The following is a 57671-nucleotide window of genomic DNA, read 5'->3' on the forward strand; positions in this document are numbered from 1 at the left end:
GCCATGTAGTGATATGATAGAAGTATTCGTGTCTGAGATTGTCTCTGACTCCATAATTCGAAGGTTACATTTATGATCATCGTTACCGGCGGCGCGGGCTTTATCGGCAGCAACATCGTTAAATCACTGAATGATAAAGGCATCACTGATATCCTGGTGGTGGACAACCTGAAAGACGGCACCAAGTTTGTTAACCTGGTGGATCTGAATATTGCTGACTACATGGATAAGGAAGACTTCCTGATCCAGATTATGGCCGGTGAAGAATTCGGCGATATCGAAGCAATTTTCCACGAAGGCGCATGCTCTTCCACCACCGAGTGGGATGGCAAGTATATGATGGACAATAACTATCAATACTCCAAAGAGCTGCTGCACTACTGCCTGGAACGCGAAATTCCGTTCCTGTACGCCTCTTCTGCAGCCACTTACGGCGGACGCACTTCTGACTTCATCGAATCCCGTGAATATGAGAAACCGCTGAACGTTTACGGCTACTCAAAGTTCCTGTTCGACGAGTATGTTCGTCAGATCCTGCCAGAAGCGGATTCGCAGATTGTCGGCTTCCGCTATTTCAACGTCTACGGACCGCGTGAAGGCCACAAAGGCAGCATGGCAAGCGTGGCTTTCCATCTCAATACCCAACTCAACAATGGCGAAACGCCAAAACTGTTTGAAGGTAGCGAAAACTTCAAACGTGATTTCGTCTATGTTGGCGATGTTGCCGCCGTTAACCTGTGGTTCCTGGAAAACGGCGTATCCGGTATCTTTAACCTCGGTACCGGTCGCGCGGAATCATTCCAGGCCGTGGCGGATGCTACGCTGGCGTACCATAAAAAAGGCAGCATTGAGTACATTCCGTTCCCGGAAAAACTGAAAGGCCGCTACCAGGCGTTTACTCAGGCGGATCTAACTAACCTGCGCGCAGCAGGCTACGACAAACCGTTTAAGACCGTGGCCGAAGGCGTAACGGAATATATGGCCTGGCTGAACCGCGACGCGTAAGTATGAAAATTTTGGTGATAGGCCCGTCCTGGGTTGGCGACATGATGATGTCGCAAAGTCTCTATCGCACGCTCAAGGCGCGCTATCCCCAGGCGATAATCGACGTGATGGCACCGGCATGGTGTCGTCCGCTGCTGTCGCGCATGCCTGAAGTCAACGACGCGATCGCCATGCCGCTAGGACACGGCGCGCTGGAGATCGGTGAACGGCGTAAACTTGGTCACAGCCTGCGTGACAAACGCTACGATCGTGCCTTCGTGCTGCCGAACTCATTTAAGTCAGCGCTGGTGCCGTTCTTTGCGGGCATTCCTCATCGTACCGGCTGGCGCGGTGAGATGCGCTACGGCCTGCTCAATGATGCACGCGTGCTGGATAAAGAAGCCTGGCCGCTGATGGTCGAACGCTACGTGGCGCTGGCTTACGATAAAGGCGTAATGCTTTCCGCGAAAGATTTACCGCAGCCGTTGTTATGGCCACAACTGCAGGTCAGTGAAGGTGAAAAATCACTGACCTGCAGTCAGTTCTCTCTTTCTGCTGAACGCCCAATCATCGGTTTTTGTCCTGGGGCAGAATTTGGCCCGGCCAAACGCTGGCCGCATTATCACTATGCGGAACTGGCAAAGCAGCTGATCGACGAAGGTCATCAGATCGTACTTTTTGGCTCAGCCAAAGATCATGAAGCCGGTAATGAAATTCTGGCGACGCTCAGCACGGAACAGCAGGCATGGTGTCGTAATCTGGCTGGCGAAACGCAGCTCGAGCAGGCCGTTATTCTTCTCGCCGCCTGTAAAGCGGTAGTCACCAATGACTCAGGATTAATGCACGTAGCCGCCGCGCTGAACCGTCCGCTGGTCGCCCTGTACGGCCCCAGCAGTCCGGACTTTACTCCGCCTCTTTCCCATAAAGCACGCGTGATTCGCCTGATAACGGGCTATCACAAAGTGCGTAAGGGCGATGCGGCGCAAGGGTATCATCAGAGCCTGATTGACATCACTCCTCAGCGCGTTCTGGAAGAACTGAACGACCTGTTGTTACAAGAGGAAGCCTGACGGATGCGGGTGCTGATCGTTAAAACATCGTCGATGGGCGATGTACTGCATACGTTGCCTGCGCTAACCGATGCGCAGCGGGCAATTCCCGGTATTCAGTTTGACTGGGTAGTTGAAGAAGGGTTCGCGCAAATCCCGTCCTGGCATTCAGCCGTTAACCGCGTGATCCCCGTGGCGATTCGCCGCTGGCGTAAAGCCTGGTTCTCAGCACCGATTAAAGCCGAGCGTAAAGCGTTTCGCGATGCGGTGCGTTTACAGCAGTATGACGCGATAATCGATGCCCAAGGTTTGGTTAAAAGTGCCGCGCTGGTGACGCGTCTGGGGCGCGGCGTCAAGCACGGCATGGACTGGAGCACGGCCCGAGAACCGCTGGCAAGCCTGTTTTATAACCGTAAGCATCATATTGCCAGGCAGCAGCATGCCGTTGAACGTACGCGGGAACTGTTTGCGAAAAGTCTGGGGTATACTAAACCGCAGTCGCAGGGCGATTATGCGATCGCGCAGCATTTCTTGCACGATCTTAATACTGATGCAGGCCAGTATGCGGTATTTTTGCATGCAACAACCCGTGACGATAAACACTGGCCAGAAGCCAACTGGCGGGCGCTGATAGGCCTGTTAAATAATGCCGGAATACGTATTAAGCTGCCCTGGGGGGCACCTCATGAAGAAGCGCGGGCGAAGAGACTTGCAGAAGGATTTAATTACGTAGAGGTTTTACCACGTATGAGCCTGGTGGAAGTGGCCGGGCAATTAGCTGGCGCTAAATTTGTCGTGTCAGTTGATACCGGATTAAGCCATTTAACCGCCGCACTGGATCGACCGAACGTTACGCTATATGGTCCAACGGACCCAGGTCTGATTGGTGGCTATGGGAAGAATCAAGTGACATGCCGTGCACCAGAAAAAAAACTTTCTATGCTCAAACCAGATCAGGTTTATGCTCATATAGCGCTACTGTAATTTTTCTCGATTACGCATAGCAGATACGTTAAATAAGTTGATTGCTTTATGCTCTTCTCATTTAACATATCTGCGGCCTCAAGAAATTCTTGATATAAAATGAGGATAAAACACATTTTGGTTCGTGCCAGACTATATCTTATCCCTTTACTTCCACCAACATAACCCCAGAATAAATCGGCGAGCATTCCAATATGAGGACGATATTTTGCGTCTCAAGAATGATTTTTCCTTTTTCTTACCACTCTTTATCTCTTTACGTTCTTTTTCTAACCAGCTCCCAGATAACTCTTCAGGGTGGTGTACGAAGCTTGCCAGATAAATATCAGAAAAATAACCTTGTCGCATTAAGTACGCCCATTCATCGATGATGAAGAAGTTATTTTCAAAACGAGAGATTAGCCGTTTTGCGGTATCGGAGTTTATTAAATAACCACAAGCTCTCAGAACATAACCATGTCCAAAGATAACTTTCCCGAATTTTTGCCCACCTATTTTTTTAAATTTTGCAAGATTTAAGACAACCTTCCTATTATATCTTAATCCGTCTTGCCCACCGAGTAGATACAATGAATTTTTACTAAGAACGTTTTCATCAACTGTTGATATGAATTTTTTGAAGTTCTGATCAATTATAGCATCATCTTCAAGAATACAGACCCAATCTTGTCCCTGCTGTAGGAACTGCTTATAAGCTTTAATATGGCTTGACGTACACCCAAGCTCACCGTCCGTTGGCGTATGGTTCTCTCTACGCTGGAAGTCAGTCAGCGGTATTTTTTGCTTCTCATCCAGAGACAGATGTTTGCCATAGATAGCATCTACGAATGAATACTCTATATTTAAAGCATCCATTATCTCTGATATTTTTTTCCGTCGAACGTTGTCAAAAGGAAGTGAAATGACCAATACATGCATGTGTTCATACCCTTAAACATTACAATCCAGACTAGCCGCCTGGCGAAATCTAAAGTTTATTTTTTGATGTGTGATTAATTATTCTTTCTGTTTTTCTCGTATATGTTGAGAAAAGAGATAACTCATCATGCATTATTGCACGAATATCATTTTGAAAATATATCTTCAAAAATCTAAAATAATCCCTTTGCGTCAACCCTATATTTAACGATGAAAAATAAAGGCCTATTAAATCTTTATTTCGCCAGCGAACGGGAACTGTATTTCTTATTTGGGCGCGATGCAAGTCAATGACGGAGAGTTTAAACGCGTTATTGTCGAAATTAGCAGGCTGATGCAATAAAAAATGACAGAGATAACAATCTCGGTGATTAACACCCCCCTGATGCATTTTTCTAACCATGACGGCTATCCGTTCAATCAATGCCTGTTTAACATTGCGTGATGGGGGATTTTGTAACCAACCCGCACAATAATCTTCCAGACTAACCGCCGGACTCAAATCCTCAGTAATAATAAATGATATACGGTTAAGTGGATTAATGCCCTGTTGTCCAAATCCAACACCCTGCATTGTATCTACACCTAACTCTTGCAAACGATGTATTGCATTCCATTCTCTGTCTGCACCCAGTACAGGTAAGCGTAACGAGAGTAAATTCTTTATCACTTCTTTCAGTTTGGTTCCCTGGTGCCATTTTAAGAAATAACTTTGCCCTGCAACATCAAACCTTATGGTTCTGCGGGTTTCAAGCTGTCTAAATGTTTCTCCCTGCAATTTTTGCACTTCATAAAAAATATTTTTCCCTTTCCACAAGGATAAAAATGGTTCTTTAAGCTCAACCATGGTTACCGCCTATAATAAGATCAGCTGCTTTCTCTGGTAGACTATAAATGTCTTGAGTATCGGCAAAGAGTTGTGCATTTTCTCTCCATGTATTTCTCTGCCCTGAGTTAGATAAAGCAAAGTAAACGGCTTCATTCAATGAATTTTGTTCAAAGGGTTCATCAATGACAATGCCACAGTCTGCCTCTTTGACATAATGGGCATATCCGCAGACTGCGGTTGTTATGACAGGTAACCCTGCGGCAATAGCCTCAACGAGAACGATCCCAGCGGCTTCCTGGTATGCCGGATGAATCAAGAGGTCGGCTGCCGCCATTAGCTCAGAAACATCATTACGGCCAGGGAAGAACTTGATACTGCCAGCAACATTGTACTCCTTTGCCAGTTTTACATAGCGATCGGCCTTATCTTGACCAACAACAAACAGCATAGTTTGTTTACGAATGGGTTCTGGTAAGGAAGCAATTGCCTTTATAGTCCTGTCGACGCCTTTTCGGGAAAAGTCAGAGCCGATTTGTATAATTAAGTACTGTGTGTCACTGATATTATTTTCTTTTCTAAAGCTAACTCTACAGTTTTGTACCTGGGCACTATATTTTCTGTCCGGATATATTCCTGGAGGCAGTATATGAAAGCGCTGATTTTCAGTATGATAGTGCTTCTGAAAATCAGCAATTTGCTTATCTGTTAACATCAACAATTGTGTTGACTTACCCTCAACAAATGTTGCTTTTTCAAAAGAGGCATAATGGCGATATCGCGGTGTAAGACGATAGAAAAAGCCTTTTTCTTGAGAAACTTTTTCTGCGTAACAAACATCAGCAGCATAATAAACATCTAATCCCGGCATTTTATTAAATCCAACGACCCGATCTACCGGATTATTCTCAAGATGTTTACATACCCACCGATAGTACTCACTGTTTTTTCCGTGATTAGAACATGATTTGACCGGAACAATTACTATATCCAGGTTGTCTGGAATATTCCCTTGCCAGGATTGTGTGTAAACCCGAACATGATGCCCGCGTGATGCGACCGTCAACGCTATACGCAAAAAGTCACGTTGTAAGCCGCCAAACGGAAAATATTTATACAAACAGAAGGCAATAACCATTTTATATATCCGGATGCTTTATTGATCAAATTTAGGTAGCATTGACTCAACGGCGACAATAACGTCCTGTGCGGGTATTGCTGCTAAATATTTTTTACTTCGGTCGAGGTTCTCTCGCACTGGCATAGATTGATAATCGCCTGCCCAAAATTGGATGACATTATCAGACCATGGTCGCCAGGCGATATGATCAGTGGCCCCAAAAAGACAAATAATTGGCGTTTTAACTGCCGCAGCAATATGCATTGGGGCAGAATCGACCCCAATGAAAAGAACAGCATGATCAATTAATGCGGCAAGTTCTGGGAAGGTTGTTTTCCCGGCGACTTCGGTTAAAGGTTTTATCTTACATCTCTTGGCAATATCATCAATACATAATAAATCACTGGCCCCTGGTCCTGAAGTCAGTACAACCTGATAACCCAGGAGATGTATTGCATCAATTACTTGAGAGAATCGATCGTTCTCCCATGATTTGAAATCTTGTCTCGCTGTGGGTTGTATGACCACGTATTTATTAGTATCAACCTGTGGAAGTTTACTCCGGACGGATTGCCAGACTTGCTCGCCATAAACCATCGTCAGTACAGGGTGTAATTCTTTAAGATTTAATGGTGCTAAAACGGATAAATTACGTTCAACCCAATGTTCGCCGCTTAGAGCAACATGGTGAGTAAAACTGTTACGCCAAAATCTCTTGTTTCTATGTGCAAAATCATGCGTCAACTTTATTGGACAATCTAAACAGCGACATATGACAGCAACGATCCACTGATCGGTAAGATTGACAACCAAGTCATAATGATTACTGCGTAATACCTTTATCAAGGCCAGGAAATTTTTTATCTTTTCAAAAGTAGGATTTTTTTTATTTTTAATTCCATAAAGCTCATGAATGTCTGGATTTTCCGATAGAATAGGAAAGGTATCTTCATAGAGCAAGACATCAATATCAGCATTAGGATAGTTTGTTTTAAGAGTGCTGATGACTGGCGTGGTTAGCAACATATCGCCATGAAAGCGCATTTTTATTACCAGGATTTTTTTCACACTAGACCCTTGCAGGTTATTGTTAATTTTTAAATCACGCTACCGCCCCAGGCTCAACAGCTACCTGTATACTGCAGATCACACTATCTTATTTCATCGTCTATATTATACCACTATTCATTTGACAATTCGATATCTGTGGAAATTTTCGATTGCTATTTTATAGTAAGTTAACATCTATAGCACATGGTGTTATTTTTCACACTGAGGAGATTGAGCCAATGTATTACACTCATCACAAAGGCTCATTTTTATTGTTAATCTTCTATTTTATTTTTCACATTTTGCTCATACATCATCAGGATCGATATGCTATATAATAAAAAAACATTGATGAACATTTTTTCAAATAAGCAATACACCAAAATATAACCAACGAGAGAGCATAGTAATGAAATGCTAAAAATATCTTTGTGCATTCTAACTCTGGCATATATATCTTTAAATGTAATGCAAAACGCCGCAGAAAATAAAACCAAGCCGATAGCACCCAGATTATAAAGTATTATAATAAAGAATGGTTCATCAATATTATAACTGTTATTTCGTTCAGAAAATACTCCGCCATTTTTAGGGGCATGATGTTCTTCTAAATACTCGTTATACGTAGAATTTCCATATCCAATACCAAAAAATATATTACTTATATTTTTCATTACCAAAGGGAGGCGGTCTGATATAATTTCATCACGACTGGATGTTACATTCGTCATTTGCAAAGTTTGATCAATTTTCATTCTTACCTGGCCCACCGTATTGTAGGTTCCAACAAGTAATGTACTCATTATCAAAGACAGATAGCATGTAACAATCAGAAATCGCTTAAGCGATTTACTCAAAAAAAATGAAATCAGTAAAATTTCTACAATGACGGATAATACCCCCGCTCGACTCCCAGTGTATAACAGAAATACAAAGGCCAACACGGTGATAATGTATAAGATCATTTTTAGAAAAACATTTCTGTATAAAATCGCGCCCGTCAATGCAAACGGATAAAGCATAACAACATAGAATGCAAAACCATAACGCAGCTGCAAATAAAGTTCCTGCGGATTGTTTTTTATGATTCTAAGCACTGGAACAACCAAAACTATGTAGCTTAAAGTAAGAATGGCACCAATTACAAAGACACTCCTTAGCATAGTTTTATGCTTGCTAAATGCGCCGAAAAATAACGCCATTATTAACGGATAACGCCAATCCTTTAATAGGATAACAAAAGCATCGAGAGATTTATCTTTGTAGGTAAAGAAAATGATACAAACCAAACACCACAATGTAAAGAGTAATAGCGTTTTTCTTTTCTTTATAAGATTGGTTAAAGTATGTTTAATGTTTAATTTATTAATATTAATATAATAAATTGATAATACCACGGCGAGTAAAGAGGTCATATTTAGCACCCCTTGATTATCTATAGTAAATAATCCAAAAATCATTAATATCAATACAATTCTGCTTAAAATCAAGATATTACCATTTTGACTGTATCTTACTTGATTCATATAATTCAAATCTCACTTCTTAAAATTACCTTATTAATCAACAACAAGCGCTTACTCGCACGATGTATGAGGCTTATCTTATTATATTACATGATAAAAATCCCCAATTAATTTTAGTCTATCTCTCTCGCTGCGCTTTCTGGCATCATCCTTAACAAATAAAAATCATAACGTGTTGATTTAATGCACAAAATCAACCATCAACTATCTCTTTCATTCCTCCAGGGTTTGTTTTATTCTATGCCCAAAGGAGAGCCATTTTGCCTTGCATAAAGACTCGTGCACTCTGAAAGGATCAAAAGGAAAAGATGTGAAAACAAATATAATAGAATATATTAAGCATGCACATACTGAAAATACCGATAAGCAAAGCGCATGTGTCAATATTACTTATGGTGCTGATAAACCCTTTCTTTATGGAACAGGTGTTTCTATTACATCAGTACTTTTAAATAATCAAGATCTAAGCTTTCACTTCCATATATTCACCAATTATCTGGATGAGTATCAGTTTACTCTCTTTTCTATCCTGGCGAATAAATATAAGACCCAGATTACATTTTATGTTTTGAAAGATGAAGCATTAAGAAATCTTCCTACCGCATCCAAAGCATGGAATTACTCCATCTATTTTAGATTGATCGCAATAGATTACTTCTCTGATAAACTAAATAGTATTATATATCTTGATTCAGATATCATATGCAAAGGGAGTATCAAATCTTTACTCCTGGAGGAATTTAATAACAATGTGTTAATGGCTGTTCACGACAGGTTTGTTGACACATCCTCACTTATCGGCATTGACCCGGAATTATATTTCAACTCTGGTTTTATGTATTTTAATCTTCCAGAATTAAAAAATATAGACCTAACACTACAGGTCATATCAAAAGTCAATGAGAATCATTTTTCACATCCCGATCAGGATGCTTTAAATGTTCTTTTTAACGACCGTGTAAAAATCATAAGTCATATATTCAATTCATTCTTTAATATTGATACATTAGCCAAAAAAGGCGGTGATGCTTTTAGTATCACCCCCCAAACTGTATTTATACATTATGTTGGAGTAACCAAACCCTGGCATGATTGGGCGCAATATTATGCAGAAACGGATTACTTCAAAACAGCTAGAATAAACTCACCCTGGAGGGATATCCCTTTACTAGCACCAACCACATATAAACAGTTATCGCGTAAAAGCACACATTTAAAACACAACGGCCATTTACTTGGGGCACTTATCTATTATATAAAATATTTAGTTAAAAAAATTCAAGTACAGAAAAAAAACTAATGCGTTAATATCATTATTTTATTAAGAATGGCTATAATACCAATAGACATAGATGACGATCTTAATGACTATAGCCATTCTATTTTCAGCCTTCTACCGTAGAGTTTGCAGGATGGAGCATCGGAACGTACACCTCCTTCCCCATGATCCGAAGGGTTTCCTCAAAAAATCAACAAAAATGATGGTAAAGCCACAGTTAAATACATAGAATCCCCAGCACATCCCTAGGTTAGCCACTATTATGCTCGAATTGCTTTACACCGCCCTTTTCTACCTTATTCAGCCCTTGATCTGGATACGGCTTTGGGTGCGCGGTCGTAAGGCTCCGGCCTACCGTAAACGCTGGGGTGAACGCTACGGATTTTATCGTCGTCCGCTAAAGCCAGGCGGCATCATGCTGCATTCTGTGTCCGTGGGCGAAACGCTGGCGGCGATCCCATTAGTCCGCGCCCTGCGACATCGTTATCCGGACCTGCCGATCACGGTTACCACCATGACACCAACTGGCTCAGAGCGTGTCCAGTCTGCATTTGGTACTGACGTTCAACACGTCTATTTACCTTACGATTTACCCGATGCACTCAACCGTTTCCTGAACAAAGTTGACCCCAAACTGGTGTTAATCATGGAAACCGAGTTGTGGCCGAATCTGATCGCGGCACTCCACAAACGTCATATTCCTCTGGTCATTGCCAACGCCCGACTTTCCGCTCGCTCAGCTGCAGGCTACGCGAAACTGGGTAAATTTGTTGGCAGATTACTACGTCGTATTACGCTGATTGCTGCACAAAATGAAGAAGATGGCGCACGTTTTATTACGCTTGGCGCAAAGAGCAATCAGGTAACCGTCACCGGCAGTCTGAAATTTGATATTTCCGTCACCCCACAGTTGGCCGCTAAAGCAATCACGTTACGCCGCCAGTGGGCACCACATCGCCCGGTATGGATTGCGACCAGCACACACGACGGTGAAGAAAGCATTATCATCGCCGCGCACCAGGCATTATTAAATCAGTTCCCGAACCTGTTACTGATTCTGGTTCCCCGACATCCGGAACGTTTCCCGGATGCCATTAACCTCGTACGCCAAGCTGGGCTAAGCTATACCACACGGTCCTCGGGAGAAGTCCCGTCTTCAGGTACACAGGTGGTTATTGGCGATACGATGGGCGAACTGATGCTGCTGTACGGCATTGCCGACCTGGCGTTCGTCGGCGGCTCGCTGGTTGAACGTGGGGGTCATAACCCATTAGAAGCTGCAGCGCATGCGATTCCCGTACTGATGGGACCACATACCTTTAATTTTAAAGATATTTGCGCCCGACTTGAGCAGGCAAGTGGATTGATCACCGTCACCGATACCACCACGTTGGTGAAAGAAATCTCGTCGTTGCTGACCGATGCAGATTATCGTAATTTCTATGGTCGTCATGCAGTTGAAGTTCTGTATCAAAACCAGGGCGCGCTACAGCGTCTGCTGCAGCTGCTGGAACCTTACCTGCCACCCAAAACGCATTGAGGGTTGTCATGCAAAAACGGGCGATTTATCCAGGAACCTTCGATCCCATCACTAACGGGCATATTGATATCGTGACACGCGCCACGCAAATGTTTGATCACGTTATCCTGGCGATTGCCGCAAGTCCCAGCAAAAAACCGATGTTTACGCTTGAAGAACGCGTTGCGCTGGCACAACAGGCAACAGCGCATCTTGGCAACGTGGAAGTGCTGGGATTTAGCGATTTGATGGCAAATTTTGCCCGCGATAAACAGGCAAATGTTCTGATTCGTGGGCTGCGTGCCGTGGCAGATTTTGAGTATGAAATGCAGTTGGCGCACATGAATCGCCACCTGATGCCACAGCTGGAAAGCGTCTTTTTGATGCCGTCCAAAGAGTGGTCATTTATCTCATCATCGCTGGTTAAAGAAGTCGCCCGCCATCAAGGGGATGTGACCCACTTTTTACCGGCGAACGTGCACCAGGCGTTAATGACCAAGCTGAAGTAAAGACGTTATCTACGCTATTTCTGACAGCGACGGCAGTAGAATGTCGTTCGCTGGGCGTGTTTTGTCGCAACGATCGGTGCGCCGCATGCACGGCAAGGCTCGCCTTCTCGCCCATAGACTTGCAACTCCTGGGCAAAATAACCCGGCTTACCATCACTTTGCAGAAAATCCTTCAGCGTCGTTCCCCCTTGCTCGATAGAGCGTAGCAAAACCGCCTTGATAACGCGCACCAACAGTTCACACTCAGATACCGACAGCGACGATGCCAGGCGGTCAGGATGGATACCAGCCGCAAACAGCGACTCGCTGGCATAGATGTTGCCAACCCCCACCACTAACTTGTTGTCCATCAGCCAGGGTTTAATCGCCGTTTTCTTCTTCGCGCTTTTCTGCTGGAGGTAACTGACGTTGAAATCATCGCTCAGCGGCTCCGGGCCAAGATGCGCGAGAACGTTATGCCCATCCAGTTCTTTGGTCCACAGCCAAGCACCAAAACGACGAGGATCGGTATAGCGCAGGACTTTACCATTGCTCATCACCAAATCCACATGGTCATGTTTTTCTGCCGGGCGTTCTTCAGGAAGAATACGTAAACTGCCCGACATACCCAGATGAATGATAATCCAGCCATCCGCTAGCTCTAACAGCAGATACTTCGCACGACGCTGTACGCTAAGTACAGGCTTATCACTAAGACGATAGATTTCTTCTGATACGGGCCAACGCAGACGACCATTACGCACAATAGCGTGCAGAATCGTTGCCCCAACGAGATGCGGCTCAATACCACGGCGACTAGTTTCTACTTCAGGTAATTCAGGCATAGCATCTCCGGCGGTGTATCAGGTCTCATTAATATGGGGACGGCCAGAAAACAAAAAACCCCGCCGAGGCAGGGTTTTTCTTTACATCAAAGCGAAAATTATTTGATTTTCGCTTCTTTGTATAAAACGTGCTGACGGACAACTGGATCGAATTTTTTCAGTTCCAGTTTTTCCGGCTTAGTACGCTTGTTCTTCGTGGTGGTGTAGAAGTGACCAGTACCAGCAGAAGAAACCAGCTTGATTTTCTCACGAATACCTTTAGCCATGATTTATTTCCTCTTAGTACTTAGTACTTTTCGCCACGGGCACGCAGTTCAGACAGAACTGTTTCGATGCCTTTCTTATCAATAACACGCATACCTTTAGCAGATACACGCAGGGTGACAAAACGCTTCTCGCTCTCAACCCAAAAACGGTGAGAGTGCAGGTTAGGCAGGAAACGGCGTTTAGTCGCGTTCAGTGCGTGGGAACGGTTGTTACCGGTCACCGGACGCTTGCCAGTAACTTGGCAGACTCGGGACATGTCTATTCTCCAAAAATCAAATTAGCTCGAGCTTCGTATGGGGTATTGGCGCCTCGTCAGGCTTCTCAGCCCGGTTATCGCAGTTCAATACACTCAATCTTTCATACTGCATCAACGTTGGATACCGAATGAATGATTTCGTATATTTGCGAACTCTCGATTGCCAGGCCCAAATGCCAAACCCGAGATTCTCAAAGGTGGCGTAGTATACGCTGAGTCAGCGATGTGCTCAAGTCCCGAACAGACAAAGATCCCGATGGATCGCGTAAAGTGCGTTAAATCCAACCGCGTTCCGCAAAAGAAACGTACTCTCCGCGCCCAATTACTAGATGATCAAGCACCCGGACATCCATGAACTGACAGCATTTCACAACACGCTCGGTGATAAGTTTATCTGCTTTACTCGGCTCTGCACACCCCGAAGGGTGATTATGCGCAAGGATCAGCGCCGACGCATTCATTTTTATCGCCTCACGGACAATTTCTCGCGGATGTACCTCGACATGGCTGAGCGTGCCAGAAAAAAGTGTGCTGTGTTTAATCACACGATGCTGAGCATCAAGAAAGATCACCAGAAAGATCTCTCGTTCCTCTTGCGAGAACTGGCTTTGCAGGAACTCACGCGCCATTTCGGGACTCAGTAGCGAACGCTCTTCCATCACGCGCACGTTGTAGTAACGCTTTGCCAATTCGGCAATACCTTTTAGCTGAGCATACTTCGCCACGCCAATACCCTGAACCTGGCTGAAATCCATGTAATCGGCCGATAACAGACCATACAGAGAACCAAAATTTTGCAGTATCTCTTTTGCCAGCGTCAGGACATCTTTCCCTCGCGAACCGGTACGTAAAAAAAGTGCCAATAGCTCAACATCCGTCAGCGAATCTACCCCCAGAGCCATCATTTTTTCCCGGGGCATCGAACATTCCATCTCTTCCATGCTTCTCCTCCCTTAGCCCGCGAATGGTTACATAACACCCGCCATGAAGCGACATCCTGTTTTCACTTCTTCGTGACGCCTCGCAAAGTGCTTCCCGGCAAAAGCACGTCGCATTGAGGATTGTGATAAAATATCCGCCTTCTGGTGAAATCCAACAGGAAAGATCATGATGAGCCTGGCCGGTAAAAAAATCGTAATTGGTGTCAGTGGCGGTATTGCTGCATACAAAACCCCCGAGCTGGTACGCCGTTTACGGGAACGTGGCGCAGACGTCCGCGTGGCAATGACCGAGGCGGCAAAAGCGTTTATTACGCCCCTGAGCTTACAGGCGGTTTCGGGCTACCCCGTTTCCGACAGCTTGCTTGACCCCGCAGCGGAAGCTGCGATGGGTCATATTGAACTGGGGAAATGGGCCGATTTAGTTATCCTCGCCCCCGCCACGGCTGACTTGATTGCGCGCGTTGCCGCTGGCATGGCCAACGATCTGGTGTCAACGATCTGCCTGGCAACGCCTGCGCCTGTTGCCGTCTTACCGGCCATGAACCAGCAGATGTACCGCGCCGCCGCAACACAGCACAATCTTGGCGTTCTCGCGTCACGTGGCTTGCTCATCTGGGGACCCGACAGCGGCAGCCAAGCCTGTGGCGATGTTGGCCCTGGCCGTATGCTGGATCCGTTAACCATTGTGGATATGGCGGCGGAACATTTTTCACCTGTCAATTCCCTGCAACATCTCAACATCATGATTACGGCTGGCCCGACACGCGAGCCGCTTGATCCGGTGCGCTACATTTCTAACCACAGTTCCGGAAAGATGGGTTTCGCCATCGCCGCTGCGGCAGCAAAGCGCGGCGCTAATGTCACGCTGGTGTCAGGTCCCGTGTCATTAGCCACGCCGCCTTTGGTGCAGCGTATTGATGTCGTTACGGCGCTCGAAATGGAAGCTGCCGTGCAATCAGCCGTACAGCAACAGCATATTTTTATCGGCTGTGCCGCCGTTGCTGATTATCGCGCAGAAACCGTAGCCCATGAAAAAATCAAAAAGCAGGCGACGCAGGGTAATGAATTCACAGTAAAAATGGTCAAAAACCCGGATATTATCGCTGGTGTTGCCGCACTCAATGCTAATCGTCCTTTTGTCGTTGGGTTTGCCGCCGAAACAAATAATGTGGAAGAATATGCCCGGCAAAAACGTATCCGCAAAAACCTTGATGTGATTTGTGCAAACGATGTTTCACTATCTACTCAAGGATTTAACAGCGACAGCAACGCATTACACCTTTTCTGGCAGGATGGAGATAAAGTCTTACCGCTTGAGCGTAAAGAACTCCTGGGCCAATTATTACTCGACGAGATCGTGACCCGTTATGATGAAAAAAATCGACGTTAAGATTCTGGACCCACGCGTAGGGCAACAATTTCCGCTCCCGACGTACGCCACCTCAGGCTCAGCCGGACTTGACCTGCGCGCCTGTCTTGATGACGCCGTAGAACTGGCTCCGGGCGCGACGACGCTGGTGCCAACCGGGCTAGCCATTCATATCGCCGACCCTTCGCTGGCGGCGGTAATGCTTCCACGCTCCGGGTTGGGCCATAAGCACGGTATCGTACTCGGCAACCTGGTCGGGTTGATTGACTCCGATTATCAGGGCCAACTGATGGTATCTGTCTGGAACCGTGGCCAGGACAGCTTCACTATCGAACCGGGTGAGCGTATTGCACAGATGGTCTTTGTACCGGTCGTGCAGGCTGAATTTAATCTGGTGGAAGAATTTGAAGCCACCGATCGTGGCGAAGGCGGCTTCGGCCATTCCGGGCGCAAGTAACCCGTAGAGAAGTATCCCACAGCGTAATAACGCAATAACATACCGCAAACCGTCGTTTGCGGTCGCTGTGTGGATGCCTGCCTGGCAAGTGCTTATTTTCAGGGGTATTTTGTAACATGGTAGAAAAGCAAACTGCGAAAAGGAATCGTCGCGAAGAAATACTTCAGTCTCTGGCGCTGATGCTGGAATCCAGTGATGGAAGCCAACGCATTACGACAGCAAAACTGGCAGCCTCTGTTGGCGTTTCCGAAGCGGCATTGTATCGCCATTTTCCCAGCAAGACCCGCATGTTCGATAGCCTGATTGAATTTATCGAAGATAGTCTGATTACCCGTATCAATCTGATTTTGAAAGATGAAAAAGACACCAGCGCACGCCTGCGTCTGATCGTCTTACTGATTTTAGGGTTTGGTGAACGTAATCCCGGCCTGACGCGTATTCTGACAGGTCACGCACTGATGTTTGAACAAGATCGTCTGCAGGGCCGCATTAATCAGTTGTTTGAACGCATCGAGGCCCAACTACGCCAGGTTCTGCGAGAAAAACGAATGCGTGAAGGCGAAGGTTACGCCATGGATGAAACGCTGCTGGCCAGCCAGCTACTGGCTTTCTGTGAAGGTATGTTGTCTCGTTTTGTGCGCAGCGAATTTAAATACCGTCCAACGGATGATTTTGACGTTCGCTGGCCGTTGATAGTCGCACAATTGCAGTAATCGCTGATTGCCCGGTGGCGCTACTACGCTTACCGGGTCTACAGAAAGTGCGTAGGCCGGATAAGCGTAGCGCCATCCGGCAGTTCTGATTATACGCCGTACGTTTCGCGATACGCCCGCACTGCGGCCAGATGTTCCGCCATCTCCGGCTTCTCTTCCAGATACGCAATCAAGTCTTTCAGGGTAATGATTGAAATGACCTTGCACCCATAATCACGCTCCACCTCCTGGATAGCGGAAATCTCACCACGACCCCGTTCCTGACGATCGAGAGAAATCAGAACCCCAGCTAACATCGCACCATTCGCCTGGATTATCTCCATCGACTCACGAATCGCCGTACCGGCGGTGATCACATCATCCACCAGCATCACACGGCCCTGCAATGCGCTGCCGACCAGGTTACCGCCTTCGCCGTGGGTTTTCGCCTCTTTACGGTTAAAGCAGTACGGCAAATCTTTATCGTGGTGTTCTGCCAGCGCAACGGCGGTCGTTGTGGCAATAGGAATACCTTTGTACGCCGGGCCAAACAGCAAATCGAAATCAATACCGGAATCCACCAGCGCTTCGGCATAAAAACGGCCTAACAGTGCCAGGTCACGCCCGGTATTAAACAGCCCGGCGTTGAAGAAATAGGGGCTCTTACGCCCGGATTTCAGCGTAAACTCGCCGAACTTTAGTACCTGCTTGCTAAGCGCAAACTCAATAAACTGGCGCTGATACGGTTTCATGGATTCGCTCCTCATCTCACTTTATAACAGACAAAAAAAAGGCGACTCATCAGTCGCCTTTAAAATTAATTTTCTAACGCCGCCTTCTGCGTCGTTATGATGGATTCAATTCCCCCTCGGGCCAGTGCCAGTAGGGTGAGAAGTTCTTCATGGCTGAACGGTTCGCCTTCCGCCGTGCCCTGCACTTCAATAATGCGACCGTCTTCGGTCATCACCACGTTCATGTCGGTTTCTGCCGCAGAGTCTTCAACGTACTCTAAATCGCAGAGCGCTTCGCCATTCACAATACCCACGGACACCGCAGCAACCATCCCTTTCATTGGGTTGGTTTTCAGCTTACCGCTGGCGACCAGTTTGTTCAGCGCATCTGCCAGCGCAACACAAGCGCCGGTAATGGATGCAGTACGGGTACCGCCGTCCGCCTGAATCACGTCGCAGTCCAGGGTGATGGTGAATTCGCCAAGCGTTTTCAGGTCAACGGCGGCGCGCAGCGCACGCGCGATCAGACGCTGGATTTCCATGGTACGACCGCCCTGCTTACCTTTTGCCGCTTCACGTGCGTTACGGGTATGGGTGGCGCGCGGTAACATACCATATTCTGCGGTGATCCAGCCCTGGCCCTGTCCTTTCAGAAAGCGAGGTACACCTTCATCAATAGAGGCGGTGCACAGTACTTTGGTATCACCAAATTCGACCAGCACGGAGCCTTCAGCGTGTTTTGTATAATTACGGGTCAGGGTGACGGGACGCACCTGGTTGGCACTACGACCTGCTGGACGCATGATAAAATCTCCGGCTTGAAACGAATGTGGCTGCGCATTATACGGAGTTCCGACGGTTATTCCTATCCTGACAAGACATGGATGGCTATAATCCTCCCATCTCATCTTCAAAAACAGGAACGTCTATGATCCGCAGCATGACCGCCTACGCCCGGCGTGAAATCAAGGGTGAATGGGGTAGCGCTACCTGGGAAATGCGCTCGGTAAACCAGCGTTATCTGGAAACCTATTTCCGTCTGCCGGAACAGTTCCGTAGTCTTGAACCTGTTGTACGCGAACGCATCCGCACGCGTCTGACACGTGGCAAAATCGAATGTACGCTACGTTTTGAGCCTGATGCCAGCGCGCAAGGTGAGCTGATTCTGAATGAAAAGCTCGCTAAACAGCTCGTCACCGCCGCGAACTGGGTCAAGATGCAGAGCGATGAAGGCGAAATTAATCCGGTTGATATCCTGCGCTGGCCGGGTGTCATGGCGGCCCAGGAACAGGATCTGGACACTATTGCCGCAGAGATCCTTGCCGCGCTCGATGGCACGCTGGACGACTTTATTGTCGCACGTGAAACCGAAGGCCAGGCGCTAAAAGCGTTAATCGAACAACGTCTGGAAGGCGTCAGCACCGAAGTGGCGAAAGTCCGCGCGCATATGCCGGAAATCCTGCAGTGGCAGCGTGAACGTCTGGTTGCCAAACTCGAAGACGCACAGGTTCAGCTGGAAAATAACCGTCTTGAACAAGAGCTGGTGCTGATGGCGCAGCGTATCGATGTGGCGGAAGAGTTAGATCGTCTGGAAGCCCACGTTAAAGAAACCTACAACATCCTGAAGAAAAAAGAGGCGGTCGGCCGTCGTCTGGACTTTATGATGCAGGAATTCAACCGTGAATCGAACACCCTCGCCTCTAAATCCATCAATGCCGAAGTGACTAACTCAGCCATTGAGCTGAAGGTATTGATCGAGCAAATGCGCGAGCAGATTCAGAACATCGAATAGGTCATCTCCTCACGTAGCCCGTCGATAAACGGCGGTGCTACGTCAGCTTTTCAACCACTCGCTTCTTTTATCGTCGTTTCGGGTTATATTTTCTCATCATCAATGTCCTATTTTTATCGTTTAAAGTGCATACCATCTGGCATACTCACTAAACTCGCATTAGCTGTAGTTATTAAAACCACTTCACCTTAGAAAATCTCAATCGTGACAACGCGCACAAATCGCTAACCTTAGCCCCCAGGAAATCAGGGGGAATACATGCTGTTACACGTTTTATACTTAATTGGCATCACGGCTGAAGCCATGACAGGGGCACTGGCGGCAGGCCGTCGTCGCATGGATACATTTGGCGTTATTATTATTGCCACCGCGACAGCCATTGGCGGTGGATCCGTCCGTGATATTCTTCTCGGTCATTACCCTCTCGGTTGGGTGAAACACCCTGAGTACGTCATTATCGTGGCGACCGCTGCGGTGCTGACCACGATTATTGCTCCCGTCATGCCCTACCTGCGCAAGATTTTCCTCGTACTGGATGCACTAGGACTGGTGGTGTTCTCAATTATCGGCGCACAGGTGGCACTGGATATGGGACATGGGCCGATCATTGCCGTTGTAGCAGCAGTCACCACCGGTGTCTTTGGTGGTGTATTACGCGATATGTTCTGCAAACGCATTCCGCTGGTGTTCCAGAAAGAACTGTATGCCGGGGTGTCATTTGCCGCGGCGGTGCTGTACATCGTGCTACAACATTATGTTTCCAACCACGATGTGGTCGTTATCTCCACCCTACTATTCGGTTTTACCGCGCGATTATTAGCGCTGCGCCTGAAGCTAGGGCTGCCGGTGTTTTATTATCACCATGAAGGTCATTAAGGCATAAATCCGGTAACGCGCTGAGCGGCTAACCAGTTGCTCAGCGCGTTGACTTGTCGATTATCCCGCCATTGAATCACCTGTCTGGCACGACGCTCCCCCGTGGAGGGAAGCTGGCGCCAATGGCTCTCATCGTACGCCTGTAATTGCCGCCAGGAACTCTCGTGAGTGGCGTTTAGCGTTACCTGTGTTAACGGTATGCCCATAGCGATTAGCCAGCGAGTAAAAGGACGCTGCCGTGACAGATTGAATTGATGCCACAGCTTCTCTCCCTTGCTTACCCCCAGCGCGGACTGTAATTGCTCCGGGGTTAATGCCAGCCAGGAAAAAATATGTTCAAAGCGATACGCCTGATGGAGTTCCCGCCATCCCGCCTCACCAATACCCTCAAGATCCAGTACCTCTTTTGCACTCAGCCAGACCAGTCGGGCAACAAACTGTTGCTGACACTCAGGCGTGGCATAAAAACAGGTCAATGAATTGAAATGCCCCTCTGGGGGCGTAGGTTTAGTACGTTGAGTGCCGCGCCAGACAACCTCATCGATGCGGGGAATGCCCTGTCCGGCCAGGCTTATCAGGAGGTGATCGCCCGGGGCAATATCCCATTCATTCCAACGCCTTACAGAGCCGACGTTGACACGCTGCACCCGTTTATCATCCAGCATGACAGGAGCCAGTAGTGCGACCACGGCAATTTTCCCACTTTTACCAACAGAAAACTGAATACCCATGACTTCGGATACGCGAGCGACCGGAGGGTATTTCCAGGCCACCAACCAATCGCCCTGTCCGGGTAACCAGTTTCGCGCGGGAGGCTCTTTTCCCATGCGCACCACCACACCATCCGTCACGAAAGGCAATTCGGAAGTCCACCAATGTGTACGGGCGCGCTCGACCTCATCTGCATTATTCACGGGCTGAGTATAGTGTTGCGTAAAACCAAACCCCGCATCAGCGAGCAGCGTGAGTCTTTCCTGCATCGCCTCTGGGCCATCAGGCCAGGCCCAGATGAAAACAGCCAGGGAGTGTAGTAATTCTGGATTATCCTGGCGCATCAGCATTCCTGCCACCTTCGAGCGGGCGTTCATTCCGCCTCTCTTTTGCTGGATATGCCCCTTCTGCTGTAAAAATATTTCACCCTGCAAGGTGCTGTTCGCCAGCAGACCTTTGGTGGTTTGCGGTATGGAAGGGATCCGGCGAACCTTCTGGGTCCAGTCTTCCCCCTTAAGTCCATTTCCACGACTAATCGCCCTGACAAGACTGCCATCCTTATAAACCAGCGTCACCGCAACTCCGTCGACCTTCGGTTGTACCCATACATCGCTGCGGTTACGTAACCATTGCTGCATTGCTGGTTTATCTGCAAGTTTACGGACACCGGTATGGGGAATGGGATGCAATATCGTCCCGTTAATCGGTGGGGTAGTCACCTCGGCTTGAGGCTCCTCACCAAAACAACGCTGCCACTGGCGTAATTGCGCATTGAGTTGGTCATAAACACCATCGTCTACGGTACTGACGCCCTGTTGCCAGTAGCTGGCATCCCACTGGGTTATCTGCTGTTGTAGCTGTGAAATTTCCTCATGAGCCCTGGCTGGCGACCAGACCGGACACACTGCCCATACGGGTAAGTGCCCTATCAGCAAAATCAGCACCATGTATTTCCCTATTGCCATCACTACCTCCGCCGTACGTTGTATTACGCGGCAGGTATAGCGTGAAGCGGCAGAGAATCCGAGTGGTAAAAAGCCATCGTGCGAGATGCTTTCCGGTCATTTTTACTTGTTGCAGCAACTCTGCGATAAAACAGGAAAAAGATACGCAAAACGCAATAATCCTGCGCAAAAAGTGTGACAAAGACTACGTCGTAAAGCGGCTACGTGTATAATAAGCCCGTATGTAGGCTCTCTTTCGACAATCACATACATAAGATACTCATGGCTCAAGGCACGCTTTATATTGTTTCTGCCCCCAGTGGCGCGGGTAAATCCAGCCTGATTCAGGCTTTATTAAAGACCCAACCGTTGTATGACACCCAGGTTTCTGTTTCGCACACCACGCGCGCACCGCGCCCGGGGGAAGTGCATGGTGAACACTATTTCTTTGTGAACCATGATGAATTCAGAACCATGATTGGCAGAGATGCGTTTCTGGAACACGCAGAGGTATTCGGCAATTACTACGGCACCTCGCGTGAGGCAATTGAGCAAGTACTGGCATCGGGCGTAGATGTCTTTTTAGATATCGACTGGCAAGGTGCGCAGCAAATTCGTGAAAAAATGCCGCATGCACGCAGTATTTTTATTTTGCCGCCTTCTAAGATTGAACTGGACCGCCGCCTGCGTGGGCGTGGTCAGGATAGCGAAGAGGTGATCGCAAAACGTATGGCACAAGCTGTTGCAGAAATGAGCCATTACGCCGAATATGATTATCTGATTGTGAATGATGATTTTGATACTGCCCTGGGCGATTTGAAAACGATCATTCGCGCCGAACGTCTGCGCATGAGCCGCCAAAAGCAGCGCCATGACGCTTTAATCAGCAAACTGTTGGCAGACTGAACCCACATTCAGTATCATGCCCAGTCATTTCTTCACCTGTGGAGCATTTTAAGTATGGCACGCGTAACTGTTCAGGACGCTGTAGAGAAAATTGGTAACCGTTTTGACCTGGTACTGGTCGCCGCGCGTCGCGCTCGTCAGATGCAGACAGGCGGAAAGGATCCGCTTGTACCAGAAGAAAACGATAAAACTACCGTAATCGCGCTGCGCGAAATCGAAGAAGGTCTGATCAACAACCAGATCCTCGACGTGCGTGAGCGCCAGGAACAGCAAGAGCAGGAAGCCGCTGAATTACAAGCCGTTACCGCTATTGCTGAAGGTCGTCGTTAATCACAAAGCGGGTCGCCCTTGTATCTGTTTGAAAGCCTGAATCAACTGATTCAAAACTACCTGCCGGAAGACCAGATTAAGCGTCTTCGGCAGGCGTATCTCGTTGCACGTGACGCTCACGAGGGCCAGACACGTTCAAGCGGTGAACCCTATATCACGCACCCGGTAGCAGTAGCCTGCATTCTGGCCGAGATGAAACTCGACTATGAAACGCTAATGGCTGCGCTGCTGCATGACGTGATTGAAGATACCCCCGCTACCTACCAGGACATGGAACAGCTTTTTGGTAAAAGCGTTGCAGAACTGGTTGAAGGGGTATCGAAGCTTGATAAGCTTAAGTTTCGCGATAAGAAAGAGGCGCAGGCCGAAAACTTTCGCAAGATGATTATGGCGATGGTGCAGGATATCCGCGTCATTCTCATCAAACTTGCCGACCGTACCCACAATATGCGCACGCTGGGCTCATTACGCCCGGACAAACGTCGCCGTATTGCCCGCGAAACCCTCGAAATCTACAGTCCGCTGGCGCACCGTTTAGGTATACATCACATTAAAACCGAGCTGGAAGAGTTGGGTTTTGAAGCGCTGTACCCGAACCGCTATCGCGTGATTAAAGAAGTGGTTAAAGCCGCACGCGGCAACCGCAAAGAGATGATTCAAAAAATCCTCTCGGAAATCGAAGGACGTTTGCAGGAGGCAGGCATTCCGTGTCGCGTAAGCGGTCGCGAGAAACACCTGTACTCGATCTACTGCAAAATGGTGCTCAAAGAGCAGCGTTTTCACTCAATCATGGACATCTACGCGTTTCGCGTTATCGTCCACGACGCCGACACCTGTTATCGCGTACTTGGTCAAATGCACAGCCTGTACAAACCCCGTCCTGGTCGCGTGAAAGACTATATCGCCATTCCGAAAGCGAACGGATATCAGTCTTTGCACACCTCGATGATCGGTCCACACGGGGTTCCGGTTGAAGTACAAATTCGTACTGAAGACATGGACCAAATGGCGGAGATGGGGGTTGCTGCGCACTGGGCATATAAAGAGCACGGCGGTGAAAGCAGCACCACAGCGCAAATCCGCGCGCAGCGCTGGATGCAAAGCCTGCTGGAACTGCAGCAGAGTGCCGGTAGCTCATTTGAATTTATTGAAAGCGTCAAATCTGATCTCTTCCCGGATGAGATTTATGTTTTCACACCGGAAGGGCGCATTGTTGAACTGCCTGCCGGTGCAACACCTGTCGATTTCGCTTATGCCGTGCATACCGACATCGGTCATGCCTGCGTCGGTGCACGCGTCGACAGACAGCCTTACCCGCTTTCGCAGTCGCTTTCCAGCGGCCAAACTGTTGAGATCATTACCGCTCCGGGCGCGCGTCCGAATGCGGCGTGGCTCAACTTTGTCGTTAGCTCGAAAGCCCGCGCCAAAATTCGCCAGCTGTTGAAAAACCTCAAGCGCGATGATTCCGTTAGCCTGGGTCGCCGTCTGCTTAACCATGCCTTAGGCGGCAGCCGTAAACTGGCTGAGATCCCGCAGGAGAGCATCCAGCGTGAGCTTGAGCGCATGAAGCTCGCCACGCTTGACGATCTGCTCGCGGAAATCGGCCTGGGGAATGCCATGAGCGTGGTGGTAGCGAAGAACCTCCAGCAGGGTGACGCATCTGCGAATGTTCCTGCGCAATCCGGCCACGGCCATCTGCCGATCAAAGGCGCTGATGGTGTGCTGATCACCTTCGCGAAATGCTGTCGTCCCATCCCAGGTGACCCGATTATCGCCCACGTCAGCCCGGGGAAAGGTCTGGTCATTCACCATGAATCCTGTCGTAACATCCGTGGTTACCAGAAAGAGCCAGAGAAGTTTATGGCGGTAGAATGGGACAAAGAAACGGAGCAGGAATTCATCACCGAAATCAAGGTGGAGATGTTTAACCACCAGGGTGCTCTGGCTAACCTGACGGCGGCAATCAACACCACGACTTCCAATATTCAAAGCCTGAATACGGAAGAAAAAGACGGTCGCGTCTACAGCGCCTTTATCCGCCTGACCGCTCGCGATCGCGTGCATCTGGCGAATATCATGCGCAAAATCCGCGTAATGCCGGACGTTATTAAAGTCACACGTAATAGAAATTAGCGCTTACACAAAATCATTCGAATTGCATCAAGGCGGCAAGCGAATGAATCCCCAGTAGCGTACAGAAGTACGTGACTGGGGTAAGTGAGTGCAGCCAACGCCGAGGCAGTTCGAAGGATGAAGTGTAATGAACTCAAACCGTTATGCGCGTATTTGTGAAATGCTCGCCAGGCGTCAGCCCGATCTGACCGTCTGCATGGAGCAGGTCCATAAACCTCATAATGTTTCTGCGATCGTTCGTACCGCAGACGCGGTCGGCGTGCACGAAGTCCACGCCGTCTGGCCGGGTAGCCGCATGCGCACTATGCTCTCTTCTGCCGCAGGCAGTAACAGCTGGGTGCAAGTCAAGACCCACCCGACTATTGGCGATGCGGTCACCCATTTAAAAAATCAGGGCATGCAGATTCTGGCGACGCATCTCTCTGATAAGGCTGTCGATTTCCGCGAAATTGATTACACGCGCCCCACCTGCATCCTGATGGGTCAGGAAAAAACCGGCATCACCCAGGAAGCGTTAGACCTTGCGGATCGGGATATCATCATTCCTATGACCGGCATGGTGCAGTCATTGAATGTCTCGGTTGCCTCCGCACTCATTCTGTATGAAGCACAGCGCCAGCGGCAAAACGCCGGCATGTACCAGCGAGATAACAGCATGCTGCCGGAAGACGAGCAGCAGCGCCTGCTTTTCGAAGGGGGTTATCCGGTGCTGGCCAACGTCGCAAAGCGCAAAGGTCTCCCTTACCCCCACGTCAATACGCAGGGCGAAATTGAAGCCGATGCCGCGTGGTGGGCCACTATGCAGTCAGCGAGATAAATCCGATGAAAGGCCGTTTACTGGATGCCATTCCACTTAATTCCCTGACGGGCGTTGGCGCAGCGCAAAGCAGTAAACTGGCTAAAATCGGCCTGCACACCGTACAGGATCTCCTGTTACACCTTCCTCTGCGTTATGAAGACCGCACGCATCTGTACCCAATTGGCGAGCTTTTGCCGGGCGTCTACGCCACCGTAGAAGGAGAAGTGCTGAACTGCACTGTCACCTTCGGTGGTCGGCGAATGATGACCTGCCAGATAAGCGACGGTTCCGGCATCCTGACGATGCGTTTTTTCAACTTCAGCGCGGCAATGAAAAATAGCCTGGCGACAGGTCGGCGAGTGCTGGCCTACGGTGAAGCCAAGCGCGGGAAATACGGGGCAGAGATGATCCACCCGGAATACCGCGTACAGGGCGATCTCAGCACCCCGGAACTACAGGAAACGCTCACGCCAGTTTACCCGACTACGGAAGGGGTTAAGCAGGCTACGCTGCGCAAACTTACCGATCAGGCGCTGGATTTGCTCGATACCTGCGCCATTGCCGAACTGCTGCCGCCCGAACTGTTACAGGGCATGATGAGCCTACCAGAAGCGCTGCGCACGCTGCATCGTCCACCGCCATCGTTACAGCTCAGCGATCTAGAAACCGGACAACATCCGGCGCAGCGGCGCCTGATCCTCGAAGAGCTCTTAGCCCATAACCTCAGTATGCTGGCATTGCGCGCCGGGGCGCAGCGTTTTCATGCCCAGTCACTGAGTGCCAACGATACGCTGAAAAACCAGCTGCTGGCCGCATTACCCTTCAAACCCACAGCCGCACAGGCGCGGGTGACCGCTGAGATCGAACGCGACATGGCGCTGGATGTCCCGATGATGCGCCTGGTACAGGGTGATGTCGGATCTGGTAAAACCCTGGTCGCCGCGCTCGCTGCCCTACGGGCCATTGCCCACAGTCAGCAGGTAGCGCTGATGGCACCAACCGAACTACTGGCCGAACAGCATGCGAATAACTTCCGTAGCTGGTTTGCCCCACTTGGCATTGAAGTCGGCTGGTTGGCCGGTAAGCAGAAAGGTAAAGCGCGTCTTGCCCAACAGGAAGCCATTGCCAGCGGGCAGGTACAGATGATTGTCGGTACACACGCCATTTTTCAGGAGCAGGTTCAGTTCAATGGTCTGGCGCTGGTGATTATCGACGAACAGCACCGCTTTGGCGTTCATCAACGTCTGGCTCTATGGGAAAAAGGTCAGCAGCAGGGTTTCCACCCGCATCAGCTGATCATGACTGCCACGCCGATCCCGCGTACTCTGGCAATGACCGCCTACGCCGATCTCGACACCTCGGTGATAGACGAACTCCCGCCGGGTCGTACGCCGGTCACCACGGTCGCCATCCCGGATACCCGTCGCAGCGATATTATTGATCGCGTGCGCAACGCCTGTACCCATGAAGGACGTCAGGCTTACTGGGTCTGCACGCTGATTGAAGAGTCTGAATTGTTAGAAGCCCAGGCGGCAGAAGCCACGTGGGAAGAGCTGAAAATTGCCCTACCGGAACTCAATATTGGTCTGGTGCACGGACGCATGAAGCCCGCCGAGAAGCAGTCGGTGATGGCTGCCTTCAAGCAGGGAGAACTGCATCTGTTGATCGCCACCACGGTGATTGAAGTCGGCGTGGACGTCCCCAACGCCAGCCTGATGATTATCGAAAACCCGGAACGTTTAGGTCTGGCCCAGCTGCATCAGCTACGCGGCCGCGTCGGTCGTGGCGCGGTGGCCTCCCACTGCGTGCTGCTCTACAAATCACCGCTGTCAAAAACCGCGCAGAAACGCCTGCAGGTCCTGCGAGACAGTAACGACGGATTTGTGATTGCGCAAAAGGATTTGGAGATTCGCGGCCCCGGAGAATTACTGGGGACACGTCAGACGGGGACGGCGGAATTCAAAGTAGCGGATTTACTACGCGATCAGGCAATTATTCCGGAAGTTCAGCGCATTGCCCGTCATATTCACGAACGTTACCCACAACAGGCGGTAGCGCTGATTGAGCGCTGGATGCCGGAAACCGAACGCTATTCCAACGCGTAATCGATAAATAGCGGCGGCGGTTGTCACACCGCCGCACGGCCTTTATTGCGCAAAAATTGGCAACAGCAAATACAGCTTAATCACCAGCGCGTTAACGATGTCGATAAAGAACGCCCCTACCATCGGAACGACTAAAAATGCAGTATGCGATGGGCCAAAACGCTCGGTAATCGCCTGCATGTTGGCAATCGCCGTCGGCGTTGCGCCGAGACCAAAACCACAGTGCCCGGCTGCCAGCACAGCGGCATCGTAGTTCTTGCCCATCATGCGCCAGGTGACAAATATGGCGTACAGCGCCATGAAGATCGTCTGCACCACCAGAATCGCCAGCATCGGCAGCGCCAGCGAAGCCAGTTCCCACAGCTTCAGGCTCATCAACGCCATCGCCAGGAACAGCGACAGACTCACGTTGCCCAGCACGGAAACCGCGCGTTCAAACACCCGATAAAAGCCCATTAACGCCAGGCCATTGCTGAGGATCACCCCAACAAACAGCACGCAGACGAAGGTCGGCAATTCCAGCACGGTACCCACCAGCAATTGCGCAACGATTTTGCCCACCGTCAGACAGATAGCGATCAGCGCGATGGTTTCAATCAGCACCAGAGAGGTGATGATGCGCCCGACATCCGGTTTTTCAAACGCAGTCGGCACGGCCTGATCGTCCGGCATACCGTCAGGCGTAGTGGAGTGCTTCACCAGATAGCGCGCGACCGGGCCGCCAATCAGTCCACCCAGCACCAGGCCAAATGTTGCGCACGCCATCGCCACTTCGGTGGCATTGGTAAAACCGTAGCGCTCGATAAACAGCTTACTCCACGCCGCACCCGTACCGTGTCCACCGGAAAGCGTAATCGAACCGGCAATCAGCCCCATCAACGGGTCAAGACCCAGCAGGCTCGCCATCCCGATCCCAATGGCGTTCTGCATCAACAGCAACCCCACCACCACAATCAGAAAAATGCCCACCACGCGGCCACCGGCGCGCAGGCTGGCGATGTTGGCGTTCAGGCCGATAGTGGCAAAGAACGCCAGCATCAACGGGTCACGCAGCGTCATATCGAAATTAACTTCCCAGCCCATGCTCTTTTTCAGTACCAGCAGTGCGATCGCCACCAGTAAACCACCCGCAACGGGCTCAGGTATCGTGTATTTCTTCAGGAAGGGAACAGACTGGACGAGCTTACGTCCCAGCAGCAACACCAGCGTTGCCGCAACCAATGTAGATAACGTATCGAGGTAAAACATAGACAGCTCCATTAGTGCGTTTAGCACAATCACGCACGATGTATTCCAGATCGATTTTTAGGTCTTTTTAGGTTTTCGGGGTGGATTTTAAGCAGAAAATGACAAAAAGTTATATAAAAAGGTGAGTTCATCGGTTTTAAATATTAAGAATACCTGCTAGCAAACGTTTGCTTTTCTGTTCTGGTCAGATAAAATCACCGCTTTTCCACCATGGGATTGCCTCTGATGTCCGTTAACGCCGTAGAGTCAACAAATGCGCAACCGGTTGCGCAGGCTCACAAAAGTGAACTGATTTACCGTCTTGAAGATCGCCCCCCGTTAGCCCAGACCCTGTTTGCCGCCTGCCAGCACCTGCTGGCGATGTTCGTCGCGGTGATCACGCCAGCCCTGCTTATCTGTCAGGCGCTCGGTTTACCGGCTCAGGATACTCAACACATTATCAGTATGTCGCTGTTCGCATCCGGCGTAGCCTCCATCATTCAGATTAAAGCCTGGGGGCCGGTTGGCTCAGGGCTGTTATCCATTCAGGGCACCAGCTTTAACTTTGTAGCACCGCTGATTATGGGCGGCACGGCGCTGAAAACAGGCGGTGCAGATGTCCCGACCATGATGGCGGCACTGTTCGGTACGCTGATGCTGGCGAGCTGCACGGAAATGGTTATCTCGCGCGTACTGCATCTGGCGCGCCGTATTATTACCCCGCTGGTCTCAGGTGTGGTGGTGATGATTATCGGCCTGTCGCTGATTCAGGTAGGCCTGACGTCAATCGGTGGCGGCTATGCCGCAATGAGCGACAACACCTTCGGCGCACCGAAGAATCTGATGCTGGCCGGCGTTGTACTGGCGCTCATTATTCTTCTTAACCGCCAGCGTAACCCGTACCTGCGCGTGGCATCACTGGTGATTGCCATGGCCGCAGGCTATCTGCTGGCCTGGTTTATGGACATGTTGCCGCAAAACACCGCCCCGGTGAGCCAGGACTTCATCATGGTACCAACACCGCTATATTATGGCCTGGGCATCGACTGGAGCTTACTGCTGCCACTGATGCTGGTCTTTATGATCACCTCACTGGAAACCATCGGCGATATTACGGCCACCTCCGATGTCTCCGAACAACCGGTCTCCGGCCCGCTGTACATGAAGCGTCTGAAAGGCGGCGTTCTGGCAAATGGCCTGAACTCGTTTGTTTCCGCCGTGTTCAATACCTTTCCGAACTCCTGCTTCGGGCAGAACAACGGGGTGATTCAGTTGACCGGCGTAGCCAGCCGCTATGTTGGCTTTGTAGTCGCACTGATGCTGATCGCGCTGGGTCTGTTCCCGGCGGTCAGTGGGTTTGTACAGCACATCCCTGAGCCGGTTCTCGGCGGCGCCACGCTGGTGATGTTCGGTACCATCGCCGCCTCCGGGGTGCGCATTGTTTCTCGCGAGCCGCTGAATCGCCGCGCTATTCTGATTATTGCACTGTCGCTGGCCGTTGGCCTGGGCGTCTCCCAGCAGCCGCTGATCCTGCAGTTTGCCCCGGACTGGGTGAAAAACCTGCTCTCCTCAGGGATTGCCGCAGGCGGTATTACCGCTATCGTTCTGAACCTCGTTTTCCCGCCAGAGAAACAGTAAGCGACATGCGGCGTTGATTCAGAATCAACGCCGCTGTTACGCTCTTTCACCATTCCCGCCTTGAGGATTGCGCGTAAATCGTGCATAACTTGACTACGTGTACTTTGCGGGATGGAAGACCATGAAATTTATTGGAAAGCTGCTTCTTTACGTGCTGATCGCCCTTGCAGTGGCGATCCTCGGTCTCTATTTTCTACTGCAAACCCGCTGGGGCGCCGAGCATGTCAGCGCCTGGGTGTCAGAGAACAGCAGCTACCACCTGACGTTTGATGCCATCGATCATCGGTTTTCTTCGCCCTCCCACATTCTGCTGGAGAACGTCACCTTTGGCCGGGATGGCCAGCCCGTCACCCTGGTAGCAAAAAACGTTGATATTGGGCTGAGCAGTCGTCAAATCACCGACCCGCTGCACGTCGACACCATCCTGTTGCAAAACGGTACGCTGAATCTTTCTCCACAAACTGCACCGCTGCCGTTCCAGGCCGATCGCCTGCAGCTACAGGATATGGCACTCAACAGCCCCGGAAGCGAGTGGAACCTCAGTGCGCAGCGCGTGAACGGCGGCGTGATCCCCTGGAGCCCTGAAGCCGGAAAAATACTCGGCAGTAAAGCGCAGATCCAGCTCAGCGCCAGCTCGTTAACGCTGAACGATGTTCCTACGACTAACGTGCTGATTGAAGGCAGTATCGATAACGATCGCGTCACGTTAAGCAATATTGGCGCCGATGTGGCGCGCGGCGCATTGACCGGCGTGGCGCAGCGAAACCCCGACGGCAGTTGGATGGTGGAGAGTCTGCGGCTAAACGACATTCGGTTGCAAAGCGATAAATCGCTGACCGACTTTTTTGCGCCGCTCACCACCATTCCCTCGCTGCAAATTGGCCGCCTTGAGGTGACAGATGCCCGTCTACAAGGCCCTGACTGGGCGGTAACGGATCTCGATCTCAGCTTGCGTAACATGACCTTCAGTAAGGACGACTGGCAAACCCAGGAAGGTAAGTTGTCGATGAACGCCAGCGAATTTATCTACGGCTCGCTGCACTTCTTCGATCCTATTCTCAACGCTGAGTTCTCGCCGCAGGGCATTGCGCTGCGCCAGTTCACCACCCGCTGGGAAGGCGGTATGGTCAGAACCTCCGGCAACTGGTTGCGCAATAGCAAAGCGCTTGTTCTCGACGATGCCGCAGTTGCCGGGCTGGAATACACGCTACCGGAAAACTGGAAACCGCTGTGGGTGAAGCCCTTGCCCACCTGGCTCGACAGCCTGACGCTGAAGAAATTCAGCGCCAGCCGCAATCTGGTGATCGATATCGACCCAGCCTTCCCGTGGCAGCTCACCGCGCTGGACGGTTACGGCACCAACCTCGGACTGGTGCAAAATCACCAGTGGGGGATCTGGAGCGGCAGCACCACGCTCAACGCCGCGGCCGCCACGTTTAACCGCACCGACGTACGCCGCCCTTCGCTGACGCTTACGGCCAACAGCAGCACGATCAATATCAGCGAACTGAGCGCGTATACCGAGAAAGGGTTGCTGGAGGCTACCGCCAGCATCTCACAACTTCCGCAGCGCCAGACGCAGGTCAGCCTGAACGGTCGCGGTGTGCCAATGACTATCCTACAACAGTGGGGATGGCCTGCGCTGCCGATTTCCGGCGACGGTAACATCCAACTGACTGCCAGCGGCACTATGCAGGCAGATACGCCGCTGAAGCCCACGGTGAACGGTCAACTGCATGCGGTGAATGCCGACAAGCAGCAAGTGACACAGACCATGCAGGCGGGCGTTGTGTCGGGCAGTAACGTCACCGCCCCGCCGTCTGCTCAGTAATCTATTACCCAGGAAAGTATCGCCCGATAGCGCGAATGCTGTCGGGCTTACACACCCTCTCCCCGTAAACCATCATATTCGCCGCATAACAGCCATTTTGCCGGCTCGTTCTCTGTTATCGCCGGGAAGCGACCGCCCGGTTCGAGGAAGTGGTTATCGTGCTGGTCGTCATTCACCATCGAGATTTCCCAGCCCAGCACAAACGCTTTCTCGGCCCAGAAGCGATGATACAAGCGTGGCGGAAGGCACACGCCCTGCCCCGGTTTCAGTACCAGCGTATCACCAGGTTTGCAGCTGCGCCGTTGACCATCCACGTTGACCTCAACCGCTCGCTGACCGTCATACTGCGCATCGGGTGTCGCCCACGCCAGCTGCATACATAAATCACCGCCGCCACGATTCACAATGTCTTCCATCTTATGCGTATGAAAATGCCACGGTGTTTGTTGATCCTGCTGAATTTGTAGCATTTTTTCGGCATAGGGCTTGGGATAGTTTGCTGAACCCAACAAACCATTACGCAACGTCAGCAACGTCAGCCCGGTTTGCGCAAAATCCCCGCGGCCAAAGTCGGTAATGTCCCAACCCAGCTGGAGGTCACGCACTTCACGCCACTTAGCCCAATCCTGCTGTCGCCAGGCATCGGCGGTGAAATATGCAAAATCGGGCAGGCACAGTCGAAAGGTTTCGGCGATGGCATGCGCTTTATCAATGGCATAATTAATCTGAGAACGCTTCATTCCACTTTTCCTTGTCGCGAAAGAGGCGGGTCACCCCGCCTGCATGCCGTTAGTAAAGTGATGCTTTTCCGGTAGAGCCGAACAGCTTCATTTTGTGGCGGATCACATCCCGCGCGGCGCTGATTGCTTCCGGGTAGATCACGTTCGGATCCCACCAGGTCTCTTTCGCCAGGATTTCGCGGACTTTCTGGAAGTAGGCGTATTTCATGTCGCTGGAAATATTGATTTTGCCCACGCCCAGCGTGACGGACTCGGCGATTTCCGCATCCGGGTTCGCTGAACCGCCGTGCAGCACCAAGGGAATATCCAGTCGTCCGGCGATATCGCGCAGGATGTTCATTTGCAGCTCAGGCTGCATCCCTTTCGGGTAGATCCCATGCGCGGTACCAATCGCCACCGCCAGCGTGTCCGCACCAGTACGGGCGATAAAGTCCTCTGCCTGGGCCGGGTCGGTATAGGTGACTTTCGACACACCGCCTTCCACTGAGGTTCCGGTTTGGCCAATCGTTCCCAGTTCCCCCTCAACCGAAACGCCTACTGCATGCGCCAGTCGGACCACTTCCTTCGTTAACGCCACATTGTCTTCATACGGCAACAGCGAGCCGTCAATCATCACCGAAGTAAACCCGCACTGAATCGCCCGCAGCACATGCTCCACCGACGCGCCGTGATCCAGATGCAGCGTGAACGGCACCGGGCTGCGCAGGGTGATATCGCGGACATAGCTAAAGAACGCATCACCGAGGAAGTCATGCTCACTGGGGTGAATAGAGATAATTGCTGGCGTGTTGGTTGCTTCTGCTTCTTCCACCACGGCGCGCACGAAGCAGCTGTCCGCGACGTTAAATGCGCCAATGGCAAAACCGTGCTGACGGGTCGGTTGCAGTATTTCTTTCATCGAAACTAACATGTTAATTCTCCAGTTTCAGGGTGTAGAAAGCCCTGCCAGTGCGTCATCGCAGAGGCATAGAAGGCGTTACAGAAAATGAATCAGGCTTTGTCGATAGCGCCGCTGGCCTGTAGGTAAGGAATAATGGCTTCCTCGCAGGCTTGTTCCATCACCGCCAGAGCATCAACGAGCTCACAGGATTGGTCCCGACAAAGGGTATGTAGCAACGCAGCCTTTCCAGCTTCGAAGACCGCCGCGCCTACGTTAATCTTGGCGACGCCAAACGTCGGACAGCGTCGGAGCTGATCGAACGGCGTACCGCTACCGCCATGCAGCGCCAGTGGCACCGTCGATAAATGCGCTATCGCCTCCAGACGCTGAAAATCGATGGCCGGGGTCACTCCCGGGGCATACATGCCGTGCGCCGTCCCCACCGAAACGGCCAGCAAGTCGATCCCGGTCTGCTGGATAAATGGCACCACGTCGGCGGTCTGGGTCATCAAGTCAACGTTAGCAGCATGGTCATAGCACGGCGCATCGGCGAGGTGGCCCAGTTCCCCTTCCACACACAGCTGCACGCTGGCGGCAAGTTCCACCACCGCGCGGGTCTGACGGATATTCTCTTCCAACGCAAACGCGGAGGCGTCGATCATCAAGCCACTGAATCCAGCGCGGAATGCCTGGCGAATGCGTGCCGGATCTTTGCCGTGATCCAGCGCCAGAGCAACCGGTACGGAGGCGTCTTCCGCCAGGGTTTTCACCACCGCTGCCGCTATTGATGCAGGGAAATGCTCCAGATGCCCCTGATACAGATTCAGAATGATCGGTGCACGGTGTTTCTCTGCTACCCGTACCGCCGCCCGGGCGCTTTCCAGGTTCATACAGTTGATCGCCAGCAGCGCGTATTGTTCACGCCGGGCTTTCGTCACCATGCTTTTCATATCGGCAAACATACGGCCTCCGGTTATTCGAGGGTGAAGGTGATCTCTTCGTCTTTCAGCTTTTGATCGCTGAGCTCGTCAAACTCTTCGTCGCGCTCGGTCACCGGTTTCTTCCACAGCGACAGCATGACCCCGCAGATCGCCGTGCCAATGCCCAGTGCCAGGCAGAACAACAGCGGATGGGTAAAGAGTGGGACGACAAACATGCCGCCGTGCGGGACCGGGCTTTCGACGCCCCACACCATAATCAATCCACCCGCTACTGCAGAGGCCACCACGCAGGAGCCCACCACGCGCAGCAGATCGCGTGCAGCAATTGGAATAACCCCTTCGGTTATCATGCAAATCCCCATCGGGAATGCCGCCTTCAGCGCTTCGCGCTCAGCACGGGTGTACTTATGCCGCGTCAGCAGGAAGGAAAGCGTGATGCCAAACGGCGGGATAATCGAGCCGACAAATTTCACCGCCTCCGGGCCGTACACGCCGCTTACCAGCATACCGTCCGCAAACAGCGACATGGTTTTATTCACCGGCCCGCCGAAGTCGAACGTCGCCATCGCGCCGAGGATCGCGCCCATCAGAAAGCGCGACCCACCCTGCATGGACTCCAGCAGATGAATTAACGCGTCCTGCAGCCAGGCAATCGGCTTGCCAATTAACGTCATCATCAACAGGCCGCCAATCACCGTGCTCAGCACTGGTAGCACCATGATGGGCATCAACCCCTGCATCGACTGCGGCAAACGGATGTAGCGTTTCAGCAGCAACACGGTGTAACCCACCAGAAATCCGCCCAGCATCCCGCCAATGAAACCGGTATGAATTTCGCCGCAGACATAACCAACAATCAGACCTGGCGCAAAGCCGGGGCGATCGGCAATGGAATAGGCAATCGCCGCACTGATTAACGGAACGATTAGCCCCATTCCCCAACCGCCAATCTGGTTGAGCATCCAGGGTATGGTTCCGGTTTTCTCACCGACGTTAGTGCCACCGAGTATTTGCCCGAGGGCAATACAAATCCCTGCGGCAACGATTAACGGGATCATCCACGAAATCCCCGTTAATAAATGTCTTTTTATTTCCTGTGATAGTGGAACTGTATTTTCACTCATGTGAGTTCCCTCCAGAATGAGGATCGCTACTGGTTTGTCGTAACCAGCGATTTTTCAACCTTTTCAAGAAACTGAATAGGCGATTTAATAACAATTTCTGTTTTCACCCGCACAATGCGTTTATTAAAAAAGCGTTCTTCTCCTTTTATTTTCACATCCACCGCCAGAATCACGACGTCAGCGGCAGAAATATCCGCCATTAGTAATTCGTTTTCCGTGCCGATGGTACCCTGCGTTTCAACCTTAATATTATGACCAAGCGCCTTTGCCCCTTTAATGAGCTTCTCGCGGGCAATATAGGTGTGTGCAATACCCGCCGTACAGGCGGCAACACAAACAATATTCATAGCATGCTCCATATTTTATTTAGCAGACATTGGATTCAGCATATTGACTAAACAGCTCAATAATTTTCTGTGGACTACTCTCAACCAATAATTGTTCAATAATTTCATCATCCGCCAGCGCTCCGGCAACCTGCGAGAGCAGGCGAATATGCGTAGTGTTTTGATCTTCAAGGCGGACGGCAAACAATATAATGCACCGTACATTGCTACCGTCCAGAGTTTCCCAGGGAATATCCTGGCGCGTACGGCCGATCGCCAACGTGGTATTCACCACCGCCGAAGATTTTCCGTGTGGAATCGCAATATGATTTTCAAAGCCGGTTGAACCCTCTGACTCACGCTGCCAGACATCCTGAATAAACGTTTCCCGACAGCTAATTGCGCCATCCTTTTGCAGAATATCTGTCAGTTCCTCAATAGCCTCCGTTTTACTTGTAGCCTTCATATCTAAAATAACGCGATTTGTATTGAGTATTTTCGTGATGTCCATCAATCATACCTCATGGAGTTCAGACATTAATTTTCGACGACCAGCGACGTCGCTCGATGTAATTTTTCGGTGATAACCGTTTCTGTTACTCTTTTAATATCCGCATCATTGAAGAAGGCGGTGACATACACGACGGGCATCGCAATAGTGGGTAGATTGATTGTCGACACCACCAGTTCAATATCGTCCGTCAGTATGGAGGGTAAACTGCCCGCTGATACCACACCCACGATGGTCCAGTCCGGGAAGGCGCGCAGAATGCGACTTTTAAGTAAATGAGACGTACCAATACCGGTTGAGCAAACCAGCAGCACGCGCTTGCGGGCAATCTGCCGCTCCATAGCGGCCTGAAAATGCACGGTTAGGTACCCGACCTCATCTTCCGACACGGCACGCTCGCCCCAGCCGCTAAACACCCGATTAACCGCGCAAAGCGTTAAACGCCAGACGTCCTGCAGTTCGCCTTTAATATCGTCCAGTAGCGGGTTACGAATACGGATCTGATAGTTCAGCCGGTTAATCAGCGGCTTAATATGAATCAGTAATCCGTCATACAGCGCGGTATCCTCGCTGAGGTCACTGTCGACCATCTCGGCAAAAATCGCGATCAGCCGATGGGTAATCAGCCGCGCTTCATCGCTGGAGTGCATATGACCGATAGCGCTGACGTCGTTATGCTCTTCTATCATTACGCCAGAGGAGATAATATATTGATAAATAAACCAGACTTCATCTTTCGGTAGCGGATGAACAATGCGTTTTTCGATACGCTGAATCATTCGGTTCGCAATAGAAAAGATGCTTTCATCAAATGAGTTTATATTTTCCTCTTTTCTCGGCAACGCATTGCCCCGGGTGATGCGATACATCATGATCAATATATGGGTAAAGATATTGATGTAATAAGGCTCGCCCAGCGACCAGCACAAATCGTTCTCCATTTCCTGTAGCAACGTTTGCACAAATAAAACGTCTTCTTCACCAAAATAATGTACTAACGCTTTATAGCTGCCAGGATCAAGGCGTGAATAAACGACGCTACCGGGTTCATTATGGTTAATTACACCGTTAATCAGTGAAGCCATAGCCTGACGTACACCACTCTCACTGCCTTCAATGTGCGTCCCACTCTGGCTACGGATCAGAGATAATCCCAGCGGGATTATCCATGATTCAATCACTTTCAGGTCGTTCACAATCGATGCGCTGCTGATAAAATAGCGCTCAGATAATTTGCTGATGGACGTTTCGTGTGGCGTTTCACTTAATAACTGCGATGCTATTTTTACGCGCCGTGAATTATTCATCATACCATCAGCGTCATCACCCTCTACGCCCAATAGCTGATCCAGCGATAAAAGATCGGTAATATTATCAACACTTAGCATCACGCCAGCCCCGGCGCGTTTATCAATAGTTATTTTCCATTCCGATAACCACTGTTCCAGTAGCCGTAGATCGCGCTGCACAGTCTTCTCTGAGACCGTTAAATGTTCGGCGATTTTCAGCAGCGTGACATATTCCTTCCGGGACAGAAGGAATTTTAATAATCTGTTTTGTCGCGAGGTAATCATTTGCATTATTTACCCTTATTACACACCAGATTAAATATCGAAAGAAGCGCTTACGCGCCACGTGTAATCCGTGATGATAAATATAAAAGGACTACGATGCGGCAACAATACTAAATCGTGTCCTGTATTCCGGACAGAAATAAGACAAAAAAGGGAAATAGTGAGATATTTACGGCGCAGATCACATTTTTCGTGGGAAGTAGAGTGATTGCGCTCGCAAATATGGACAGGTAAAAAGATTAAGTCAGGATGTTTTTAATTTTCAGTTCTGGAACGCTGCACGCACCGTGGTGCCGGATAAGACGCACTGCATCGCCATTCGGCACCACGTTCACATGCACTTACAGGGTAATGGTCAACACATTGCCTTCTGCTGCAATCACCACACCCCACTCGCTCCCTGTAGATGAACCGCCCTTCACGCCGCCAACTTGCGGGATGTTACGCAGACACAGCGTCCAGTTGCGCGCCTCGCCCTCCCCCGTCACGGTGATGGTGTTATCCACACGTTTCGCCCTCAGCGTGAAGATAACCGAGCCGTCAGCGGCCGGCACGTCACAGACGGCTTCACGACCCTCCTCCAGATGGAACAGCTGGAACGCAGTGCCTTCATGCCAGGCGTAATCCGGTTTTTGGTTATTGCTGCCCAGCGCCAGCAGGGTGTTGTCACGCACGTAGACCGGCAGGCTCAGGAAGTCATGCTGCTGTTTATGCCAGCGACTGCCCACAATCTCGTCGTTACGCCACAGGTGCGTCCAGCGACCTTCCGGTAGGTAGAACTGCACATCTCCCGCTTCAGAGAACACCGGGGCCACCATCACGCTGTCGCCCAGCATGTACTGACGGTCAAGGTAATCACACGCCGGATCGTCCGGGAACTCGAGCATCATCGCGCGCATCATCGGCGTGCCATACTCGCTGGCGCGCACAGCTTCGCGATACAGATACGGCATCATGCGGCATTTCTGCTCGGTGAAGTAACGCACCACATCGCAGGATTCGTCGTCATACGCCCATGGCACGCGGTAGGATTTGCTGCCGTGCAGACGACTGTGGCTGGAGAGCAGCCCAAACGCACACCAGCGTTTGTAGACGTGCGCCGGGGCGGTATTCTCGAAGCCGCCGATGTCGTGACTCCAGAAGCCAAAGCCCGACAAGCCGATGGATAAGCCACCGCGCAAGCTTTCCGCCATTGATTCGTAGTTGGCGTAGCAGTCGCCGCCCCAGTGCACCGGAAACTGCTGCGCGCCCACGGAAGCAGAACGGGCGAACAGCACCGCCTCTTCTTCCCCCACGGTCTCTTTCAGCACGTTCCACACCAGTTCGTTGTAGATGAACGCATAATGGTTGTGCATTTTCTGCGGGTCAGCGCCGTCAAACCACTGCACATCCGTCGGGATACGCTCGCCAAAATCGGTCTTGAAGCAGTCCACGCCGATATCTACCAGGCCTTTCAGCTTGTTGGCATACCATTCGCAGGCCTCTGGATTGGTAAAGTCATAAATCGCCAGCCCCGGCTGCCATTTATCCCACTGCCATACCGATCCATCCGGCCGCTTAAGCAGATAGCCTTTTTCTTTCAGTTCGTTGAACAGCGGCGATTTCTGCCCGATGTACGGGTTGATCCACACGCAGACCTTCAGGCCTTTCTCCTTCAGGCGACGGAGCATGCCTTCCGGGTCCGGGAACGTCACCGGGTCCCACTCAAAATCACACCACTGGAAGGCCTTCATCCAGAAGCAGTCGAAATGGAAAACGTGCAGCGGCAGATTGCGCTCGGCCATGCCGTCGATAAAGCTGTTCACCGTCGCTTCATCGTAGTTGGTGGTGAACGAGGTGGTGAGCCACAGACCGAACGACCACGCTGGCGGCAGTGCCGGGCGACCGGTAAACTGGGTATAGCGATCCAGCACCGCTTTCGGGGTCGGGCCGTCGATCACGAAGTATTCCAGATACTCGCTTTCCACGCTGAACTGCACCTTTGACACCTTCTCGGAGCCAATTTCAAACGACACACACTGCGGATGGTTCACCAGCACGCCGTAACCACGATTGGTGACATAGAACGGGATGTTCTTGTAAGACTGCTCGGTACTGGTGCCGCCATCGCAGTTCCAGGTCTCGACCGTCTGACCATTACGCACCAACGACGTAAAGCGTTCGCCAAGCCCGTACACCGTTTCGCCGACGCCCAGATCCAGGCGCTCGAACATATAGTTGCGATCGCTATTAGCATCCTGCACGTAGCCATTATTTTTCAACTGGCTGCCGGTAATGCGCTCCCCGTTGCGTAAAAAATCGAGGGCCCAGAATTCGCCTTTGGTGACGCGCACACTTAAATTACCGCTCTTCAGTTCGGCAAAGTCGGCGTTATTGCACATCTCAACCTTCACGTCCTGCAGCACGTTCAGCGGATAATGCGGGCCGTTATCCAGTGCCCCCTGAAAGTGTTCCATGCGCACCCCTACCACGCCTTCCTGCGGCGAGAAGAAGCGCAGCGTGAACATCGGGGTGTCCAGTTGCCAGGTTCGCTCACGCACGTCGCGTGGCGCAACGTAGATCACCATCTCATTGCCCTGCTGTTCAACATCGAACACCTGAACAGGGTTTATTACATTCAGACCTGGCTGGGTCATCCAGTTTCCGTCACTAATTTTCATCGTCTGTTCCTTTAGTTCTGAAATGCTTTCGCCGTAACGTCCTGTTGAATGCGTCGATCAGATACGGGGCATAAGGCGTACACAGGCATACTGGTACCGGTTACAGTTTTTGTAAATCATCACGCGTGACATGGGTATTCCGATATCTCGTTATCAAATTACGATTCTTGTTTTCTGTGATCGGGGTAGCGTCAAAAAATAAACATCACTGTAACTTATGGATTTTGTGGGGATTTATATGAAACCGATCATGTTATAGCGAAACGGAAGTTAAAAAAGTGAGTCAGGGGGTGTGGAAACCCAAGGAAGTAGCTATAATGCGCCCCGCCTCCATGTAGCAATCGAGGCGCGGAAGATCGTCATCTCCGGTGAGGTGGCTGGACTTCAAATCCAGTTGGGGCCGCCAGCGGTCCCGGGCAGGTTCGACTCCTGTGATCTTCCGCCAAAATGCTTTTCTTATCCCAGCCATTTGTCATATCTTCTCAATACACGAATTCATTTATGATCCTCGTTCAAATGTTTAAATTCAATTATTGATAACGAGAATCATATATGAGTACTGCACTTACCATTATAGCCATTACTGCCACTTTGATTAGCCCATTAATAGCCATTCAAACTCAAAAATTCATTGAAAAACATTCACAAATAAAATCATTAAAGATTGATATATTCAAACAACTTATGGCAACCAGATCTCCGAATGCTCGACTGTCTAACGAACATGTTCGTGCATTAAATATGATCGACTTAGCATTTTATGGAAAAATAAGAAGAGGAAAGGCCAGAAGAAGCGCTTCTGAAAGTGATGTATTATCTTCCTGGAAGCTTTATTTTGCACATTTGAATACATCATACCCTGATAACGACAACGCTTTAGGAACCATATGGAACCAAATAAGCAACAATCTTTTCTTGGACTTATTGTCAGAGATCGCAAAAGATATTGGCTATAATTTTGAGCGAGTGCAGTTACAAACAGCTATATATTCCCCTGTGGCTCATGGGGCAATAGAGAACGACCAATTAAAAATCAGGAAGGGTTTAGCTGCAATATTTTCAGGAGAAGATGCCTTAAAAATGGAGATCATAAATATCCCAGGAAGGCAGGATAATTAATCGGCCCACTATTTATCTTGAGGCTCAATCTGCAGCCTTACCAATTCCTTTCTCCCCAAGGTTTTGAGCCAATTCCCCAAGCTCATCCCCTCTGCCTTTGCAGCTGCCTCGAACTGCGCCTTTAACTCAGGCGTGATACGAATCTGGAAGGTCGGTGCTTTTCCGGATTTGGACGGGTTTGGGTCGCGTTTAACCGTTGACATGTACGTACCTATAAGAGCAGGACATCACCAACCAGGTACGTACCTTTCCTTTGGCGACCTGATCTATAAATGCTCCCGCCCGGTATTCGCAGTACCTGACGAGAGCTAACCTCACCAACTATCAAGGAGTTGATTATGGCTGATTCGCATTCTACCCCAGACACCGACCAATCCGGAACCGAGCGTTCGTTAATTGTGGGATATCGCCCGAATGTTTTCGACAAATCCACGCCAAAAATTATCCTTTCCGGCAAGTGGTTACGCACGGCTGGGTTTGATACCGGACAACAGATTACCGTAAAAGTGATGAACGGTTGTATCGTCCTGATGGTCTATGGCGAGCAGGAGCAACGGCCGCAGGATGCAGTTGAAAGAGGTACAACAGAAGCTGGCAAGAATTGAGAGTACGCTGGCGACTCTCCAGTGAAGCACGGCTGAACCTGTAAGCCATACTTACAGGTTCACCAGGTGCCGGATGGCGCTATCGTTTATCCGGCCTACTTTTGCAATCCCCTCTGTCTGGCCCCTCTTCATAGTGACCACCAGAAAGATATCGACTATAATGAACGAATCGAACGATTCATGCGAAATGGTGACAATATGCATACTCTTACGGCAAATGAAGCCAAAACACAATTTGGCGATATGCTGCTTAAAGCACAGCGAGAACCTGTGCAAATTAACCGTAACGGTAAGCCTGTTGCAGTCGTCGTTTCCATTGAGGACTATGAACAAATGGAAGCCATGAAGCTCCAGTTACTGAAGGCCAAAATTCAGCGTGCTCAGAACGATATTCATTTGGGCAATACTGTCGACGGCGATGCTTTTTTTGATGAGTTGATGAATCAACACAAAGGATAAAAAGTGAGTTACAAACTTACTGGGGAAGCACAGCGCGATATTATTGAAATCCGTGATTACACATCAAGAAATTGGGGCGCTAAACAGTCCCGGGATTATCTTAGGAAATTACAGGTCGTTCTCTCCCAATTAGCTGAAATGCCAGGCATGGGGCAACATCGCATTGATGATTTTGGTGAAGATGTTTACAGCTTCCCTTATGTTAGCCATACGATTTACTATAGTGCACAAGACACAAATATTGTTGTATTGGCAGTCTTACACCAAAGCCGAGCACCAACAAAACATCTGGGACAACGTTTGTAGCTCACCACCTTATTTGCCGGATGGCGCTGACGCTTATCCGGTCTACTTTCAAAATCAATTATTCTTCCATAACCAATCATCCCACTTATATATAAGTATTTTAAATTCAGCCGTAGAATAATTTATTTATTTTTCTCTATTATTAATACCTTCACTATTGCAAACCAACCGTAAAAACCCTCATATATTATTTCCTCAACAAAATGGATTATTAAAATGGCAATTCCTGCTTATCTCTGGCTCAAAGACGATGGTGGCTCACTTATAAAGGGATCTGTTGATGTAACCAATCGCGAACGCTCAATCGAGGTGATATCGTTTAGCCATAACCTTTACATCCCCACGGATGGCAATACAGGAAAGCTTACTGGCACACGTGTGCACGGCGCACTGATTTTTGAGAAGGAATTCGATAGCGCTTCACCTTATCTTTTTAAAGCCGTTGCCACAGGGCAAAGCTTGCAATCGGCAGAATTTAGGTGGTACGAGATCAATAATGCAGGTCAGGAAGTAGAGTACTACAACATGCTCCTCGAAGGGGTTAAAGTTGTATCCGTAACACCGATGATGCATGACACTAAAACTGTCATCAATGTTGGTCATAGAGAACAAGTACAGCTGCGTTACGATAAAATCACTTGGCATTATCTCGATGGTAATATCCAGTATTCGGATGCCTGGAATGAACGCATAACCGAATAAGTGAAATCATATGGACACTATCGAAGAGCTTAACGGTACATATTTCTACAGAGGGTTTGCTAATCTTTCAGCAGGAGAACTTCTTTTCTGGATTTTCCTTGATGAAACCAGTGAACAATTTGGCGTAAATGATTACATGACCTTGGGTCTAATTTTACTTGGTCAACCTACGATCGCAACCAGAGGTAAGCCGATAGGGGCAACAGCAGGGACATCACCTCTGAGCTCTCAGCTACGACACTGGTTAAATATAGAAACCAGACGTTTACCCACCCTAACTACAGGAAGTATAAGACGATTAAAATTTGCATATGTAACAAATCTGGGCGCTTTTGTTGGAAGATGGATTCCAATATTGGGGATTATCATAATGGCTTATGACGTGAGTGTGATTTCATACAAAGCCACAATTAAATACAACACCATAGCCAGAGGTAAAGATAAGCTATGGTAAGTGATAATGATGTCATCGCCTGGTACGATGAAACATTTAATAAACCCAGCTTATTCTTTAAAAAGCGTTGGCCAGTCACCCTCGATACCAGTCTTTCAACGGGAGATTATGTGTGGGCCAGTGAAACGGGCGCAGACATCATGGATGCTTACTTTGCAACTTTCAATGTTGATTGCACCAATTTCGATTTTTATAAATATTGGCCTAATGAGACATTCATACTTTATGCAATTTTTACCTGTAGCAGAGATGACGATAAGCCACAGCCATTAACACTCCGCATGCTGGCAGAGTCAGCAAAAGCGGGTAAATGGCTTTATGACTGAGCCTTATTGACGAATGTCATTTATCCGACATACCGCTTCCAAAAAAAATAAAGCCGCTGACCCATTAATCAGCGGCTTTTCCATTACTCACTTATATCAGAAGTTGTATTTCACGCCCAGCATACCGCGGGTATCGCTGTAGCCTTTGTCGCCGACCTGTTGAGCCACGTTGCTCCACACGTTGAGTCGCGGGGTGATTTGGCCTTCGACACCGACTTTCAGTTCGGCGATGTTTTTTGTGCCGCGCATGTCGTTGCTGACATCGTCCATTTTCACGCGGGCGGTCTGCGTATTGTGGATCCAGTTGGCTTCGACAAACGGCTGGAACTCGCGAGATTTACCGTCGTCGATGGCGTTGTGGCCATTGATGAAGGCCTTCACGCCCAGGCGGGTCATCAGGTTGCCTGCGGTATCATCCTTCACGCGGGTGCCGTTCGCTTCGCGGTGATCGTCGGCCTGCACGTCCATCCACACCACCTGCGCTTTCGGTTGCAGCCAGTAGCTGTTGCGCTCGCTTTCACCCAGTTTGAAGCTGTAACCGGCTTCCACCGAGGTGGTTACCCCGCTGGATTTATACTTCTCCGCCGCCTGCTCCTGGCCCATCACCTTGTTATCAAACCAGTTGTACAGCACCCAGCTATCCACATAAGTACCGGTCTTGTCGGCGTCATTCGCGTACCAGGTACCGTACAGACCCACGCTGTAACCGGTAACCTGACCGCGTGATGCGTAACCGGTCAGACTGGACTGCGTGCGGTTCTGGCTGTTGGCGTAGCCTGCCATCGCGCCGATGTGCCAGCGATCGAGACCGTCGCTACTCCACTGTGCCAGGTCGCCGCCTAACTGCAATACATAGCTGTTGCTTTGAGTTTTCAACTGCCCGCTGCCATCTTTAAAGCGGGTATGGCCGCCGACGTTGCGCATCCACAGGCTGGTGACTTTTTTCTCGCCCGTCAGCATATCGGTGTACTGCGTTTCCCCCAGACGATCGTGCAGTCGGGTCATAAACAAGGTATTGGCGGCAAAGTTGTTAGCCAGATAGCTACCCGCTTCCGGGCGGTACTGCTGTTCAGTTACCGGCGGCACAACAGGCTCTTCTGGCTCAGGGATCACAGGGTCCACGGGATCAATGGGGTCTGGATCAACCGGCTCAGGGTCAGTTGGGTCGACAGGATCGGGGTCAACCGGACCAGGTGGAGTGACCGGAATAAAACTGGTCAGATACCAGTTGTTGTCCTTCTGTACCACGTTGTAATCATACGCACCGGCAACAATACGGCCCGCTTTTTCAAAGGTACCGTCGGAATTGCCCGCCACTTCAATGATTTCAATTCCTTCTACGGTTTGCGCCCCGGTTCCGCCGATGTTGTTCACCACCACGAACGTGTTACCCGCCGTATTGCCAAGTACCTTCAGCTTATCGGTTTCGGAGGCGTCATCATGAAGCACGGTGTTAAAAACCAGTTTGCCGCCGTTGCCGGTGAAATCCTCATTGATGGTCAGCGTCTGCCACGCTTCGTCGCCACCGTGGCCAAAGTTAACGACTGCCCCGCTGTTTAACGTCAGGTCGGTGAGCGTTGAGCTGTGGGTCATATTCCACGTCGCATCGCGCATTTGCAGCGAGATAACCCCCGTCCCTGCCGTGGCACTGGTGATATATGACGCCCCATTCCACAACGAGTTATCGGTCATGTTGAGCTTAATCGTACTGTTTTGCTGCGCCAGCGTGCTGATCGCCGCAGTGCCGCTGGCGGCGTGCAAATCACCGTCGATGAGGAAGCGACCGCCCGCCGAGCCGTCGACGATACCGCCCATTTCAGTGCTGATGGCATAGCTTTCGTTGCTGTGATCGCCCGCCATGGTAATGGCTGCACCACCGGCGAGGTTTATCGCACCGCGTGAAAGTGCAAACAGACCGCGTGGGGCTTTGCTGTATGAAGTCGCTTTTCCAGCACTGTTCACGCTAATGGTCGCTTTGTCGCCCAGGTTCACGGTCGCGTTCGTGGAGTAGACCGCATGTGCACTGATACCGTTCACCGTAATCGTGGCGTTATTGCCCAGTTCCGTTTTGGACGATGAGGCGGCATAAATCCCCGTTGAGGAAGCACCCGACGTCTCGATGGTAGCGTCATTGCCAAGCAGGATCGAGGAACCACTCCGCCCGGTGCGAAGACCTTCAGAGCCATCGCCGGTCGTCACAATGTGTGCCCGGTCGCCAACGACAATCGTATTTTTGGCCTCCGTAGCGTCTTTCATTGCGTTTGCAGTGATACCACGCCCCTGGTAACCGGTGGTTTGAATATACAGATCGTCACCGACGTAAATGCTGGCCGATCCTTTCCAACCTTGGCTAAAGGAGTTGTAACCAGCGTTAATACCGTCACCATCCTGACCGTCCACATAAATACTGGTGCGATCCCCAGTGATGATAAAGACCGGGTTATCCGGCGTATTAGCCCCATGCGTGCGGATACCGTCAACATCTTTACCGTTGTTAGCGGCATTCTTTGACTGAGTACGAATCGTCAGGTCATCACCGAAAATAACCCCTGGGCTTCCCGTGTTGCTGTTCTGAATAACGGTAAGGGAGTGTTCAAAGGCTTCTGCGCCAGGTCCATTAAGCGTCACCCCGTGGCCATAAACGGGAATCGTGCCCGCATTCCATTGATAAACATAATTCGGCATCGCGCTGGTTTTCGCGAAATGAGCATTCGCCTGAGCAGGAATTAACGCCTGCAATTCCGGGGGCAAACTGCTCACCAGTCCGCTGGAGGGAAGACTGTCGACATCCACCCATGCCGCGTGGGATGAAAATACCATAGAAGCTAATGCGGCAGACACCGCTATGGCTAGACGTGAGTAATACTTAGGATTGGGCATAATTGCCTCCTACATTTAGGCGTAGAGAGTCCACCACATCGTAATAATGTGGAAATAATAAAAATGAAAAACAGTTATAAAATATTCGAGATTATTTTATGAATACTATGTCCCAGCTTTTCTTCAAGCCGAAGTTTATAGACGTAAATTTTCTTAATATCGATATTATCTGTGACGGTGATTTGCTGAATACTTTTCCCCGACATAAAACGCTTCAGCAATATCATTTCCGTGTAGTTTAATGATCGTCCACGCTTGCTGTTAGCCAGGTGACCTGTGAACAGTCGGTGAATCTTCTGATGCTGAACAATATCGTCATCGTCAGAATAAATAATGCCTTGTATGTAACTGCTTTTCGACAACCAGTAATTGGCTAACGGTGTCAGATTCCGGTCAGAGAGCAGGACAATACGCATCCCGCTACGGGCTAAACGGTCAACCCACTGCGGATCGGCGAACAAGCGCAGATTCGGGAACGAAAAGTCGACAAAAATAAAACCCCGGGACAAATGATTTTGATTATTAAGAAGAAGTTTTTCAACGATCCCTGCTTTCAAAAAACGATTCCCCTCAGGCCAGATAGCAAAAGTAGCACGATGGCAATACTGTGCGCGTACCGCAGGCTGCGGAAATAACGAGCAGGATAATTCACAACTTATGCAACGAACATTTGGTGGCGGTTTTCTCTTCATCAAAAACAACTCCTGTAATTTTTTCCTTCAATATTTCACTGGTAAATAAATGTGTCAATCGACACGCTACGCGCGCCCCGTTAGTCAATTAAATTCAGTCATTAAAAATGTTATAAAGTCTTATCAGCAAATTAATACGGATGATAAATAACCTGATACCAATCAGTATATGCGTATCTTTTCTCAGACAAATAACCATAACATTAGGAATTTTGCACACAAATCACGGCACCAGGATAAATACTCACATAGCACTATTTGCTAAAAAATCGACATAAGAGATAATTATCAGTAACATTAATCCGATAATTTAATCACTCTGGCGGCGTGGTGAATAAATATAAGGGTAATTCTGATAAATCTGTAATGAATTCTCATTACTTAACCTTAGTTCATTCTCATCTAAGATTTATCTATGCTATCCGTTTGTATTTTAATGATTTTATTTCATCACCTAAGAACTTTATCACTGATGATGTGCAAAGACCGAGGCGTCTTTGCGATTTGTATGTAGAATTAAAGGGGGTGTCAACGGCACTCCGTGATACGTCTTTGTTACTGAGGGCCGGGCATTGTACCTTATCAATCAGTTGGTCGAATTTAATCCTGATAACAGAAGTCTGGTTAACCAGCAGACCGGGCGGTCGATTCAACTGCAACTGCCAGCCTCACTCTGCTTTTTGTATTTAATTACGCACCCAAATGACATCGTTTCTCAGAACACGCTGCTAAAAGTGGGTTGGGGGGAGCGCAATAATGTCACCACGACCAATACCTTTTATCAGGCAATCCTGACGCTGCGTAAAGCGCTGGAGGAAGTAGGGTTGCCTCGTGACACGGTAAAAACTATTTCTCGCCGAGGACTGAGATTAACGGAAAATACGCAGGTAGAAGTCATAACGCACACACAAAGTGATGTTTCCTTGCCGCCAGTGATTGAAGAAAACACAACACCCGCAACAATAGTTCCCTCACCGAAACAAACAACGCCGGTCCCTCGATGGGGGATTCTTTTTACCCTCAGCGTGCTTATTGCTACCCTGGTTATCTGGCTGGTGTGGTATCAGAAACGCCCGGCGATGCCATTTATCGCCTTCATCTCTATTTCCATGCGAATTCCCTCAAATCAAAACTGCAAAATTTATTATTCACCGAATGAACACAATCTGGACGGTTATTTCAATTTGATGCAATCGCATCCCTCTCTCTGTGAAAAAAACCATTATGTGTTCCTTGCCGGTTACCGCAAAGCCGAGAGAGTGGTCGCCTTTGTCTGTGATAAAGACGCACGAACGGATGCTTCTGCGTTTTGTACCAGCCATTATTACTGGACGCGTGCGCAATGAAAAAAACCTGCACGATTATTCTGGTTAGTATTGGGCTGGCGACGGTTCTCGGTTCAGGTGCCTGGCTATGGCATTCGCGATATGCCGAACAACCACTGAATTGCGTCGGCAACGTAGAGTGGAATATTGGTGACAAACGCTTTACCGGTACGGTGTCGTACCGGATGTACCAGCATGAAGGGCTGGCGACCATTAACGGCAGGCTGTATGGACATCACACCACGGACGTCAGCAGGAACATATATTTTAGCTACACCCAACAGCACGATGCCCGCGTGCTGCAGACGACGCAGGTGGTCAAAACTTTCGCCGATACAGCGGATGAAGATGATATTAACAGTACATTACCGGGGTTTTATCGCCAGAACGGGCGAGGCCTGAGCCTGGTTATGGAGGAGTATAAAGGCGCGTGGATTTTTGCGACGTCGAATGTTCCCTCACTGTATTGCCGCAAAAGATAATATCGTAATTTAACTTAAATCCAGCATTCACATTTATCATCATTGACTTACGCGACATGGGTCACTGAATCCAGTAATAAGCCATTGCTATTCTTCTCCCCGAATCAGGAAGCATCCTGAATACCTCGATATCCACTGCGTAAAAATCAAGCGAAATGGACGTGTTAGAGCGTCCAGAAGACTTTAACCGACGGATGGATATGCGGAGATAACGTGGGCAGGGGCGTTTATCTCTCTGGCGAGCCATGCCTGACAGTACAGGCGTGATCGCATTAAGGAAACAGTGTGTTTCCGGTGTACTTATGGCGTACTTATGAGGGATACATAATGTTTAGTTTTAAAAAGTGCCTGATTGCACTTTCAGTAAACCTGGCGGTTGTTTCATCCGGTTTTGCGTGTACGACCCTGCTGGTCGGCAATGAAGCCTCGGCGGACGGCTCAATGTTGGTGGCCCGTAGCGCAGACAGCGACGCGCTGAAAGCACAGCATTTTTTGATTCATCCGGCGAAACAGAACCAGACCGGGGTGTACAGCACCAAAGCACATAATGGTGCGAATGATTTTACCTGGCCGCTGCCGAAAAACTCACTGCGTTATACCACCGTGCCTAACTGGAAAACCCAGCTACACGGAGCCACCGGTTTTAACGAACTGGGCGTTGGCGTCAGCGGGACAGAATCTATTTTTGCTTCATCGAAGGCGCTGGCCGTTGACCCGTACGTTGAGGATAAAGGGATCACCGAAGACGATATCCCAGACATCTTACTGTCACAGAGCAAAACCGCGCGTGACGCGGTGGCCCTGCTGGGGCATATCGTTAAAACCGTCGGCGCAGGTGAAGGTTTCGGCGTTGCCGTCGTGGATGATAAAGAAATCTGGTATCTGGAAACCGGTAGCGGTCACCAGTGGATGGCACAGCGGCTGCCAAATAATCAATATTTTGCCACCGGTAACCAGGGACGTTTACAGGATTACGATCCACAAGACCCGAACATGATGGCGTCGAAAAACCTGATTGAATTCGCCAGCGAAAAAGGTCTGTACGATAAGGCCAAAGACGGCAAATTCAACTTCTCCACAGTCTATACCCGCGATGATGTACGTGACCGTACCTATAACGACCCTCGCGTGTGGACCATCCAGAAAACGTTTAATCCTTCCGTCAATCAGGATATGGCCGCAGGCCGCGAGTTCCCGGTATTCCTGAAGCCGGAGAAAAAGATGACACTGGACGACGTGAAGTCGGTGTTACGCAGCCACTATGAAGGCACCAGCCATGATCCGTACACCAACGGTCTGAACGGCAAAGAGCCGTGGCGTCCTGTCAGCGTATTCCGCACCTACGAGGCCCACGTGATGCAGGTCCGTCCGTGGCTGCCAAAAGAAATTGGTGAAACAACTTACATTGGCTTGGGTATGGCCGATCTTACCGCCTTTGTTCCTTACTACAGTGGCCTGAAGGCGTATCCGACCAACTATACGATGGGGACGGATAAAGCAGACGATCAATCCATCTACTGGAAGTATCGTAAATTACAGACGCTGACTATGACCGATTATCCTAAGCTCGCGCCCATCGTCAAAAAAGCCTACAAAGCGTGGGAAGACAAGGTTGCACAGGAGCAAAAAGAGGTCGAGGCCGAATATCTGAAGATGGCGAAAACCGATAAGCCTGCCGCAGATAACATGCTGAATGACTTCAACCTGCGCATCATGGCCGACGCCGAGAAGCTGACGGAAGACCTGACGAATCAGCTGTTCACTATCCGCACTAAAGATATTCAGTCTGATATTTTCTTTGCTAACGCAGCCAAAAAAGACTGAGTCACCGCCAGGTAAATGGCCTGGTTTGCTGGTGCGGAGACGTTTTCAGCTCTGCGCCAGCGTTTCACACCGCGCCTTCACGGCGTCGTGCAGCAGGCGCACCGCCGTTGAAAGCTGTTTTCGGTGCGGGCAAATCATATTTAGCGGGACTTTTTCCCCCTGATAATCAGGCATCAGCAACTGCAAACGACCGTCACGTACATCTTCACTCACGTCCAGCCACGACTTATACGCAATCCCTTCGCCGGCAATCGCCAGACGACGGATCACTTCGGCGTCATCGCTCATAAACGTGCTGTTGACCTGCACACTGCTGACCTCACCGTTGCGCGTAAACGTCCAGCGGTCATGGAGTCGTCCGCGTAAGACGAAGGTCATGGCATTTAACGGCGCTAAATCATCTGGTTTTTGCGGCTCACCGTGCTGCGTAACCCACCCCGGAGAAGCCACCAGCACGCGTCGATTACCAGGAGCCACGGGCAGTGCGATGTAAGACGCATCCTCGGTATTACCATAACGAAACGCGACATCGACGGGATCTTTAAACACATCAGTCACCTGATCGGAGAAAAAGACCCGCAGGCGCAGGGCGGGGTGGCAACGACGAAATGACTGAAAAACAGGCAGCAGCAGGTTACGCCCGAGATCGGACGGCACCGCAATTTGCAGCGTGCCGGAAATCTCATCCTCGGGTGTCTGAATTTTCTGCAGACCGGCATGCATCACGTCCAGCATCTGGCGGGCATAAGGCAACCAGACCTCGCCTTCCGGCGTCAGCCGCAGGCTGCGCGTAGAGCGCGCAAACAAGCGGATGGTCAGCGTGGACTCCAGGCGCTTGATGGCGGAACTGACCTGGGCCGGCTGGACGCCGACTTCGCGCGCCGCATCACTAAAACTGTTCAGCGCCGCGGCGCGGACAAACAACGTGAGATCTTCAAGCCGGAACATTTTCACTCCCCGAGTATAAGTCCTGTCGCCGTGAGGCTATTTTTCCCGTTCTGCTACCGGTTTACCATCGAATTATTCAACAGATAAACAGAATCCTGTAACCGGAGAGATTATGAAAGCCATCGCTATTACCCACGCCGCGACTAACGGCAATAACATTGAATTTTTACAAGAAATTGAACTGCCCGTTCCGGTTGCCGCAGGGCATGACCTGCTGGTTGAGGTGAAAGCGATTTCCGTTAACCCTGTTGATACCAAAGTTCGCGAGGGGTTCAACGCTGACACCCCGCGTGTACTGGGCTGGGATGCGGTGGGCGTGGTGAAATCCGTCGGCGAGTCCGTGACGTTATTCACACCGGGTGACGAAGTCTGGTATGCCGGTGCACTGGGTCGGGCGGGCAGTAACAGCGAATTTCAGCTGGTTGATGAACGCATTGTCGCACTAAAGCCGCAATCGCTGGATAACGCCTCTGCCGCCGCCCTGCCGTTGACTGCCATCACCGCATGGGAAATGCTGTTCGACCGCCTGGGTGTTGCAGAAAATGGCAACGAAGGCGACGTATTGTTGATCGTCGGTGCTGCGGGGGGCGTCGGTTCTATCCTGACTCAACTGGCGAGTAAACTGACCAAAATGACCGTTATTGGCACAGCATCGCGCCCGGAAAGCCAGAAATGGGTGCGTGAAGCAGGTGCGCATCATGTGATCGATCACAGCAAACCGCTGACCGAAGAGCTGGCACGAATTGGAGTTAAAGAGGTCACACACGTTGCCAGCCTGAATAATACCGAACAGCACTATCAGCAGATTATTAGCGCCCTGGCCCCTCAGGGCAAACTGGCACTGATTGACGACCCAGAATTCCTTGATGCTCGTCCGCTAAAAGCAAAAAGCATTTCACTGCATTGGGAATTTATGTTTACCCGTTCAATGTTCGAAACCCATGACATCATTGCCCAGCACCAGCTACTGACCCGCGTGGCGCAACTGATCGACAGTCAGACGATCCGTACTACTCTGGGCGAGCATTTGGGCACTATTTCTGCGGCGAACTTACAAAAAGCCCATGCGCAAATTGAAACCGGTCGTGCGGTAGGCAAAATTGTTCTGGAGGGGTTTTAATATGTCTGACACTGAAGTGATTTCTATTATTGCGGTACTGAAAGCCAAACATGGGAAAACCGACGCCCTGAAACAGGCACTGCAGGCCTTACTGCTGCCCACGCGTCGGGAGCCGGGCAATATTGAGTATGCGCTGTTTCAACTGCGCGATACGCCGGATGTGTTTTACGTACGCGAATCCTGGCGGGGTCAGGCCGGTCTGGACGACCATATTGCCCTGCCGCATTTCCAGACGTTTATCCTGCAAATGAACGATCTGCTGGCCGAACCGCTGCGTCTGGATTATCTGACGCCAATTGAGCCTTAATTTCTCTCCGCAATCCCCCGCCACGCGGGGGATACTCAGTCAGGCATTACGCCCCGCCATCACACCGCCATCCACATCCCAGACAGCCCCGGTCACCCAACCCGCTCTATCAGACAGCAGGAACGCGACGGTTTCTGCTACATCACCAGGTGTACCGACCCGGCCTATCGGATGGAAGCTATCAAAACTGCTCATCACGCCCTGTACATCCTCTTTCGGGATAAATCCTTCATAGATAGGCGTGTGCACCACCGCTGGTGAAACGGCGTTCACGCGAATCCCATGCGCACCCAGCTCAATGGCCAGATTTTTCGTTAAAGCATGCAGGCCCGCTTTGGCCATCGAATAAGCCGAAGAAGGCGTCGCGCCCACCGCTTGTTGCGCCCACATAGAGCCGATATTCACAATGGCACCGTTAATGTTTGCGGCCACCATATTGCGTACCACATCGCGGGTGATGAAAAACATCGCGCGGTTGAGGCTCATATACAGTTCATAATCTGCAACTTCATGTTCAATAAACGGTTTCGGGAAGAAAATCCCTGCGGCATTGACCAACAGGCTGATGTCTTTATGTTCACTATTCACCGTCGCCATCACCTGTTTAACGCCCGCTTCCGACATCAGATCCGCCACAATGACGGAGACATCACCCAACTCCGCCAGCGCCTGCCGCGCCTGCTCTGCTTTGTCAGCACGATGGCCTACCAGCACCACTCGACCACCGCCCTGAAGGATCCGTTTTGCAGTTTCAAACCCCATCCCACTGGTACCGCCTACCACTAACAGTTTTTTTCCGACAAATAATGTGTTCATCGCTAACCTCGTTTCAAGCGTCGTTAATGTGCTAACGATGCCACTCCCTTGAGGCGCTGACGAATGAGAAGAAATAGCCAACCGGGAAAGAAAATCTATCTCGATGCCATATACTGAAGATATTCACAAAACGGGAAATGACCTGATGCGATCGCTTAATCGTCTAAAATGGTTACACGCTTTTGAAGCCACTGCCCGCCATGGCAGTTTTACCGGTGCGGCACAAGAGCTGGGGGTTACCCCCGCTGCCGTTGGGCAACTGGTACGCGCCCTGGAAGACTGGGTTGGCCACCCGCTACTGCATCGTACCCGCTCAGGCAAAGAGCGCCTGACGCTGGTCAGTGAAGCACAGGACGCATTACGTGAAATAACTCAGGGACTGGATAGCCTCGAATCCGGATTGAACAAGCTACGCGGTCGGCGGGCGCGCTCGGTGGTAATCATCACCGCCTCTCAGGTGCTGGTGATGAACTGGCTGATGAACCGTCTCAATCGTTTCTCGCAAGCGCATGAAAACATCGAACTACGCCTGAACGTGACGGAAAAATTGATGGATGTCGCCCACGGCGAAGCGGATTTGGGCGTACGTTGCGGCAAAGGCGACTGGCCTGGCGTCAACAAAACCTGGCTGATGGATGAAGAAGCGGTTCTGGTCTGTAGCCCACGTATAGTGCCACCAGGAAAAATATCCTGTGGTGAATGGCTGGCCACACAGAAACTTATCCATGATGATACTCCCCACCCCGGCGCCAATTTCCCAGCCTGGAATGATGTCCTGACCGCCACCCAGGCTCCTGCCGTTCGCGACAGTGGTTTGCACATCAACTCCACCTCCGCCGTGATTCTGGCGGCACTCAGCGGTCAGGGCGTCGCCATTGTGCGCAGAGCATTAGTGCAACAGCTACTGAATGATGGACAACTGGTTCAGCTTCATCCCGACACCCGCTGGCCCCTGACGTGGTCTTACTACATTGTCACACCACAGCACGCGGTTATGCGTCCAGCGGTAAACGTCTTTAATGACTGGCTGATTGCGGATGTGCTGGCAGAAATCGCAACCATCTCTGCTATGATGCCCGCACACAAATAAAACAAAACAGCATGCAGAGGGAAAGATGAGTTCCACCAAAAGAGGGATGATGAACGTCCTGATTGCCGCCGTATTATGGGGAAGTTCAGGCGTTTGCGCGCAGTACATCATGGAGCAAAGTCAGATGTCGTCGCCGTTTTTGACCATGACGCGCCTGATATTCGCCGGGCTTATTCTGCTGATGCTCTCTTTCGTTCACGGCGACAAAGTGTTTTCCATCATCAAAAACCGCAAAGACGCTATCAGCCTGCTAATTTTCTCCGTGGTCGGCGCACTCACCGTACAGCTGACTTTTCTGCTGACCATTGAAAAATCCAACGCCGCTACTGCAACGGTACTGCAATTTCTGTCACCGACCATTATCGTGGCGTGGTTCTCCGTGGTGCGTAAAGCACGACCGGGCATTTTAGTGCTGACCGCCATTCTGACTTCACTTATCGGCACATTCCTGCTGGTGACTCACGGCAACCCAACCTCGCTGTCTATTTCCCCTGCCGCGCTGTTCTGGGGGATCGCCTCCGCCTTTGCCGCCGCGTTCTATACCACCTATCCCTCTACGCTTATCGCCCGTTACGGTACGCTGCCGATCGTGGGCTGGAGTATGTTGATAGGTGGCCTGATCCTGCTCCCGTTCTATGCCGGAGAGGGAACGGACTTCGTGGTCAATGGCAGTTTAATTCTGGCATTTTTCTATCTGGTGGTGATCGGTACATCGCTGACGTTTAGCCTGTACCTGAAAGGCGCGCAGATGATTGGCGGACCGAAAGCGAGTATTTTAAGCTGTGCGGAACCGTTGAGCAGCGCCCTGTTGTCGCTGTTGTTGTTAGGGATTACGTTTACCTTGCCAGACTGGCTGGGCACGTTGCT

The 57671-nt window shown here is 50.3% G+C and carries 57 protein-coding genes, 1 tRNA gene and 1 pseudogene (1 of these 59 cut by a window edge); 33 read left to right on the top strand and 26 right to left on the bottom strand.

All coding sequences use genetic code 11. The features are described 5' to 3' along the window. Positions 1 to 72 precede the first annotated feature (72 nt). From rfaD to rfaC, 3 genes are read left to right on the top strand one after another with little or no spacing between them, the layout of a single operon-like run. Positions 73 to 1005 (top strand): ADP-glyceromanno-heptose 6-epimerase, encoded by a 933-nt coding sequence (gene rfaD, locus QNN86_RS10365; RefSeq protein WP_096759088.1) that lies wholly within the window; start codon positions 73 to 75, stop codon positions 1003 to 1005. 2 nt (positions 1006 to 1007) lie between these two features. Then, positions 1008 to 2054: an ADP-heptose--LPS heptosyltransferase RfaF gene (rfaF, locus tag QNN86_RS10370; protein ID WP_414211047.1), complete on the top strand. Its 1047-nt coding sequence runs from the start codon at positions 1008 to 1010 to the stop codon at positions 2052 to 2054. A 3-nt stretch (positions 2055 to 2057) separates the two neighbouring features. Beyond that, positions 2058 to 3017: a lipopolysaccharide heptosyltransferase RfaC gene (rfaC, locus tag QNN86_RS10375; protein ID WP_414211048.1), complete on the top strand. Its 960-nt coding sequence runs from the start codon at positions 2058 to 2060 to the stop codon at positions 3015 to 3017. A gap of 147 nt (positions 3018 to 3164) precedes the next feature. On the opposite strand, the gene QNN86_RS10380 is transcribed toward rfaC, so the two are convergent. The 5 genes from QNN86_RS10380 to QNN86_RS10400 all read right to left on the bottom strand — a co-directional run bounded on the left by QNN86_RS10380 (position 3165) and on the right by QNN86_RS10400 (position 8457). Further along, positions 3165 to 3935 (bottom strand): glycosyltransferase family 25 protein, encoded by a 771-nt coding sequence (locus QNN86_RS10380; protein WP_414211049.1) that lies wholly within the window; start codon positions 3933 to 3935, stop codon positions 3165 to 3167. 49 nt (positions 3936 to 3984) lie between these two features. Next, positions 3985 to 4782, bottom strand: a complete 798-nt coding sequence (gene rfaP, locus QNN86_RS10385; RefSeq protein ID WP_181618284.1) for a lipopolysaccharide core heptose(I) kinase RfaP — start codon at positions 4780 to 4782, stop codon at positions 3985 to 3987. Next, the gene (locus QNN86_RS10390; RefSeq protein WP_181618283.1) at positions 4775 to 5899 is read right to left on the bottom strand and encodes a glycosyltransferase family 4 protein; all 1125 of its coding nucleotides are present in this window, start codon (positions 5897 to 5899) and stop codon (positions 4775 to 4777) included. The genes rfaP and QNN86_RS10390 overlap by 8 nt, the downstream gene beginning before the upstream one ends. A gap of 18 nt (positions 5900 to 5917) precedes the next feature. Then, on the bottom strand, positions 5918 to 6949 hold the full coding sequence (gene rfaQ / locus QNN86_RS10395) for a lipopolysaccharide core heptosyltransferase RfaQ (RefSeq protein WP_414211050.1): 1032 nt from the start codon (positions 6947 to 6949) through the stop codon (positions 5918 to 5920). A 257-nt stretch (positions 6950 to 7206) separates the two neighbouring features. Continuing rightward, the gene (locus tag QNN86_RS10400; protein ID WP_279277512.1) at positions 7207 to 8457 is read right to left on the bottom strand and encodes an O-antigen ligase family protein; all 1251 of its coding nucleotides are present in this window, start codon (positions 8455 to 8457) and stop codon (positions 7207 to 7209) included. Between the two features lie 310 nt (positions 8458 to 8767). On the opposite strand from QNN86_RS10400, the gene QNN86_RS10405 reads away from it, so the two are divergent. The 3 genes from QNN86_RS10405 to coaD all read left to right on the top strand — a co-directional run bounded on the left by QNN86_RS10405 (position 8768) and on the right by coaD (position 11764). Continuing rightward, positions 8768 to 9757 (top strand): glycosyltransferase, encoded by a 990-nt coding sequence (locus QNN86_RS10405; RefSeq protein ID WP_279277511.1) that lies wholly within the window; start codon positions 8768 to 8770, stop codon positions 9755 to 9757. A gap of 241 nt (positions 9758 to 9998) precedes the next feature. Next, entirely contained in the window at positions 9999 to 11276 is a 1278-nt protein-coding gene (waaA, locus tag QNN86_RS10410) for a lipid IV(A) 3-deoxy-D-manno-octulosonic acid transferase (protein ID WP_181618279.1), read from the top strand. Between the two features lie 8 nt (positions 11277 to 11284). Further along, positions 11285 to 11764, top strand: a complete 480-nt coding sequence (coaD, locus tag QNN86_RS10415) for a pantetheine-phosphate adenylyltransferase (protein WP_279277510.1) — start codon at positions 11285 to 11287, stop codon at positions 11762 to 11764. 14 nt (positions 11765 to 11778) lie between these two features. On the opposite strand, the gene mutM is transcribed toward coaD, so the two are convergent. The 4 genes from mutM to radC form a co-directional block, all read right to left on the bottom strand. Further along, entirely contained in the window at positions 11779 to 12588 is an 810-nt protein-coding gene (gene mutM, locus QNN86_RS10420; RefSeq protein WP_414211051.1) for a bifunctional DNA-formamidopyrimidine glycosylase/DNA-(apurinic or apyrimidinic site) lyase, read from the bottom strand. Positions 12589 to 12686: 98 nt separating this feature from the next. Then, positions 12687 to 12854: a 50S ribosomal protein L33 gene (gene rpmG, locus QNN86_RS10425; RefSeq protein WP_003024094.1), complete on the bottom strand. Its 168-nt coding sequence runs from the start codon at positions 12852 to 12854 to the stop codon at positions 12687 to 12689. Between the two features lie 20 nt (positions 12855 to 12874). Continuing rightward, positions 12875 to 13111 (bottom strand): 50S ribosomal protein L28, encoded by a 237-nt coding sequence (gene rpmB / locus QNN86_RS10430; RefSeq protein WP_003024071.1) that lies wholly within the window; start codon positions 13109 to 13111, stop codon positions 12875 to 12877. 275 nt (positions 13112 to 13386) lie between these two features. Next, on the bottom strand, positions 13387 to 14052 hold the full coding sequence (radC, locus tag QNN86_RS10435) for a RadC family protein (protein WP_096759076.1): 666 nt from the start codon (positions 14050 to 14052) through the stop codon (positions 13387 to 13389). A 169-nt stretch (positions 14053 to 14221) separates the two neighbouring features. Between radC and coaBC the strand changes: the two genes are divergently transcribed. From coaBC to slmA, 3 genes are all read left to right on the top strand, one after another. Next, positions 14222 to 15442, top strand: a complete 1221-nt coding sequence (gene coaBC / locus QNN86_RS10440; protein ID WP_414211091.1) for a bifunctional phosphopantothenoylcysteine decarboxylase/phosphopantothenate--cysteine ligase CoaBC — start codon at positions 14222 to 14224, stop codon at positions 15440 to 15442. After that, positions 15420 to 15878, top strand: a complete 459-nt coding sequence (gene dut / locus QNN86_RS10445; RefSeq protein ID WP_003827259.1) for a dUTP diphosphatase — start codon at positions 15420 to 15422, stop codon at positions 15876 to 15878. Before coaBC ends, dut begins: the two co-directional genes overlap by 23 nt. A gap of 116 nt (positions 15879 to 15994) precedes the next feature. Further along, entirely contained in the window at positions 15995 to 16591 is a 597-nt protein-coding gene (slmA, locus tag QNN86_RS10450; protein WP_181618276.1) for a nucleoid occlusion factor SlmA, read from the top strand. 89 nt (positions 16592 to 16680) lie between these two features. Here the strand turns inward: slmA and pyrE are convergent, their stop codons facing one another. Both pyrE and rph read right to left on the bottom strand, forming a co-directional pair. Next, positions 16681 to 17322: an orotate phosphoribosyltransferase gene (pyrE, locus tag QNN86_RS10455; RefSeq protein ID WP_115257162.1), complete on the bottom strand. Its 642-nt coding sequence runs from the start codon at positions 17320 to 17322 to the stop codon at positions 16681 to 16683. 65 nt (positions 17323 to 17387) lie between these two features. Next, on the bottom strand, positions 17388 to 18104 hold the full coding sequence (gene rph / locus QNN86_RS10460) for a ribonuclease PH (RefSeq protein WP_115257161.1): 717 nt from the start codon (positions 18102 to 18104) through the stop codon (positions 17388 to 17390). Positions 18105 to 18229: 125 nt separating this feature from the next. Between rph and QNN86_RS10465 the strand changes: the two genes are divergently transcribed. Together QNN86_RS10465 and QNN86_RS10470 are read left to right on the top strand one after the other, a co-directional pair. Beyond that, positions 18230 to 19093 carry a YicC/YloC family endoribonuclease gene (locus QNN86_RS10465; RefSeq protein ID WP_414211052.1) on the top strand — a complete coding sequence of 288 codons (864 nt, stop codon included), beginning with the start codon at positions 18230 to 18232 and terminating at the stop codon, positions 19091 to 19093. Between the two features lie 258 nt (positions 19094 to 19351). Next, on the top strand, positions 19352 to 19969 hold the full coding sequence (locus tag QNN86_RS10470) for a trimeric intracellular cation channel family protein (RefSeq protein WP_096759068.1): 618 nt from the start codon (positions 19352 to 19354) through the stop codon (positions 19967 to 19969). On the opposite strand, the gene ligB is transcribed toward QNN86_RS10470, so the two are convergent. Further along, a complete protein-coding gene (gene ligB / locus QNN86_RS10475; RefSeq protein WP_414211053.1) occupies positions 19966 to 21645 on the bottom strand; it encodes an NAD-dependent DNA ligase LigB in 1680 nt (559 codons plus the stop codon). The genes QNN86_RS10470 and ligB overlap by 4 nt on opposite strands. A 261-nt stretch (positions 21646 to 21906) precedes the next feature. Here ligB and gmk point away from each other — a divergent pair, with 261 nt between their 5' ends. The 5 genes from gmk (at position 21907) to recG (ending at position 27897) form a co-directional block, all read left to right on the top strand. Next, positions 21907 to 22530, top strand: a complete 624-nt coding sequence (gmk, locus tag QNN86_RS10480) for a guanylate kinase (protein WP_005122601.1) — start codon at positions 21907 to 21909, stop codon at positions 22528 to 22530. Positions 22531 to 22584: 54 nt separating this feature from the next. Further along, on the top strand, positions 22585 to 22860 hold the full coding sequence (gene rpoZ, locus QNN86_RS10485) for a DNA-directed RNA polymerase subunit omega (protein ID WP_002442542.1): 276 nt from the start codon (positions 22585 to 22587) through the stop codon (positions 22858 to 22860). An 18-nt stretch (positions 22861 to 22878) separates the two neighbouring features. Next, the gene (spoT, locus tag QNN86_RS10490; RefSeq protein WP_096759066.1) at positions 22879 to 24993 is read left to right on the top strand and encodes a bifunctional GTP diphosphokinase/guanosine-3',5'-bis pyrophosphate 3'-pyrophosphohydrolase; all 2115 of its coding nucleotides are present in this window, start codon (positions 22879 to 22881) and stop codon (positions 24991 to 24993) included. 127 nt (positions 24994 to 25120) lie between these two features. Continuing rightward, complete coding sequence (gene trmH / locus QNN86_RS10495; RefSeq protein WP_096759065.1) at positions 25121 to 25810, top strand: tRNA (guanosine(18)-2'-O)-methyltransferase TrmH; 690 nt, start codon at positions 25121 to 25123, stop codon at positions 25808 to 25810. Positions 25811 to 25815: 5 nt separating this feature from the next. Further along, entirely contained in the window at positions 25816 to 27897 is a 2082-nt protein-coding gene (gene recG, locus QNN86_RS10500) for an ATP-dependent DNA helicase RecG (RefSeq protein WP_414211054.1), read from the top strand. A 42-nt stretch (positions 27898 to 27939) separates the two neighbouring features. Here recG and gltS read toward each other — a convergent pair whose 3' ends face one another. Further along, positions 27940 to 29145 carry a sodium/glutamate symporter gene (gene gltS, locus QNN86_RS10505; RefSeq protein ID WP_096759063.1) on the bottom strand — a complete coding sequence of 402 codons (1206 nt, stop codon included), beginning with the start codon at positions 29143 to 29145 and terminating at the stop codon, positions 27940 to 27942. A 225-nt stretch (positions 29146 to 29370) separates the two neighbouring features. Between gltS and xanP the strand changes: the two genes are divergently transcribed. Both xanP and QNN86_RS10515 read left to right on the top strand, forming a co-directional pair. Continuing rightward, positions 29371 to 30762: a xanthine/proton symporter XanP gene (gene xanP / locus QNN86_RS10510; protein WP_414211055.1), complete on the top strand. Its 1392-nt coding sequence runs from the start codon at positions 29371 to 29373 to the stop codon at positions 30760 to 30762. A 121-nt stretch (positions 30763 to 30883) separates the two neighbouring features. After that, positions 30884 to 32593: an AsmA family protein gene (locus tag QNN86_RS10515; RefSeq protein ID WP_414211056.1), complete on the top strand. Its 1710-nt coding sequence runs from the start codon at positions 30884 to 30886 to the stop codon at positions 32591 to 32593. A 47-nt stretch (positions 32594 to 32640) separates the two neighbouring features. Here QNN86_RS10515 and QNN86_RS10520 read toward each other — a convergent pair whose 3' ends face one another. The 8 genes from QNN86_RS10520 to yicI form a co-directional block, all read right to left on the bottom strand. After that, positions 32641 to 33333, bottom strand: coding sequence for a D-lyxose/D-mannose family sugar isomerase (locus QNN86_RS10520; protein WP_153880473.1), 693 nt, complete (start codon positions 33331 to 33333; stop codon positions 32641 to 32643). Between the two features lie 49 nt (positions 33334 to 33382). Then, complete coding sequence (locus QNN86_RS10525) at positions 33383 to 34243, bottom strand: ketose-bisphosphate aldolase (RefSeq protein WP_096759059.1); 861 nt, start codon at positions 34241 to 34243, stop codon at positions 33383 to 33385. An 80-nt stretch (positions 34244 to 34323) separates the two neighbouring features. Beyond that, positions 34324 to 35175, bottom strand: a complete 852-nt coding sequence (locus QNN86_RS10530; RefSeq protein ID WP_414211057.1) for a class II fructose-bisphosphate aldolase — start codon at positions 35173 to 35175, stop codon at positions 34324 to 34326. An 11-nt stretch (positions 35176 to 35186) separates the two neighbouring features. After that, complete coding sequence (locus QNN86_RS10535) at positions 35187 to 36278, bottom strand: PTS fructose transporter subunit IIC (protein ID WP_096759057.1); 1092 nt, start codon at positions 36276 to 36278, stop codon at positions 35187 to 35189. 26 nt (positions 36279 to 36304) lie between these two features. Next, on the bottom strand, positions 36305 to 36625 hold the full coding sequence (locus QNN86_RS10540; protein ID WP_153880476.1) for a PTS fructose transporter subunit IIB: 321 nt from the start codon (positions 36623 to 36625) through the stop codon (positions 36305 to 36307). 19 nt (positions 36626 to 36644) lie between these two features. Beyond that, entirely contained in the window at positions 36645 to 37115 is a 471-nt protein-coding gene (locus QNN86_RS10545) for a PTS sugar transporter subunit IIA (protein ID WP_153880477.1), read from the bottom strand. A 26-nt stretch (positions 37116 to 37141) separates the two neighbouring features. Then, positions 37142 to 38695 carry a BglG family transcription antiterminator gene (locus QNN86_RS10550; RefSeq protein ID WP_414211058.1) on the bottom strand — a complete coding sequence of 518 codons (1554 nt, stop codon included), beginning with the start codon at positions 38693 to 38695 and terminating at the stop codon, positions 37142 to 37144. A gap of 335 nt (positions 38696 to 39030) precedes the next feature. Further along, the gene (gene yicI, locus QNN86_RS10555; RefSeq protein ID WP_414211059.1) at positions 39031 to 41349 is read right to left on the bottom strand and encodes an alpha-xylosidase; all 2319 of its coding nucleotides are present in this window, start codon (positions 41347 to 41349) and stop codon (positions 39031 to 39033) included. 350 nt (positions 41350 to 41699) lie between these two features. On the opposite strand from yicI, the gene QNN86_RS10560 reads away from it, so the two are divergent. Both QNN86_RS10560 and QNN86_RS10565 read left to right on the top strand, forming a co-directional pair. After that, a tRNA-Sec gene (locus QNN86_RS10560) sits at positions 41700 to 41794 on the top strand. 107 nt (positions 41795 to 41901) lie between these two features. Further along, positions 41902 to 42468: a DUF6680 family protein gene (locus tag QNN86_RS10565; RefSeq protein ID WP_181540235.1), complete on the top strand. Its 567-nt coding sequence runs from the start codon at positions 41902 to 41904 to the stop codon at positions 42466 to 42468. 8 nt (positions 42469 to 42476) lie between these two features. Here the strand turns inward: QNN86_RS10565 and QNN86_RS10570 are convergent, their stop codons facing one another. Beyond that, entirely contained in the window at positions 42477 to 42671 is a 195-nt protein-coding gene (locus QNN86_RS10570) for a toxin-antitoxin system HicB family antitoxin (protein WP_181540234.1), read from the bottom strand. 135 nt (positions 42672 to 42806) lie between these two features. Here QNN86_RS10570 and QNN86_RS10575 point away from each other — a divergent pair. The 6 genes and pseudogenes from QNN86_RS10575 to QNN86_RS10600 all read left to right on the top strand — a co-directional run bounded on the left by QNN86_RS10575 (position 42807) and on the right by QNN86_RS10600 (position 45320). Then, positions 42807 to 43098, top strand: a pseudogene (locus QNN86_RS10575) (SymE family type I addiction module toxin). A gap of 173 nt (positions 43099 to 43271) precedes the next feature. Continuing rightward, entirely contained in the window at positions 43272 to 43532 is a 261-nt protein-coding gene (locus QNN86_RS10580; protein ID WP_414211092.1) for a type II toxin-antitoxin system Phd/YefM family antitoxin, read from the top strand. Positions 43533 to 43535: 3 nt separating this feature from the next. Next, positions 43536 to 43838: a type II toxin-antitoxin system RelE/ParE family toxin gene (locus tag QNN86_RS10585; protein ID WP_181618266.1), complete on the top strand. Its 303-nt coding sequence runs from the start codon at positions 43536 to 43538 to the stop codon at positions 43836 to 43838. A gap of 216 nt (positions 43839 to 44054) precedes the next feature. Continuing rightward, positions 44055 to 44540 (top strand): Hcp family type VI secretion system effector, encoded by a 486-nt coding sequence (locus tag QNN86_RS10590; RefSeq protein WP_117342570.1) that lies wholly within the window; start codon positions 44055 to 44057, stop codon positions 44538 to 44540. A 10-nt stretch (positions 44541 to 44550) separates the two neighbouring features. After that, on the top strand, positions 44551 to 44994 hold the full coding sequence (locus QNN86_RS10595; protein WP_115257150.1) for an STM2901 family protein: 444 nt from the start codon (positions 44551 to 44553) through the stop codon (positions 44992 to 44994). Next, on the top strand, positions 44988 to 45320 hold the full coding sequence (locus QNN86_RS10600) for a DUF1493 family protein (RefSeq protein ID WP_115257149.1): 333 nt from the start codon (positions 44988 to 44990) through the stop codon (positions 45318 to 45320). Before QNN86_RS10595 ends, QNN86_RS10600 begins: the two co-directional genes overlap by 7 nt. A gap of 96 nt (positions 45321 to 45416) precedes the next feature. Here the strand turns inward: QNN86_RS10600 and misL are convergent, their stop codons facing one another. Together misL and QNN86_RS10610 are read right to left on the bottom strand one after the other, a co-directional pair. Next, entirely contained in the window at positions 45417 to 48200 is a 2784-nt protein-coding gene (gene misL, locus QNN86_RS10605; RefSeq protein WP_181618265.1) for an intestinal colonization autotransporter adhesin MisL, read from the bottom strand. A 74-nt stretch (positions 48201 to 48274) separates the two neighbouring features. Continuing rightward, a complete protein-coding gene (locus tag QNN86_RS10610) occupies positions 48275 to 48892 on the bottom strand; it encodes a helix-turn-helix transcriptional regulator (protein ID WP_115257147.1) in 618 nt (205 codons plus the stop codon). A 572-nt stretch (positions 48893 to 49464) separates the two neighbouring features. On the opposite strand from QNN86_RS10610, the gene QNN86_RS10615 reads away from it, so the two are divergent. The 3 genes from QNN86_RS10615 to QNN86_RS10625 all read left to right on the top strand — a co-directional run bounded on the left by QNN86_RS10615 (position 49465) and on the right by QNN86_RS10625 (position 52523). Next, a complete protein-coding gene (locus tag QNN86_RS10615; RefSeq protein ID WP_181596091.1) occupies positions 49465 to 50238 on the top strand; it encodes a winged helix-turn-helix domain-containing protein in 774 nt (257 codons plus the stop codon). Continuing rightward, entirely contained in the window at positions 50235 to 50699 is a 465-nt protein-coding gene (locus QNN86_RS10620) for a hypothetical protein (RefSeq protein WP_137399554.1), read from the top strand. The genes QNN86_RS10615 and QNN86_RS10620 overlap by 4 nt, the downstream gene beginning before the upstream one ends. Positions 50700 to 51026: 327 nt before the next feature. Then, on the top strand, positions 51027 to 52523 hold the full coding sequence (locus QNN86_RS10625; RefSeq protein WP_414211060.1) for a C69 family dipeptidase: 1497 nt from the start codon (positions 51027 to 51029) through the stop codon (positions 52521 to 52523). Between the two features lie 45 nt (positions 52524 to 52568). Here the strand turns inward: QNN86_RS10625 and QNN86_RS10630 are convergent, their stop codons facing one another. Next, complete coding sequence (locus tag QNN86_RS10630; RefSeq protein ID WP_137362522.1) at positions 52569 to 53471, bottom strand: LysR family transcriptional regulator; 903 nt, start codon at positions 53469 to 53471, stop codon at positions 52569 to 52571. A 112-nt stretch (positions 53472 to 53583) separates the two neighbouring features. On the opposite strand from QNN86_RS10630, the gene QNN86_RS10635 reads away from it, so the two are divergent. Both QNN86_RS10635 and QNN86_RS10640 read left to right on the top strand, forming a co-directional pair. Then, complete coding sequence (locus QNN86_RS10635) at positions 53584 to 54591, top strand: zinc-binding alcohol dehydrogenase family protein (RefSeq protein ID WP_181618263.1); 1008 nt, start codon at positions 53584 to 53586, stop codon at positions 54589 to 54591. A 16-nt stretch (positions 54592 to 54607) separates the two neighbouring features. Continuing rightward, positions 54608 to 54898, top strand: a complete 291-nt coding sequence (locus QNN86_RS10640) for a putative quinol monooxygenase (protein WP_249417901.1) — start codon at positions 54608 to 54610, stop codon at positions 54896 to 54898. A gap of 39 nt (positions 54899 to 54937) precedes the next feature. Here QNN86_RS10640 and QNN86_RS10645 read toward each other — a convergent pair whose 3' ends face one another. Beyond that, the gene (locus QNN86_RS10645; RefSeq protein WP_279277486.1) at positions 54938 to 55714 is read right to left on the bottom strand and encodes an SDR family NAD(P)-dependent oxidoreductase; all 777 of its coding nucleotides are present in this window, start codon (positions 55712 to 55714) and stop codon (positions 54938 to 54940) included. Between the two features lie 145 nt (positions 55715 to 55859). On the opposite strand from QNN86_RS10645, the gene QNN86_RS10650 reads away from it, so the two are divergent. Both QNN86_RS10650 and QNN86_RS10655 read left to right on the top strand, forming a co-directional pair. Beyond that, a complete protein-coding gene (locus QNN86_RS10650; RefSeq protein ID WP_181618260.1) occupies positions 55860 to 56804 on the top strand; it encodes a LysR substrate-binding domain-containing protein in 945 nt (314 codons plus the stop codon). Between the two features lie 25 nt (positions 56805 to 56829). Further along, on the top strand, positions 56830 to 57671 hold the 5' portion of the coding sequence (locus tag QNN86_RS10655; RefSeq protein ID WP_181618259.1) for a carboxylate/amino acid/amine transporter. The gene runs 61 nt beyond the window's last position; only the first 842 of its 903 coding nucleotides appear in the window; the start codon lies at positions 56830 to 56832; its stop codon lies off the right edge, out of view.

It is taken from the genome of Citrobacter sp. C348 (genome assembly GCF_047467975.1).
Classification (GTDB): Bacteria; Pseudomonadota; Gammaproteobacteria; order Enterobacterales; family Enterobacteriaceae; genus Citrobacter; species Citrobacter gillenii.

Bases quoted from the DNA above. Each gene is read 5' to 3' on its own strand.
- yicI (WP_414211059.1), bottom strand. From the start codon at position 41,349: ATGAAAATTAGTGACGGAAACTGGATGACCCAGCCAGGTCTGAATGTA.
- waaA (WP_181618279.1), top strand. From the start codon at position 9,999: ATGCTCGAATTGCTTTACACCGCCCTTTTCTACCTTATTCAGCCCTTG.
- QNN86_RS10470 (WP_096759068.1), top strand. From the start codon at position 19,352: ATGCTGTTACACGTTTTATACTTAATTGGCATCACGGCTGAAGCCATG.
- rpmG (WP_003024094.1), bottom strand. From the start codon at position 12,854: ATGGCTAAAGGTATTCGTGAGAAAATCAAGCTGGTTTCTTCTGCTGGT.
- rfaC (WP_414211048.1), top strand. From the start codon at position 2,058: ATGCGGGTGCTGATCGTTAAAACATCGTCGATGGGCGATGTACTGCAT.
- rfaF (WP_414211047.1), top strand. From the start codon at position 1,008: ATGAAAATTTTGGTGATAGGCCCGTCCTGGGTTGGCGACATGATGATG.
- QNN86_RS10535 (WP_096759057.1), bottom strand. From the start codon at position 36,278: ATGAGTGAAAATACAGTTCCACTATCACAGGAAATAAAAAGACATTTA.
- gmk (WP_005122601.1), top strand. From the start codon at position 21,907: ATGGCTCAAGGCACGCTTTATATTGTTTCTGCCCCCAGTGGCGCGGGT.
- QNN86_RS10650 (WP_181618260.1), top strand. From the start codon at position 55,860: ATGCGATCGCTTAATCGTCTAAAATGGTTACACGCTTTTGAAGCCACT.
- ligB (WP_414211053.1), bottom strand. From the start codon at position 21,645: ATGGCAATAGGGAAATACATGGTGCTGATTTTGCTGATAGGGCACTTA.
- QNN86_RS10570 (WP_181540234.1), bottom strand. From the start codon at position 42,671: ATGTCAACGGTTAAACGCGACCCAAACCCGTCCAAATCCGGAAAAGCA.
- QNN86_RS10465 (WP_414211052.1), top strand. From the start codon at position 18,230: ATGATCCGCAGCATGACCGCCTACGCCCGGCGTGAAATCAAGGGTGAA.
- dut (WP_003827259.1), top strand. From the start codon at position 15,420: ATGATGAAAAAAATCGACGTTAAGATTCTGGACCCACGCGTAGGGCAA.
- QNN86_RS10620 (WP_137399554.1), top strand. From the start codon at position 50,235: ATGAAAAAAACCTGCACGATTATTCTGGTTAGTATTGGGCTGGCGACG.
- rpmB (WP_003024071.1), bottom strand. From the start codon at position 13,111: ATGTCCCGAGTCTGCCAAGTTACTGGCAAGCGTCCGGTGACCGGTAAC.
- rfaD (WP_096759088.1), top strand. From the start codon at position 73: ATGATCATCGTTACCGGCGGCGCGGGCTTTATCGGCAGCAACATCGTT.
- slmA (WP_181618276.1), top strand. From the start codon at position 15,995: ATGGTAGAAAAGCAAACTGCGAAAAGGAATCGTCGCGAAGAAATACTT.
- QNN86_RS10635 (WP_181618263.1), top strand. From the start codon at position 53,584: ATGAAAGCCATCGCTATTACCCACGCCGCGACTAACGGCAATAACATT.
- QNN86_RS10645 (WP_279277486.1), bottom strand. From the start codon at position 55,714: ATGAACACATTATTTGTCGGAAAAAAACTGTTAGTGGTAGGCGGTACC.
- QNN86_RS10530 (WP_414211057.1), bottom strand. From the start codon at position 35,175: ATGTTTGCCGATATGAAAAGCATGGTGACGAAAGCCCGGCGTGAACAA.
- QNN86_RS10550 (WP_414211058.1), bottom strand. From the start codon at position 38,695: ATGCAAATGATTACCTCGCGACAAAACAGATTATTAAAATTCCTTCTG.
- QNN86_RS10630 (WP_137362522.1), bottom strand. From the start codon at position 53,471: ATGTTCCGGCTTGAAGATCTCACGTTGTTTGTCCGCGCCGCGGCGCTG.
- radC (WP_096759076.1), bottom strand. From the start codon at position 14,052: ATGGAAGAGATGGAATGTTCGATGCCCCGGGAAAAAATGATGGCTCTG.
- QNN86_RS10390 (WP_181618283.1), bottom strand. From the start codon at position 5,899: ATGGTTATTGCCTTCTGTTTGTATAAATATTTTCCGTTTGGCGGCTTA.
- QNN86_RS10600 (WP_115257149.1), top strand. From the start codon at position 44,988: ATGGTAAGTGATAATGATGTCATCGCCTGGTACGATGAAACATTTAAT.
- QNN86_RS10400 (WP_279277512.1), bottom strand. From the start codon at position 8,457: ATGAATCAAGTAAGATACAGTCAAAATGGTAATATCTTGATTTTAAGC.
- rfaP (WP_181618284.1), bottom strand. From the start codon at position 4,782: ATGGTTGAGCTTAAAGAACCATTTTTATCCTTGTGGAAAGGGAAAAAT.
- QNN86_RS10540 (WP_153880476.1), bottom strand. From the start codon at position 36,625: ATGAATATTGTTTGTGTTGCCGCCTGTACGGCGGGTATTGCACACACC.
- QNN86_RS10525 (WP_096759059.1), bottom strand. From the start codon at position 34,243: ATGTTAGTTTCGATGAAAGAAATACTGCAACCGACCCGTCAGCACGGT.
- QNN86_RS10380 (WP_414211049.1), bottom strand. From the start codon at position 3,935: ATGCATGTATTGGTCATTTCACTTCCTTTTGACAACGTTCGACGGAAA.
- pyrE (WP_115257162.1), bottom strand. From the start codon at position 17,322: ATGAAACCGTATCAGCGCCAGTTTATTGAGTTTGCGCTTAGCAAGCAG.
- QNN86_RS10520 (WP_153880473.1), bottom strand. From the start codon at position 33,333: ATGAAGCGTTCTCAGATTAATTATGCCATTGATAAAGCGCATGCCATC.
- coaD (WP_279277510.1), top strand. From the start codon at position 11,285: ATGCAAAAACGGGCGATTTATCCAGGAACCTTCGATCCCATCACTAAC.
- QNN86_RS10625 (WP_414211060.1), top strand. From the start codon at position 51,027: ATGTTTAGTTTTAAAAAGTGCCTGATTGCACTTTCAGTAAACCTGGCG.
- gltS (WP_096759063.1), bottom strand. From the start codon at position 29,145: ATGTTTTACCTCGATACGTTATCTACATTGGTTGCGGCAACGCTGGTG.
- rpoZ (WP_002442542.1), top strand. From the start codon at position 22,585: ATGGCACGCGTAACTGTTCAGGACGCTGTAGAGAAAATTGGTAACCGT.
- coaBC (WP_414211091.1), top strand. From the start codon at position 14,222: ATGAGCCTGGCCGGTAAAAAAATCGTAATTGGTGTCAGTGGCGGTATT.
- QNN86_RS10545 (WP_153880477.1), bottom strand. From the start codon at position 37,115: ATGGACATCACGAAAATACTCAATACAAATCGCGTTATTTTAGATATG.
- QNN86_RS10565 (WP_181540235.1), top strand. From the start codon at position 41,902: ATGAGTACTGCACTTACCATTATAGCCATTACTGCCACTTTGATTAGC.
- rph (WP_115257161.1), bottom strand. From the start codon at position 18,104: ATGCGTCCAGCAGGTCGTAGTGCCAACCAGGTGCGTCCCGTCACCCTG.
- QNN86_RS10610 (WP_115257147.1), bottom strand. From the start codon at position 48,892: ATGAAGAGAAAACCGCCACCAAATGTTCGTTGCATAAGTTGTGAATTA.
- QNN86_RS10595 (WP_115257150.1), top strand. From the start codon at position 44,551: ATGGACACTATCGAAGAGCTTAACGGTACATATTTCTACAGAGGGTTT.
- mutM (WP_414211051.1), bottom strand. From the start codon at position 12,588: ATGCCTGAATTACCTGAAGTAGAAACTAGTCGCCGTGGTATTGAGCCG.
- QNN86_RS10590 (WP_117342570.1), top strand. From the start codon at position 44,055: ATGGCAATTCCTGCTTATCTCTGGCTCAAAGACGATGGTGGCTCACTT.
- xanP (WP_414211055.1), top strand. From the start codon at position 29,371: ATGTCCGTTAACGCCGTAGAGTCAACAAATGCGCAACCGGTTGCGCAG.
- recG (WP_414211054.1), top strand. From the start codon at position 25,816: ATGAAAGGCCGTTTACTGGATGCCATTCCACTTAATTCCCTGACGGGC.
- misL (WP_181618265.1), bottom strand. From the start codon at position 48,200: ATGCCCAATCCTAAGTATTACTCACGTCTAGCCATAGCGGTGTCTGCC.
- trmH (WP_096759065.1), top strand. From the start codon at position 25,121: ATGAACTCAAACCGTTATGCGCGTATTTGTGAAATGCTCGCCAGGCGT.
- QNN86_RS10580 (WP_414211092.1), top strand. From the start codon at position 43,272: ATGCATACTCTTACGGCAAATGAAGCCAAAACACAATTTGGCGATATG.
- QNN86_RS10515 (WP_414211056.1), top strand. From the start codon at position 30,884: ATGAAATTTATTGGAAAGCTGCTTCTTTACGTGCTGATCGCCCTTGCA.